Source organism: Amycolatopsis sp. NPDC102389 (assembly GCF_044765885.1).
Classification (GTDB): domain Bacteria; phylum Actinomycetota; class Actinomycetes; order Mycobacteriales; family Pseudonocardiaceae; genus Amycolatopsis.
Genome location: NZ_JBIWKX010000001.1, coordinates 350765 through 407027, shown reverse-complemented (window position 1 = coordinate 407027; position 56263 = coordinate 350765). Strand labels below are relative to the sequence as shown.

54 protein-coding genes and 1 riboswitch (2 of these 55 cut by a window edge) are annotated in these 56263 nt (G+C 68.8%); of the genes, 32 read left to right on the top strand and 22 right to left on the bottom strand.

From position 1 onward, the window contains the following. From ACIRGA_RS01895 to ACIRGA_RS01875, 5 genes are all read left to right on the top strand, one after another. Positions 1-1388 carry the 3' portion of a DAK2 domain-containing protein gene (locus ACIRGA_RS01895; protein ID WP_400935654.1) on the top strand. Its footprint begins 196 nt before the window's first position, so 1388 of the gene's 1584 nt are visible here — the last part of the coding sequence; its start codon lies beyond the left edge, outside the window; the stop codon is at positions 1386-1388. Between the two features lie 4 nt (positions 1389-1392). Continuing rightward, positions 1393-3546: an ATP-dependent DNA helicase RecG gene (gene recG, locus ACIRGA_RS01890; protein ID WP_400935653.1), complete on the top strand. Its 2154-nt coding sequence runs from the start codon at positions 1393-1395 to the stop codon at positions 3544-3546. A gap of 83 nt (positions 3547-3629) precedes the next feature. Further along, entirely contained in the window at positions 3630-4010 is a 381-nt protein-coding gene (locus tag ACIRGA_RS01885; RefSeq protein WP_400935651.1) for a hypothetical protein, read from the top strand. Beyond that, positions 4007-6091: a caspase domain-containing protein gene (locus tag ACIRGA_RS01880; RefSeq protein WP_400935649.1), complete on the top strand. Its 2085-nt coding sequence runs from the start codon at positions 4007-4009 to the stop codon at positions 6089-6091. The genes ACIRGA_RS01885 and ACIRGA_RS01880 overlap by 4 nt, the downstream gene beginning before the upstream one ends. Positions 6092-6093: 2 nt before the next feature. Next, positions 6094-6597, top strand: a complete 504-nt coding sequence (locus ACIRGA_RS01875; RefSeq protein ID WP_400935648.1) for a GNAT family N-acetyltransferase — start codon at positions 6094-6096, stop codon at positions 6595-6597. Here the strand turns inward: ACIRGA_RS01875 and ACIRGA_RS01870 are convergent. Beyond that, a complete protein-coding gene (locus ACIRGA_RS01870; RefSeq protein ID WP_400935646.1) occupies positions 6587-6994 on the bottom strand; it encodes a hypothetical protein in 408 nt (135 codons plus the stop codon). The two genes, ACIRGA_RS01875 and ACIRGA_RS01870, sit on opposite strands and share 11 nt — an antisense overlap. 233 nt (positions 6995-7227) lie before the next feature. Then, entirely contained in the window at positions 7228-7836 is a 609-nt protein-coding gene (locus ACIRGA_RS01865) for a TetR/AcrR family transcriptional regulator (protein WP_400935644.1), read from the bottom strand. Positions 7837-8009: 173 nt separating this feature from the next. Between ACIRGA_RS01865 and ACIRGA_RS01860 the strand changes: the two genes are divergently transcribed. From ACIRGA_RS01860 to ACIRGA_RS01845, 4 genes are all read left to right on the top strand, one after another. Beyond that, positions 8010-8909, top strand: a complete 900-nt coding sequence (locus tag ACIRGA_RS01860; protein ID WP_400935679.1) for a S8 family peptidase — start codon at positions 8010-8012, stop codon at positions 8907-8909. 88 nt (positions 8910-8997) lie between these two features. Next, positions 8998-12375, top strand: coding sequence for a pyruvate carboxylase (locus tag ACIRGA_RS01855; protein ID WP_400935642.1), 3378 nt, complete (start codon positions 8998-9000; stop codon positions 12373-12375). Between the two features lie 98 nt (positions 12376-12473). Further along, positions 12474-13265, top strand: a complete 792-nt coding sequence (locus ACIRGA_RS01850) for an arginase family protein (protein ID WP_400935640.1) — start codon at positions 12474-12476, stop codon at positions 13263-13265. Positions 13266-13496: 231 nt separating this feature from the next. Then, positions 13497-14780 (top strand): PucR family transcriptional regulator, encoded by a 1284-nt coding sequence (locus ACIRGA_RS01845; protein WP_400935638.1) that lies wholly within the window; start codon positions 13497-13499, stop codon positions 14778-14780. 9 nt (positions 14781-14789) lie between these two features. On the opposite strand, the gene ACIRGA_RS01840 is transcribed toward ACIRGA_RS01845, so the two are convergent. Continuing rightward, positions 14790-16166 carry a DUF6801 domain-containing protein gene (locus tag ACIRGA_RS01840; RefSeq protein ID WP_400935636.1) on the bottom strand — a complete coding sequence of 459 codons (1377 nt, stop codon included), beginning with the start codon at positions 16164-16166 and terminating at the stop codon, positions 14790-14792. 73 nt (positions 16167-16239) lie between these two features. Beyond that, positions 16240-16866 carry a DUF6801 domain-containing protein gene (locus tag ACIRGA_RS01835; protein ID WP_400935634.1) on the bottom strand — a complete coding sequence of 209 codons (627 nt, stop codon included), beginning with the start codon at positions 16864-16866 and terminating at the stop codon, positions 16240-16242. Between the two features lie 345 nt (positions 16867-17211). On the opposite strand from ACIRGA_RS01835, the gene ACIRGA_RS01830 reads away from it, so the two are divergent. Next, on the top strand, positions 17212-18126 hold the full coding sequence (locus ACIRGA_RS01830) for an RCC1 domain-containing protein (protein WP_400935632.1): 915 nt from the start codon (positions 17212-17214) through the stop codon (positions 18124-18126). 63 nt (positions 18127-18189) lie between these two features. Here ACIRGA_RS01830 and ACIRGA_RS01825 read toward each other — a convergent pair whose 3' ends face one another. The 12 genes from ACIRGA_RS01825 to ACIRGA_RS01770 all read right to left on the bottom strand — a co-directional run bounded on the left by ACIRGA_RS01825 (position 18190) and on the right by ACIRGA_RS01770 (position 29538). Further along, positions 18190-18846: a hypothetical protein gene (locus ACIRGA_RS01825; RefSeq protein WP_400935630.1), complete on the bottom strand. Its 657-nt coding sequence runs from the start codon at positions 18844-18846 to the stop codon at positions 18190-18192. A 39-nt stretch (positions 18847-18885) separates the two neighbouring features. Further along, positions 18886-19464 carry a hypothetical protein gene (locus ACIRGA_RS01820; RefSeq protein WP_400935628.1) on the bottom strand — a complete coding sequence of 193 codons (579 nt, stop codon included), beginning with the start codon at positions 19462-19464 and terminating at the stop codon, positions 18886-18888. Continuing rightward, positions 19461-19964 (bottom strand): hypothetical protein, encoded by a 504-nt coding sequence (locus ACIRGA_RS01815; RefSeq protein WP_400935626.1) that lies wholly within the window; start codon positions 19962-19964, stop codon positions 19461-19463. The genes ACIRGA_RS01820 and ACIRGA_RS01815 overlap by 4 nt, the downstream gene beginning before the upstream one ends. Continuing rightward, positions 19949-21142, bottom strand: coding sequence for an MCE family protein (locus tag ACIRGA_RS01810; RefSeq protein ID WP_400935624.1), 1194 nt, complete (start codon positions 21140-21142; stop codon positions 19949-19951). The genes ACIRGA_RS01815 and ACIRGA_RS01810 overlap by 16 nt, the downstream gene beginning before the upstream one ends. Continuing rightward, positions 21142-22197, bottom strand: a complete 1056-nt coding sequence (locus ACIRGA_RS01805) for an MCE family protein (protein WP_400935623.1) — start codon at positions 22195-22197, stop codon at positions 21142-21144. The genes ACIRGA_RS01810 and ACIRGA_RS01805 overlap by 1 nt, the downstream gene beginning before the upstream one ends. Beyond that, the gene (locus tag ACIRGA_RS01800; RefSeq protein ID WP_400935621.1) at positions 22197-23189 is read right to left on the bottom strand and encodes an MCE family protein; all 993 of its coding nucleotides are present in this window, start codon (positions 23187-23189) and stop codon (positions 22197-22199) included. The genes ACIRGA_RS01805 and ACIRGA_RS01800 overlap by 1 nt, the downstream gene beginning before the upstream one ends. Then, positions 23186-24175: an MCE family protein gene (locus ACIRGA_RS01795; RefSeq protein WP_400935619.1), complete on the bottom strand. Its 990-nt coding sequence runs from the start codon at positions 24173-24175 to the stop codon at positions 23186-23188. Before ACIRGA_RS01795 ends, ACIRGA_RS01800 begins: the two co-directional genes overlap by 4 nt. Beyond that, the gene (locus tag ACIRGA_RS01790; protein WP_400935618.1) at positions 24172-25179 is read right to left on the bottom strand and encodes an MCE family protein; all 1008 of its coding nucleotides are present in this window, start codon (positions 25177-25179) and stop codon (positions 24172-24174) included. Before ACIRGA_RS01790 ends, ACIRGA_RS01795 begins: the two co-directional genes overlap by 4 nt. Continuing rightward, positions 25176-26435: an MCE family protein gene (locus ACIRGA_RS01785; protein ID WP_400935616.1), complete on the bottom strand. Its 1260-nt coding sequence runs from the start codon at positions 26433-26435 to the stop codon at positions 25176-25178. Before ACIRGA_RS01785 ends, ACIRGA_RS01790 begins: the two co-directional genes overlap by 4 nt. Next, positions 26432-27295, bottom strand: coding sequence for an ABC transporter permease (locus tag ACIRGA_RS01780; RefSeq protein WP_034320451.1), 864 nt, complete (start codon positions 27293-27295; stop codon positions 26432-26434). Before ACIRGA_RS01780 ends, ACIRGA_RS01785 begins: the two co-directional genes overlap by 4 nt. Then, positions 27295-28089 carry an ABC transporter permease gene (locus tag ACIRGA_RS01775; RefSeq protein WP_020630757.1) on the bottom strand — a complete coding sequence of 265 codons (795 nt, stop codon included), beginning with the start codon at positions 28087-28089 and terminating at the stop codon, positions 27295-27297. The genes ACIRGA_RS01780 and ACIRGA_RS01775 overlap by 1 nt, the downstream gene beginning before the upstream one ends. Positions 28090-28542: 453 nt before the next feature. After that, positions 28543-29538, bottom strand: coding sequence for an LLM class flavin-dependent oxidoreductase (locus tag ACIRGA_RS01770; protein WP_400935613.1), 996 nt, complete (start codon positions 29536-29538; stop codon positions 28543-28545). Between the two features lie 185 nt (positions 29539-29723). Between ACIRGA_RS01770 and ACIRGA_RS01765 the strand changes: the two genes are divergently transcribed. Next, positions 29724-33518 (top strand): helix-turn-helix domain-containing protein, encoded by a 3795-nt coding sequence (locus ACIRGA_RS01765; RefSeq protein WP_400935677.1) that lies wholly within the window; start codon positions 29724-29726, stop codon positions 33516-33518. A gap of 256 nt (positions 33519-33774) precedes the next feature. On the opposite strand, the gene ACIRGA_RS01760 is transcribed toward ACIRGA_RS01765, so the two are convergent. After that, entirely contained in the window at positions 33775-35889 is a 2115-nt protein-coding gene (locus ACIRGA_RS01760; RefSeq protein WP_400935612.1) for a HelD family protein, read from the bottom strand. Positions 35890-36011: 122 nt separating this feature from the next. On the opposite strand from ACIRGA_RS01760, the gene rsmD reads away from it, so the two are divergent. The 14 genes from rsmD (at position 36012) to ACIRGA_RS01690 (ending at position 46488) form a co-directional block, all read left to right on the top strand. Further along, a complete protein-coding gene (gene rsmD, locus ACIRGA_RS01755) occupies positions 36012-36566 on the top strand; it encodes a 16S rRNA (guanine(966)-N(2))-methyltransferase RsmD (protein WP_400935610.1) in 555 nt (184 codons plus the stop codon). A gap of 52 nt (positions 36567-36618) precedes the next feature. Continuing rightward, positions 36619-37101 (top strand): pantetheine-phosphate adenylyltransferase, encoded by a 483-nt coding sequence (coaD, locus tag ACIRGA_RS01750; protein ID WP_400935608.1) that lies wholly within the window; start codon positions 36619-36621, stop codon positions 37099-37101. 89 nt (positions 37102-37190) lie between these two features. Then, entirely contained in the window at positions 37191-37883 is a 693-nt protein-coding gene (locus tag ACIRGA_RS01745; protein ID WP_400935606.1) for a ribonuclease domain-containing protein, read from the top strand. Between the two features lie 67 nt (positions 37884-37950). Continuing rightward, positions 37951-38466 (top strand): SigE family RNA polymerase sigma factor, encoded by a 516-nt coding sequence (locus ACIRGA_RS01740; protein WP_400935604.1) that lies wholly within the window; start codon positions 37951-37953, stop codon positions 38464-38466. Further along, entirely contained in the window at positions 38466-39227 is a 762-nt protein-coding gene (locus ACIRGA_RS01735; RefSeq protein WP_400935603.1) for a hypothetical protein, read from the top strand. The genes ACIRGA_RS01740 and ACIRGA_RS01735 overlap by 1 nt, the downstream gene beginning before the upstream one ends. Positions 39228-39353: 126 nt before the next feature. Further along, entirely contained in the window at positions 39354-40079 is a 726-nt protein-coding gene (locus ACIRGA_RS01730; RefSeq protein ID WP_400935601.1) for a DivIVA domain-containing protein, read from the top strand. Positions 40080-40193: 114 nt separating this feature from the next. Beyond that, positions 40194-40811 carry a YceD family protein gene (locus ACIRGA_RS01725; RefSeq protein ID WP_400935599.1) on the top strand — a complete coding sequence of 206 codons (618 nt, stop codon included), beginning with the start codon at positions 40194-40196 and terminating at the stop codon, positions 40809-40811. A gap of 72 nt (positions 40812-40883) precedes the next feature. After that, on the top strand, positions 40884-41066 hold the full coding sequence (rpmF, locus tag ACIRGA_RS01720) for a 50S ribosomal protein L32 (protein WP_005160412.1): 183 nt from the start codon (positions 40884-40886) through the stop codon (positions 41064-41066). A 15-nt stretch (positions 41067-41081) separates the two neighbouring features. Next, positions 41082-41828: a ribonuclease III gene (gene rnc / locus ACIRGA_RS01715; RefSeq protein ID WP_400935597.1), complete on the top strand. Its 747-nt coding sequence runs from the start codon at positions 41082-41084 to the stop codon at positions 41826-41828. A gap of 111 nt (positions 41829-41939) precedes the next feature. Beyond that, positions 41940-43298, top strand: a complete 1359-nt coding sequence (locus ACIRGA_RS01710; RefSeq protein WP_400935595.1) for a polysaccharide lyase 6 family protein — start codon at positions 41940-41942, stop codon at positions 43296-43298. A gap of 76 nt (positions 43299-43374) precedes the next feature. Then, the gene (gene mutM / locus ACIRGA_RS01705; protein ID WP_400935593.1) at positions 43375-44235 is read left to right on the top strand and encodes a bifunctional DNA-formamidopyrimidine glycosylase/DNA-(apurinic or apyrimidinic site) lyase; all 861 of its coding nucleotides are present in this window, start codon (positions 43375-43377) and stop codon (positions 44233-44235) included. Between the two features lie 67 nt (positions 44236-44302). Further along, positions 44303-44743 (top strand): XRE family transcriptional regulator, encoded by a 441-nt coding sequence (locus ACIRGA_RS01700; RefSeq protein WP_400935591.1) that lies wholly within the window; start codon positions 44303-44305, stop codon positions 44741-44743. Next, positions 44744-45307, top strand: coding sequence for a hypothetical protein (locus tag ACIRGA_RS01695; protein ID WP_400935589.1), 564 nt, complete (start codon positions 44744-44746; stop codon positions 45305-45307). Next, entirely contained in the window at positions 45304-46488 is a 1185-nt protein-coding gene (locus ACIRGA_RS01690; protein WP_400935587.1) for an MAB_1171c family putative transporter, read from the top strand. The genes ACIRGA_RS01695 and ACIRGA_RS01690 overlap by 4 nt, the downstream gene beginning before the upstream one ends. Here the strand turns inward: ACIRGA_RS01690 and ACIRGA_RS01685 are convergent. The 4 genes from ACIRGA_RS01685 to ACIRGA_RS01670 are packed head-to-tail and all read right to left on the bottom strand — an operon-like array spanning position 46485 to position 48809. Further along, positions 46485-46835, bottom strand: coding sequence for a DoxX family protein (locus ACIRGA_RS01685; RefSeq protein WP_400935585.1), 351 nt, complete (start codon positions 46833-46835; stop codon positions 46485-46487). The two genes, ACIRGA_RS01690 and ACIRGA_RS01685, sit on opposite strands and share 4 nt — an antisense overlap. Positions 46836-46861: 26 nt before the next feature. Then, a complete protein-coding gene (locus ACIRGA_RS01680; RefSeq protein ID WP_400935583.1) occupies positions 46862-47551 on the bottom strand; it encodes an ABC transporter permease in 690 nt (229 codons plus the stop codon). After that, complete coding sequence (locus ACIRGA_RS01675; protein WP_400935581.1) at positions 47548-48435, bottom strand: ABC transporter ATP-binding protein; 888 nt, start codon at positions 48433-48435, stop codon at positions 47548-47550. The genes ACIRGA_RS01680 and ACIRGA_RS01675 overlap by 4 nt, the downstream gene beginning before the upstream one ends. Continuing rightward, positions 48432-48809 (bottom strand): GntR family transcriptional regulator, encoded by a 378-nt coding sequence (locus ACIRGA_RS01670; RefSeq protein WP_400935579.1) that lies wholly within the window; start codon positions 48807-48809, stop codon positions 48432-48434. Before ACIRGA_RS01670 ends, ACIRGA_RS01675 begins: the two co-directional genes overlap by 4 nt. Before the next feature lie 164 nt (positions 48810-48973). Between ACIRGA_RS01670 and ACIRGA_RS01665 the strand changes: the two genes are divergently transcribed. Both ACIRGA_RS01665 and ACIRGA_RS01660 read left to right on the top strand, forming a co-directional pair. Then, complete coding sequence (locus ACIRGA_RS01665; protein WP_034323457.1) at positions 48974-49297, top strand: PadR family transcriptional regulator; 324 nt, start codon at positions 48974-48976, stop codon at positions 49295-49297. Further along, positions 49294-50541 (top strand): DUF1700 domain-containing protein, encoded by a 1248-nt coding sequence (locus tag ACIRGA_RS01660; RefSeq protein ID WP_400935577.1) that lies wholly within the window; start codon positions 49294-49296, stop codon positions 50539-50541. Before ACIRGA_RS01665 ends, ACIRGA_RS01660 begins: the two co-directional genes overlap by 4 nt. A 159-nt stretch (positions 50542-50700) precedes the next feature. On the opposite strand, the gene ACIRGA_RS01655 is transcribed toward ACIRGA_RS01660, so the two are convergent. Beyond that, positions 50701-51225 carry a general stress protein gene (locus ACIRGA_RS01655; protein WP_038509609.1) on the bottom strand — a complete coding sequence of 175 codons (525 nt, stop codon included), beginning with the start codon at positions 51223-51225 and terminating at the stop codon, positions 50701-50703. Positions 51226-51453: 228 nt separating this feature from the next. Between ACIRGA_RS01655 and ACIRGA_RS01650 the strand changes: the two genes are divergently transcribed. From ACIRGA_RS01650 to gcvP, 5 genes are all read left to right on the top strand, one after another. Beyond that, positions 51454-52818: a glutamine synthetase family protein gene (locus tag ACIRGA_RS01650; protein WP_400935575.1), complete on the top strand. Its 1365-nt coding sequence runs from the start codon at positions 51454-51456 to the stop codon at positions 52816-52818. Beyond that, positions 52799-53512, top strand: a complete 714-nt coding sequence (locus tag ACIRGA_RS01645; RefSeq protein ID WP_400935573.1) for a gamma-glutamyl-gamma-aminobutyrate hydrolase family protein — start codon at positions 52799-52801, stop codon at positions 53510-53512. The genes ACIRGA_RS01650 and ACIRGA_RS01645 overlap by 20 nt, the downstream gene beginning before the upstream one ends. Then, a complete protein-coding gene (locus tag ACIRGA_RS01640; RefSeq protein WP_400935571.1) occupies positions 53509-54873 on the top strand; it encodes an aldehyde dehydrogenase family protein in 1365 nt (454 codons plus the stop codon). The genes ACIRGA_RS01645 and ACIRGA_RS01640 overlap by 4 nt, the downstream gene beginning before the upstream one ends. A gap of 3 nt (positions 54874-54876) precedes the next feature. Beyond that, positions 54877-55644 (top strand): 3-oxoacyl-ACP reductase, encoded by a 768-nt coding sequence (locus ACIRGA_RS01635; RefSeq protein WP_400935569.1) that lies wholly within the window; start codon positions 54877-54879, stop codon positions 55642-55644. Positions 55645-56064: 420 nt separating this feature from the next. Further along, positions 56065-56168: riboswitch (glycine riboswitch) on the top strand. A 43-nt stretch (positions 56169-56211) separates the two neighbouring features. Then, on the top strand, positions 56212-56263 hold the 5' end (the start) of the coding sequence (gene gcvP, locus ACIRGA_RS01630; protein ID WP_400935567.1) for an aminomethyl-transferring glycine dehydrogenase. The gene runs 2780 nt beyond the window's last position; the window shows 52 of its 2832 coding nt (coding positions 1-52); it begins with the start codon at positions 56212-56214; the stop codon falls past the right edge of the window.

Here is a 56263-nt window from a genome sequence, read left to right as displayed (position 1 = left end):
CGCTGGCGGCGTTCGCCAAGGGAGCGGTCGCGGCGGCCAAGGGCAACTCGGGCGTGATCATGTCGCAGGTCGTGCGCGGGGTCGCCGAGTCGGCGGCCGCCCGCGAGCTCGACGGGCCGGGGCTCGCGGAGGCGCTCGGGTGTGCGGACAGGGCCGCCACGGGTGCGGTGAGCCGTCCGGTGGCCGGGACCATCCTGACCGTCCTCCACACCGTCGCCGCGGCTGTCCGCGGTGCGACGGGCTCACTCGAAGAGGTGGCCGCCGCGGCGGCCAGTGTCGCTGCCGAAGCGCTCGAAGAGACCCCGAAGCAGCTGCCCGTCCTGGCGGTGGCCGGGGTGGTCGACGCGGGCGCCCGTGGCCTGGTCGCGGTCCTCGACGCCCTCTCCGGCGTGATCTCCGGCGGCCTCACCGAGCCGGAACACCCGCTCGAAGCGCATCACCATCACACGATCGACGCGCCGACGGCCTGGGAGGTCATGTACCTGCTCGACGGCGTCGACGAAGGCAGTCTCCCCGGGCTTCGCAAGACCCTCAGCGGCCTCGGTGACAGCGTCACGGTCGCCGGGGACGGCGCCGGCGCGTACGCCGTCCATGTCCATTGCGCGGACATCGGCGCGGCGCTGGAGGCCGGGATCGAGCTCGGCCGTCCCCGCCGGGTCCGGGTCGAGCCGCTGATCACGCCCACCCCGGTCGAGGTCGGGGGCGGGATCGACCGGTCGGTGGTCGCCGTCGTGCACGGCGGGCAGCTGGCCGAACTCCTCCGCGCGGAGGGGGTCGCGGTGCTTTCCGTCCCGCAAGGGAGCGAGCCGACCGTCGAGGAGATGCTGGGCCTGATCAACGAGGCCGCCGGGCATCACGTCACCGTCCTTCCGGGTGGTCAGCAGCTGACCTCGGCGGCCGACGCGGCGGCCGGGCACGCGATGGCCGCGGATCGCGACGTCGTCGTCATCCCGTGCGTGTCACCCGTCCAGGTGCTCGCCGCGCTGGCCGTCCACGACAAGGACCGCCGCACCAACGACGACGTGGTCGCGATGGCCGAAGCGGCGGCGGCGACCAGGCGTGGCGAACTGCGGATCGCGCAGGAGGAGTCGCTAACCTGGGTGGGCCGGGCGCAGGCCGGTGACGTCGTCGGTCTCGTCGACGGCGAGGTCGTGCTGATCGAGCCCGCGCCCGCCTCGGAGACGAGCCTGGTCGCGGCGGCGGTCGGCGTGCTGAACCGGATGCTGGCCCTCGGCGGCGAACTGGTCACCGTGCTGACCGGTGTGGACGCGCCGGTCCGGCTGCCGGGTGAGCTGGCCGATCAGCTCCGCCTGGAGCATCCCGAGGTCGAATTGACGAGTTACGCCGGCGGTCAGTCCGACGCCGTGCTGCTGATGGGGGTGGAGTGACCGCATGACCAACCTGCGCGCGGACCTCAAGCTGGTCGTGGGCGCGGCGACGGCGAAGGCCCTCGCCAAGGGCCTCAAGATCGAGACGGTCAGCGACCTCCTGCGCCACTATCCCCGCCGCTACGCCGAGCGCGGGCAGCTCACCGACATCGCCGGGCTCGAACTCGGCGAGCACGCCACCGTGATGGCGCGGATCGAGCGGGTCAACAAGCGCCGGATGAAGGCTCGCAACGGCACGTTGCTCGAAATGGTGATCACCGACGGAAAACGCCGTCTGCAGTGCACCTTCTTCAATCAGGCCTGGCGTGAGAAGGAGCTCGTGCCCGGCAAGAACGGGCTCTTCGCGGGCAAGGTCACCGCTTTCCGCGACGTCCTGCAGCTGGCGAATCCCGAGTACGAGCTGTTCGACGCCGACCGCCAGGCCGAGGCGATGGACGACTTCCTCGCCGAGATCATCCCGGTGTACCCGGCGGCGCAAGGGATCCCGACCTGGGTGATCGCCAAGGCCGTCCGTCAGGTGCTGGACGTGCTGGAGGTCGACGAGGATCCGATGCCGATCGAGCTGCTCGCCCAATACGGCCTGCCCAGCCTGGAAAGCGCGCTGCGCGGCATCCATCGCCCGTCGGGCTGGGACGCGCTGAACTCCGCGCGCCGACGGCTCAAATGGGACGAAGCCATGGCGGTGCAGCTGATTTTCGCGCAGCGACGGCATTCCCTGGTCTCGCGGCCCGCGAAAGCCTGTCCGCACAAGGACGGCGGCATCCTCGACGCCTTCGACAAACGGCTCCCGTTCGCGCTGACGTCGGGCCAGCGGGACATCGGCGACGAGATCGCCCGCGATCTGTCCACTGAGCATCCGATGAACCGGCTGCTGCAGGGCGAGGTCGGTTCCGGCAAGACCGTGGTCGCGTTGCGCGCCATGCTGCAGGTCGTCGATTCCGGGCGGCAGGCGGCGATGCTCGCGCCGACGGAGGTCCTCGCCGCGCAGCACGCCCGGTCGCTGCGCGAGATGCTCGGCGACCTCGGTCAGGCGGGCGAACTGGGCGGCGCGGAGAACGCGACGCGGGTGACCCTGCTGACCGGTTCGATGGGCGCCAAGGAACGCAAGAAGGCGTTGCTGGAGACGGTCAGCGGCGAGGCCGGGATCATCGTCGGCACGCACGCGCTCATCCAGGACACGGTGTCCTTCGCGGATCTCGGCCTGGCCGTGGTCGACGAGCAGCACCGGTTCGGGGTGGAGCAGCGGGACGCGCTGCGTTCCCGCGGCTCCGACGAGACCAGCCCGCATGTCCTCGTCATGACCGCGACACCCATCCCGCGCACGGTCGCGATGACCGTCTACGGCGATCTGGAGATCTCCGCGCTGCGCGAGATGCCGGTCGGCCGGTCGCCGATCAAGACGTCGGTGGTGCCGGTCGCGGAGCGGCCCGCGTGGCTGGACAGGGCGTGGCAGCGCGTCCGCGAGGAATGCGGCAAGGGACACCAGGCGTACATCGTCTGCCCGCGCATCGGTGACGAACCCGCGTCGGACAAGGGAGACAAGCGGCCCGCGCTCGCCGTCCTCGACGTGGCGCCCGAGCTGGCCGAAGGACCGTTGAAGGGGCTGAAGATCGGGGCCCTGCACGGCCGGATGCCCGCCGACGACAAGGACGCCGTGATGCAGGCGTTCTCCAGGGGCGACCTGGATGTGCTCGTCGCGACCACCGTGATCGAGGTCGGCGTGAACGTGCCGAACGCGACGGCGATGGTGATCATGGACGCCGACCGCTTCGGCATCAGCCAGCTGCACCAGCTGCGCGGCCGGGTCGGCCGGGGCAGTGTGCCGGGGCTGTGCCTGCTGGTCACCGAAACCCTGGACGGGACGACCACCCGGGAGCGGCTCGCCGCCGTCGAGTCCACGACGGACGGTTTCGAACTGTCCAGAATGGACTTGGAACTGCGCCGCGAGGGCGACATCCTCGGTGCCGCGCAGTCGGGGAAGAAGTCGACGCTGAAACTGTTGTCCTTGCTGCAGGACGAGGACGTCATCGCCGAGGCGCGGGCTCGCGCGTTGGAGATCGTCGAAAAGGACCCGGCCTTGGGGAATTACTTGGGGCTGGCGCATATGATCGCCGACGTCGTCGACGAAGATCGCGTGGAGTACCTGGAAAAAAGCTGACGTGAACATCTCTGCCCGATCGGACCTTGCCGCCGGACGGGCCGAAGGGTTTCCTCTTTCCGTACGGGCGAGGGAGGCCGGGGATGACGGCAGCGGTGCGGGTGCAGCTCGGTGAGGACGGGGCCGACGCGGAACGGGTCGAGCAGCTCGCCGGGTATCTCCGAGGGGAACTGATCGATCGCGGGGTCGCCGACGTCAAGGCGTTGCCCGCCGGCGAGGCGCCACCCGGCTCGCGGGGTTTCGACCCGGCGATGGCGGGCGGCCTGCTGATCACGCTGGGGAAATCCGCCGACGGCCTGCGTTCGGTGGTGGCGGCCGTGCGGGAATGGCTTTCGCGCGGTGGACGGGTGAAGCGCACGGTCCGGCTGGAGATCGACGGCGACGTGCTGGAGCTGTCTGAAGCGACGCTCACCGATCAGGACAAACTCGTCGCACTCTTCGTGAGCAGGCATTCGTCGTCATGACCGGCGAGCGGCGGGCCCTGATCATCGCCAACGGGGAGTACGACAACGCCGGGCTGAGCGCGCTGCGGTCCCCGGCCGCCGACGCCGAGGCGCTCGCCGAGGTCCTCGCCGACCGTGCCGTCAGCGAGTTCGACGTCCAGGTGGTGCGCGACGAGACCGCGCACGTGATCGCGGGCCGGGTCGAGGATCTGTTCGCCGACAGCGCGCCGGACGACGTCCTGCTGGTCCATTTCTCTTGCCACGGCTTGAAAAGCGAGTCGGGCGAGCTGTTCTTCGCCGCCCGCAACACCCGGCCGGAGCGGCTGGCGTCGACCGCCGTCCCCGCCGATTTCGTCCAGCGCTGTATGCGGATGAGCCGGTCGCGGAGCATCGTCCTCCTGCTGGACTGCTGCTACGGCGGCGCTTTCAGCCAAGGGGTCGCCGTGCGCGCCACCGGCGAGGCCAACGTGCTCGACGCCTTCCCTGGCGCGGGTTTCGGCGGCCGCGGCCGGGCGGTGATCACCGCGTCGAACTCCATCGAGTACGCCTTCGAGGGCGATCAGCTCGCCGACGACCACGCCCGGCCGTCGGTGTTCACCTCGGCCCTCGTCGACGGGCTCCGGACAGGCGACGCGGACCGCGACGAGGACGGCTGGATCGCGCTCAGCGAGCTCTACGACTACCTGTTCGACAGCGTCCGGGAACGGAACCCGAACCAGACGCCCAGCCGCGACATCGAGATGCAGGGCGAGCTGTATCTGGCCAGGAGCAGGCGCCGCCGGATCAAACCGTCGCCGGTCCCGGCCGATCTGCGCGCGGCGAGCGAGGATCCCAACATGTTCACCCGCCTCGGCGCGGTGACGGAACTCCAGCGGCGGCTGACGAGCGACAACCTCTCCGTCGCCATCGGGGCGCACGAAGTCCTCGCCACGATGGCGCAGACCGACATCCAGCACATCGCCGAGGCCGCCGATCTGGCGCGGCGGGAAGCGCTGGTGCGGGCGGAGCCGGAGGTGATCCGGTTCGGCGAGGTCGTCCGGGGGTCGCGGCCGGTGGCGCGCGTCAGGCTGAGCGGACCGCCGATCGCGCGAGCGTGCCGCTTCGCGTCCTCGCATTCCTGGCTGCGGGTGACCGAGGACGGCGACGGTGCCGAGATCTCCCTGGATCTGTCGGAGCCCGGGGCGTTCGACGGGCGGATCACGGTGACCGGACCGACCGGTGAGGTGCTGGTGCGGGTCGAGGGCCAGTTCGTCGCGGAACCCGCGCCGATACCGGCCCCGCCGCCCGAACCGCTTCCGAAATCCGCGCCGCCCGTGGAAACCGCGGTCCCGAAACCGGTTCCGCTCGCCGAGGCCGCGGTCCCCGTGCCGCCGGTCGAAGCCGTGGCCGGAAAGCCGGATCCCTTCGCCGCCGCCGCGGGTCTGCTCGCGTTCGCGGGCGCGGTGTACCTGGTGCCCATCGCCTTCGCGGTCAGCCACAGCCTGGAGGATTTCTTCGAAGACGGCGGCTGGACGGTCATACCGCTCGTCGTCTTCGCGACCGCGGCGGGGATCGCGATGCTCCTGCCGAACACACGCCGGATGGTGGGGCCGGGCGCGCTGTCCGGGCTCGCGCTGCTTTCGGCGATCCCGTCCGGCCCGGCGCTGCTGGTCCTCACCGACGGCTGTCTGTTCGCGGGGGCCGTCTGCGCGATGGTCGCGGTGCGGCGGGACCGGAGTTTCCGGCTAGGACTCGGCAAACCGCGGGACGGGCTCGCCGTCGCGGCCCTCGTGGCCGGGGCCGGCTGCGCGGCCGGGCTGGTGACGGAGGCCGTCGAACTCGTGAACTACTCGTCGAGCCGCGCCGATGAGGCCGCGATCTACCTCGTGGTCTCGGTGGCGCTCCTGATCGGGACGGTGCTCGGCGCGCTGCTGCGGCCGGCTGCCTTCGGCGTCGCCTTCCTCGGCGGGGTGGCGGCGGGCGGCATCGTCATGGTGTGCGCGCTGTTCTACGCGATACCGAGCAGTTCGAGCGTCACCGGCGCCGGCTGGGGGATCGCGCTGGCGGCGGTGCTCTCGCTGGCCATCGTGGCCGGTTTGGCGGCCCGCAAGGCGAAAAGCTGACGATGGCCACAGTTCGTCTCGCGACCGTCGAGGACGCCTGGCCCATCGCCGAGGTGAACGTGCGGTCGTGGCAGTCGGCGTACCAAGGCTTGCTGCCCGAGCTCTACCTCCGCGATCTTTCCGTCGAGGCACGGGCCGCCCGATGGCAGCGGACCCTCGCCGATCCCGCCCACCGGGGCGACATCCTGGTCCTGGTCGAAGACGGAGTGCTCCTCGGCTTCACCGCCGTCGACCGGAGCCGCGGGGAACTGCGCGCGATCTACCTCGAACCGGAGCGCTGGGGAACCGGTCTGGGCAGGCTGCTGCTGGACGCCGCTGTCGCCGCGCTACGGGACGCGGGGCATCGTGAGGCGACCCTCTGGGTGCTCGAGACCAACGAACGCGCCCAGCGTTTCTACTCGGCCGGAGGCTGGACGCCGGACGGGGCGACGAAGACCGACACCATGCCCGGCGAGGACGTCCCGCTTTCCGAAGTGCGCTACCGGATCGCTCTCGTCAGCGCTTGAACCAGGCGCTTTCCTCGGGTTTGTTGAGGGTGACGATGATGCCGACGGCGATGCCCATCCCGATCAGCTGCGTGATCGCCCCACCGTTGACCAGGCTGATCAGCCCCATGACCACGGACAGCCCTTCGACGGCGATGACCGTCGGCCGCACCCAGGGCGAACCGCGGGAAATCCTTATCGCGCAAGCGATCAGCACGACGGCGACCACGAAACCGAGGATCGCCAGCGCGAGGGCGAGGCCGGCTTCCTCGTTGCCGTGGTCGAGTTCGTTGACCGCGAGGGCGGTCACGAGCGCGCTGACGAGGATGTTGAGGACCGCCTGCACCCAGAGGAAAACGCGGACGAACTTGAGCTGGCGCGGCATCTCCAGCGGCCGGTTCCGGACTTCCTCGGTCATGGCGATCCCCTCTCGTGGCACGGAGAGACCAGTCTGGCCCGGAAAGTCCTTGGCGCTGACGGTAAAACTGTCCTCTTCGCGAGTGAAAGCCCCCGCGGCCAAAGGGCGCCGGAACGGCCTGGGTCCAGGTGGTGGGGGGGGGGGGGGGGGGGGGGGGGGGGGGGGGGGGGGGGGGGGGGCCCGCCACCCCCCCCCCCCCCCCCCCCCCCCCCCCCCCCCCCCCCCCACCGCGACTAAACGCCTGACCGCACGAAGGCGCCTTCCCACGCCGCGACCGTCACCGCCCGCGCCGTGACGCGCGCGTCCGCCACCGTGACGCTTTCCCGCGACAGGAACAGCCGGTAGAACATCGGCCCGCACACCGCTCGCACCAGTTCGTCGCCATCCGTGCCGGAAGGGATCTCGCCCCGCGCGACGGCCCGTTCCGTGATCGGCGCCATGCGCACATGCCGGTCCGCATAGAAGTCGTGCAGCGCCTCGGCCGCCTGCGGCGACTGGAAGGCCGCCAGCACCGACGCCGTCGGCAGCTCCTTCAGCGCGGGCTCGGTGAAATACCGGACCACTTCGGCCGCGATCTCGTACAGATCGTCTTCGAGGGACCCGGTGTCGGGTGCCACCCAATCGTCCTCCGCGCCCATCTGCAGCGCGGCGGCGACGAGACCGTCCGGTGAGGACCAGCGCCGGTACACCGTGGTCTTGTGCACGCCGGACCGCTCGGCGACCGCGTCCACGGTCAGGTCGCCGAACCCGCGTTCGGCCAGCAGGTCGAGGGTGGCGTGCAGGACCGCCTGGCGGGTGCGTTCGGTCCGGCCGCCGGGCCGCTGGGTGCCGGAGGGTGCCAATTGCCACTCCTGTTGCATTAGAGCGGCCAGTATGTCAGACCGGCGAAGATCGCCGACCACTTCGCGCTCGGCACGGGCACCTCCGACCGGCCCCAGCCGATCGAGTGGTTGAGGTTGCCCCTCGCGGGTGACAGGCGTAGGCCCGAGGCATGATCACTCGACTGGTACGGGTCATGGCCGCGCTCGCGCTCCTGGTTTTCGTGGCGCAGCCCGCCTCCGCGACGGAAGTCCAGCAGAACCCGCCGAACTGGGGACTGGACCGGATCGACCAGCGAACGGGCCTCGACCAGCTCTACCACTACGAGACCGACGCCAAGGACGTCACGGTCTACGTGATCGACAGCGGGGTCGACGCGGCGCATCCGGATTTCGGCGGCCGCGTCAAACCGGGTAAGGACTTCCTGAACGGCGGCACGGACACCACCGACACCAACGGTCACGGCACGTACTTGGCCGGTGTCGCCGCGTCGAAGACCTACGGCGTCGCGAAGGGGGCGCAAATCGTCCCGGTCCGGGTGATCGACGCGCAGGGCGGCGGCGCGACGGACAAGATCATCGCGGGTATCGACTGGGTGACGCAGAACGCACAGCAGCCCGCCGTCGCCGTCCTCGGCATCGGCGGCACGGCCAACGACCAGCTCGACGCCGCCGTCCGCGCGCTCGCGGCGGTCGTCCCGGTCGCCCTTCCGGCGGGCGGCGAGGCCACCGACGCGGGGAAGTTCTCACCCGGCCGGGTCACCGAAGCACTCACCGTCGGCTCGACCGACGCGAGTGACCAGGTCGGGGCGACGTCGAACTACGGCGAGGTCGTCGACCTGTTCGCGCCCGGCGTCGACGTGCCCGGTCCCAACGCCGGGGGAAGCGGCGGCCGGGTGCTCAGCGGGACGTCGTCGGCCGCCGCGCACGTTGCCGGGGTGGCCGCGCTGTACCGGGCCCTGCACCCGGAAGTGTCGGCTCCGGACGTCGCGAAAGCGCTCGTCGACCTCGCTTCGGTCGACGTGCTGACCGGGGTCCACGAGGGCACCGCGAACAGGTTGCTGCAGAGTCCCGGGGCGCAACTCAGCCAGGGATGATGTCCATCACCTGGACAACAACTCCCGCCCTGCGGGACCGAACAGGTAACGTGCCTCACCTACCGATCCGATGATGGGAAGGACCGGCATGTTCCGCAAGGTACTGGTCGCCAACCGGGGTGAGATCGCCATCCGCGCGTTCCGCGCCGGATTCGAGCTCGGCGCGGGCACGGTGGCTGTGTTCCCGCACGAAGACCGCAATTCGCTCCACCGGCTGAAGGCCGACGAGGCCTATGAGATCGGCGAACCCGGTCACCCGGTGCGGGCCTATCTGTCGGTCGAGGAGATCGTCGCGGCCGCCAAGAAGGCGGGCGCGGACGCCGTTTACCCCGGCTACGGCTTCCTCTCCGAGAATCCGGACCTCGCGCGCGCGTGCGAGGACGAAGGCATCACCTTCGTCGGGCCGAGCGCGGACATCCTCGAACTGACCGGTAACAAGGCCCGCGCGGTCAAGGCCGCTCGCGAGGCCGGCGTACCGGTGCTGGGTTCCTCCGAGCCGTCCTCCGACGTCGACGCGCTGATCGCCGCCGCCGAGGAGATCGGCTTCCCGGTCTTCGTCAAGGCCGTCGCCGGCGGTGGCGGGCGCGGTATGCGCCGCGTCCTGGAGCCCGCGCAGCTGCGCGAGTCCATCGAGGCCGCCGCGCGCGAGGCCGAGTCGGCCTTCGGCGACCCGACGGTGTTCATCGAGAAGGCCGTCGTCGAGCCGCGCCACATCGAGGTCCAGATCCTCGCCGACGGCGAGGGCAACGTGATCCACCTCTTCGAACGCGACTGTTCGGTCCAGCGGCGGCATCAGAAGGTCGTCGAGCTGGCGCCTGCGCCGAACCTGCCGTCGGAGCTGCGCGACCGGATCTGCTCCGACGCGGTGAAGTTCGCCCGCCAGATCGGCTACCGCAACGCCGGCACCGTCGAGTTCCTGCTCGACCGGGACGGTAACCACGTGTTCATCGAGATGAACCCGCGGATCCAGGTCGAGCACACGGTGACCGAGGAGGTCACCGACGTCGACCTCGTCCAGTCGCAGCTGCGCATCGCCTCCGGCGAGACGCTCGAGGACCTCGGGCTGTCGCAGGACAAGGTGTACCTGCGCGGTGCCGCCCTGCAATGCCGCATCACCACCGAGGATCCCGCCAACGGCTTCCGTCCGGACACCGGGATGATCAGCGCGTACCGCTCGCCCGGCGGTTCCGGTATCCGCCTCGACGGCGGGACGGCGTTCTCCGGCACCGAGATCAGCGCGCATTTCGACTCGCTGCTGGTGAAGCTCACCTGTCGCGGCCGCGACTTCAAGACCGCCGTCGGCCGCGCCCGCCGCGCGGTCGCCGAGTTCCGGATCCGCGGTGTGGCCACGAACATCCCGTTCCTGCAGGCCGTCCTCGACGACCCCGACTTCCGCGAAGGCCGCGTCACGACGTCGTTCATCGAGGAGCGCCCGCATCTGCTCACCGCGCGCCATTCGGCCGACCGCGGGACCAGGCTGCTGACCTACCTCGCCGACAAGACGGTCAACAAACCGCACGGCGAGCGGCCGCGCACCCTCGACCCGCAGGTCAAACTGCCGAAGCTGCCCAAGGGCCTCGAACCGGCGCCCGGCTCGAAGCAGAAGCTCACCGAACTGGGCCCGGAGGGCTTCGCCCGCTGGCTGCGGGAGTCGCCGACCATCGGCGTCACCGACACCACCTTCCGCGACGCGCACCAGTCGCTGCTCGCCACCCGCGTGCGGACGAAGGATCTGCTCGCCGTCGCGCCGATCGTCGCGAGGACCACGCCGCAGCTGCTTTCGCTGGAGTGCTGGGGCGGCGCGACCTACGACGTCGCGCTGCGGTTCCTCGCCGAAGACCCGTGGGAGCGGCTGGCGAAGCTGCGGGAAGCGGTGCCGAACATCTGCCTGCAGATGTTGCTGCGCGGCCGCAACACCGTCGGCTACACGCCGTACCCCACCGAGGTGACCCACGCCTTCGTCGAGGAGGCGACGGCGACCGGTATCGACATCTTCCGGATCTTCGACGCCCTCAACGACGTCGAGCAGATGCGCCCGGCGATCGAAGCCGTCCGCGAGACCGGATCCGCCGTCGCCGAGGTGGCGCTCTGCTACACCTCGGACCTGTCGGACCCGGCCGAGAAGCTGTACACGCTGGACTACTACCTCAAGCTGGCGGAGCAGATCGTCGGCGCGGGCGCGCACGTCCTCGCCATCAAGGACATGGCGGGCCTGCTGCGGGCGCCGGCGGCGGTGCGGCTGGTTTCCGCGCTGCGCAAGGAATTCGACCTGCCGGTGCACATCCACACGCATGACACCGCGGGTGGCCAGCTGGCGACGTACCTCGCCGCGATCCAGGCCGGGGCGGACGCCGTCGACGGTGCCGTCGCGTCCATGGCCGGCACGACGTCGCAGCCGTCGCTTTCGGCGCTCGTCGCCGCCACCGACCACTCGGACCGGCCGACCGGGCTGGATCTGCAGGCGATCGGCGATCTCGAGCCGTACTGGGAGAGCGTGCGCAAGATCTACGCGCCGTTCGAGGCGGGGCTCTCGTCGCCGACCGGGCGGGTGTACCACCACGAGATCCCGGGCGGTCAGCTGTCGAACCTGCGCACGCAGGCGATCTCACTCGGCCTCGGCGAGCGGTTCGAGGACATCGAGGCGATGTACGCGGCCGCGGACAAGATCCTCGGGCATCTGGTCAAGGTCACGCCTTCGTCCAAAGTGGTCGGTGACCTCGCGCTGCACCTCGTCGGCGCGGGTGTCTCGCCGTCGGATTTCGAGGCGGAGCCGAACAAGTTCGACATCCCCGACTCGGTGATCGGCTTCCTGCGCGGCGAACTGGGCGACCCGCCCGGCGGCTGGCCGGAACCGTTCCGCACCAAGGCCCTCGAAGGCCGCGCGCAGCCGAAGCCGGTGCAGGAACTGTCCGAAGAGGACCACAAGGGGCTCGCCGAGAACCGGCGCGCGACGCTGAACCGGCTGCTGTTCCCCGGGCCCACCAAGGACTTCGAGGCGCACCGCGAGCAGTACGGTGACACGTCCGTCCTGCCTTCCAAGGACTTCTTCTACGGTCTGCGGCCGGGCGAAGAATACTCGGTCGACCTGGAACAGGGTGTCCGGCTGCTGATCGAGCTGGAGGCCATCGGCGAGGCCGACGAACGCGGCCTGCGCACGGTGATGTCCACGCTCAACGGCCAGCTGCGCCCGATCCAGGTGCGCGACACCGCGATCGCGTCGGACATCCCGGCGACGGAGAAGGCCGCCAAGGGCGACCCGAAGCAGATCGCCGCGCCGTTCGCGGGCGTGGTCACGCTGCAGGTGTCGGAGGGCGACGAGGTCGAGGCCGGTGCCACAGTCGCGACCATCGAGGCGATGAAGATGGAGGCGTCGATCACTGCGTCCACCGGCGGCAAGGTGTCGCGGCGCGCGATCAACGCCGTCCAGCAGGTGGAAGGCGGAGACCTGCTGCTTGTCCTGGAGTAGCGCCTCCCGCGTTTCGTCCTCTGAATGCGGTACTTGCGTGTGCAAGTACCGCATTCAGAGGACTCATTGCGGTATGAGGGTGCGCTAATCTCCACCGGGTGCTGATCAACGCCGTACCCCAGTTCCAGGGCGCCTTGACCGAGCGAGCGCCGGAGTTGCCCGAAGGCTGCGTCGCGCTCGCCGAGCTCGCGGGCCACGTGCTGGGCGTGCCGGTGCACCACATCCGGCAGACGCGCGAGACCTCACCCGCGATCGACGGTATCGCCAACCGCGCGGTGCTCACCGGCGCGAACCGGGCCGCGCAGCTCGCCGCGCTGGAGGCGCCGGGCGGGCCGGTGCTCACCATCGGCGGGGACTGCGGCGTCGAGCTGATCCCGATCGGCGTCGCGCGCTACCGCTTCGGGCCCGGGCTCGGCGTCGCCTGGTTCGACGCGCATTCCGACCTCAACACCGCGGAGACGTCGCCGTCGGGCGCGTTCCACGGCATGGTGCTGCGGTCGCTGCTCGGCGAGGGCGACCCGGAGTTCGCCGCGAACCCGCCGGTGGAACCCGGACGCGTCGTCCTCGCGGGAACGAGGGCCTTCGACGACGCGGAGCGCGCCGTCGTCGAGCGCGGGCTCGTCCTCGAGACCGATCTCGAGTCGGGCCTGGCCGGCGCGGACAAGATCTACATCCACCTCGATCTCGACGTGCTCGACCCGGCGGAGTTCGACGGGCTGAACTATCCGGAGCCCGGCGGCTTGACGATCGAGCGTCTGGTGGCGATGCTTCGCGGCCTGAGCGATTTCGAGGTCGTCGGCGCGGGGATCACCGAATGCGCCGGCACCGAGGTCCGCGTGCTGGCTCCCGTGCTCGAAGTACTCGGTGAATTGCTCACCGGAAAGCAGTGACGCAGAGTCACGGTCGCATTCACTTCGGCCGTTCGTACGTACCGTGCGAGGCGTTTGCCGGGCACTTGTCATCAAAATTCAGGGCTGCTCCGTGATTTTGTCACGATGGTGACAAGAAATCGGTTTCTTCTGCGAAAGGTGACACATTCACGAGCGACTTCGCGATGTGTTCGTTGTCACCCCACGACGATCGTGGGATGTCAGGACGCTGGGCGGAGCAAAGGAGCTGCGATGTCGGTGGAGCGCGGAATCGAACACGCTGCGCAGCCCCCTGCGGCACTTCCTCGCAAGCTCGCCGACATTTTGCGACCGGAACTCGGCAGCCTCGCCAACGAGATCGTCGACGAGATCCGCGCGACCATCCCCGCGTACGCGCGCCCGCTCGACGGGCCGTACGGCAAATCGATCCGCGCCGGCGTCGAATACGCGATCACGTTGTTCGTCGCCCAGATCGCGGATCCCACCGTCTCCAAGGAACAGTCGCACGAGGTCCACCATCGGCTGGGGCAGAACGAGATGCGGGAAGGCCGCAGCCTCGACACCCTCCAGTCCGCCTACCGGGTCGGCGCCCGGGTCTCGTGGCGGCGCATCATGCGCGTCGGCCGCCGCAGCGGCCTCTCGTCCGCGGTGATGTCGCAACTGGCCGACGCGATGCTCGCGTTCATGGACGAATTGGCGTCCGTCGCGCTGGACGGGTACCTCGAAGCGAAGGCGCGCACCGCCGGCGCGTTGGACACGTGGCGCCGCAAACTGCTGCACCTGGTGTTGGAGACACCGCCCGCGCCGTCGAAGGCGATCGCGGAACTCGCGCAGCTCACCGGCTGGACGGTACCCGAACGCGCGACACCGGTGGTGCTGCACCCGATCGGCGACACCGTCAGACCCCGGCGGCACAACGCGGTGGATTCGGACGTCCTCGCCGAACTCGACTGCGCTGAGCCGCGTCTGCTCGTCCCCGGCGAGATCTCGATCGCCCGACTGGCCACTTTGCAGGCCGCGCTGCCGGAGTACCGGCTGTCGATCGGCCCGTGCCGTCCGCTGGAGTCCGTCGCCGATTCCTTGCGCTGGGCACGCGAAGCCCTGCTCCTTTCCGAGCGGGGCATCATCCAGGCCCGCCGCGTGATCCGCGCCGAAGAGCATCTCGCCACCCTGCTCGTGAACGCCGACGCCGCGCTGACCTGTCAGCTGCGCGATCGCCTGTTCGCCCCGCTCGCCGAGATGACCGGGAAACAGCGGGAACGGCTGCTCGAAACGCTTCGCGCGTGGCTCGACAGCCAGGGCAACGTCGTCGACATCGCCGAGCGGCTCCAGGTACACCCGCAGACCGTGCGGTACCGCATGCGTCAGCTGCAGGCGACCTTCGGCGAGCACCTGCGCGACCCGGGGGCGCGATTCGAGATGGAACTCGCGCTGCGGGCCGGGGTCGGTCGTTCCGCGGGGCCCGAAGGCTATGCGTTTCCGGAGGTGCTGCCGTCGCCGCGCAAGAGTCCACAGTGGACGCCGAGCGGGTCCTAGGGATACGCGTCAGCGGCGCGCCACCGGCGGATCCACATTGGGGCACTTGCGCTCGGGGTCCCACGGCAACCCGACCTGGTTGACCCCGACGCAGGCCTGGTTCCCCGGCCCCGAAGCCATCCCGGTCAACAGCGAGTCGAGATCCTCCTTCGCGCCGCAGCCCGAGAACGGGGGCAGCGTGAAGTCCCGATAGGCGGGATCCGTCCACTTCGGATCGGTGCGTACGACGCCACCGGTGAACATCCCGTACTTCTCCCCGCGGAGATTGATCTTGATCGGCTCGGCGGTGAGGCAGTTGTCGCCGACGTCGAGGCCGACGCCGTTGATGGTGACCCCGCTCAGTTTCCCGTAGACCTTGAGCGGGGTGAGGACGGTCGAACTGCCCTCCGGCTCCGGGATCGAAACGCCGTCGACGTCGATGATGTGATTGCCGGTCGCGTAGTCCTCCGGCAGCAGTTCCATGGTCGCGGTGATCGGGACGAAGCCGAAACCGAGGAAGCCGATCTTGCTCGGCGGCATGATGACGGAGCCGGTGATCTTGCCGGGCCCCTCGGTGTTCTCCAGGTCGACGTGCCACACCGCGTTGACCATGAACGCGGGCTTCAGCCGGGCGAAGGCGCCGAGCTTCGTGATGGACGACGTGCCCTGCAGTTCGAACGGCTGCAACGCGATGGGGTAGAGGGCGTCGGCGTGGACGTCGTCCGCGGCCCGCGCGTCGGCACCGGGTTTCTTCTGCTCACCGGGCTTGCCGGACTGGGGCTTGGGTTTTCCGAGCGGCAGGAGCGCGACACTGCCGAGCAGCGTGTTCTGGTCCGGTGCCTGGGTGCAGGTGATCGGTTTGAGTGGCGTCTCCGCGGCGGTCAGCGCGAGCGACGGCGCGCCCGTGCTCAGCCGCAGTTCGGACGGCACCTTCAGGAGGATGTCGGGGACCGTGCCCGTCGCGACCAGCTTCAGTTCGCCGGTGGCGGGCACCTTCGTCGCCGGGATCGTCAGGGAGACCGTGAGCGGGGTCTTCTTGTCCCCGTTCGCGGCCGTGAGTTCGACGGTCGCGCCACCCGTGACCTCGGTGACGGCGCCGAGCGCCCCTTCGCCGATCGTGAAGGTCAGCGAGAAGTCCTTGATCTGAACGGGTTTCCCGGTCTGGACCACCTTCGGCAGCGTCGCCTGGACATCCATGGTGACCGGTCGTTCCCCGGCCGGATCCGGGAAGACGCAGGTGTTCGTGAGGCTCTGGTGCGCGGACGTGGCGCCCTGTAACGGCGCCGGCGGCGGGGTGGCCGGATCGGTCGCGGCCGAAGAGGACAGTGCGCCGCTCACCCCCGCGAGCAGGATGACGCCCGCCAGAACGGGAAACCTCCCGAGTGCCCGGCGAACCTGCTGCGTCATGGGTGTTCCTCTCGTGCCTTGCGCGGATGGAGACCGTGCGGGGCGGGCGTCCCCGCCCCGCACGGGTGGTTCATCAGGTGATCGGGATCGCCGGGCTGAACGCGCGGTTCTGCGCCGGGTTGGTGTTCTTCACGGTGCAGTTGAAGTTCCACGTCGTCCAGCTGCCGTCCTTCTTGTGGAAGTCCAGCGGCGCGTTGATCGTGGTGCCGAGCGAAGCGGTCGCCGAACCCGGCGTGCCCGCCGTGAACGTCGGGACGACGGTGCCCGCGTCCTGGACGATGTTGAACGTCCGCGGCCCCGGGACGTACGGGTTGATCTGCGTCGGAACGTCCAGGTTCGCCACCGTCGCCGAAGCCGGGGAGGCGTTGGTGACCGTGACCGGCATGTTCGCCTTGCCGCGCACGCCGTCGTAGTTGGCGGCGTTGAGCAGCGCGTTGATGGTGGCGTTGATGGTGGCGGAGCCCCCGACGGACGCCGGGGTGAAGGTGCCGCCGGCGGCGACCGAGTCCGGTCCGGTGAAGTTCGCCTTCACGTCCAGCTGCTGCTGGCCGATGCCGGGGAAGTTGCACATGTACGCGACCGTGCCGGTGGCGTAGGTGGTCGCGGCGGCGGCGGTGCCGGCGGTGAGCACGGCGACGGCGCCGAACACGATGCCGGTGGTGGCGACGCCGGCTGACAACTTGCCAAGTCTGCGGGACATACCTGTCATCTCCTTTGATCCAGTTTACGTCTCGGGCGGCTTTCCCCATGCGCCTTTCGGCGGATTTTTCTGATCAAATATGCTCGACTCGAGCGGCTTTCTCGGTGGTGGGGTAAACCGAGGTTACCCGCGAGTTATGTACGTAACAAGGATTCATGTCGACATGTTTCGGAGTGGGTGAGAAGCCCGTTCTTTCTTGTCAGCGCGCGCTGAATGCGATTATGAAGTTTGTCCGGGGATGACAAAGAGGCGGCCGGTCGGCGGAACCGGGTTAACATTCCGCGCATGTCTTCCGAGAATCGACGCATCCGATCACGACGGGTAGCGGGCGTCGCGATTACCGTAATGATCGCAACGGTTTCCCTTTCCGGTACGGCGGGTGCCGCGCCGACCGGCGAAGCGCGGCCATGGGGGAGCAACGACTACGGGCAGGGGACCATACCGGCCTCGGCACTCGGCGCCACCGCGGTCTCCGCGGGCGCGATCACCCATCTCGCGCTCAAGGACGGCGGGGTGATCGCCTGGGGGAACGACAGCTACGGCCAGCTGGCCGTTCCGGCCGCGGCCACGTCCGGCGTCTCGGCGATCGCCGCCGGCTGGGCGCACGAACTCGCGCTGAAGAACGGCGGCGTTCTCGCCTGGGGTAACGGCTTCTACGGTCAGAACGTGGTACCGGCGGCCGCGACGTCGGGGGTCACGGCGATCTCCACCAGCGCGTACTTCAACCTGGCGCTCAAAACGAACGGCAGCGTGCTGAGCTGGGGTTCGCGGACGGCCGTTCCCGCGACGGTTTCCTCCGGGGTCACCGCGATCTCGGCGGGCGGCGACCACGGGCTCGCGCTCAAGAACGGCGGCGTCGTCGCCTGGGGCAGCAACGGGAAGGGGCAGATCACCGTGCCCGCGGCGGCCACCTCGGGGGTGTCGGCGATCTCGGCCGGTTTCCGGCACAGCATCGCGCTGAAGAACGGCGGCGTCATCGCCTGGGGCGACAACTTCTACGGCCAGGCCACGGTTCCGCCGGAGGCGCAGTCCGGCGTGGTCGCCATCGACGCCGGTTTCAACCACAACGTCGCGCTGAAGGCCGACGGCAGCGTCTTCGCCTGGGGCAGCAACGTGAAGTCGGAAAGCCGTGACACCAGCACGGAACCGCCGACGGACTTCTGGAAGTTCTCCGGCGTATGCGCGCCGGTTTACGCTGTTTCCGCAGGTGACAGCACCGGCGTCGCGCTCGTGGACCCGACGGCTCCGTACTTCTGTTGACGTTCCGTGAAGGCCTCCTTGAGGGACCCAGAGTCCCTCAAGGAGGCCTTCACGGACTTGGACTCAGAGGTTGGACTTCATGCTCAGGTTGATCGTGTTGTCCGGCCCGGAGATCAACGCCCCGAGCGCGAGGTCGTTGATGAAGCAGTCCTTGAACTCGGGGATGGTGAACACGCCCGACGACGGGATCGTCTCCGCGAACAGGTCGACGTTCTTAGACACCAGGGTCAGGTCGAGCGGTTTGACGGTCTTGCAGGCGTTCGGCACCGTCGGGAGCGGGATGACCGGCCAGAACAGGCCGACCACGATGTTGTCGATCAGCATGTTCGCCTGCGAGTGCGTGGTCAGGTCGCCGTTGGCCAGCGTGCCGGTGACCGGGCCGGTCGGCTCGATCCGCACGCGGGCCTTGATCTTGAAGACGCCCGAGACCAGCGAGATGTTCGCGGTCGAGGGCGGCAGGGAAAGGTTTCCCCGGATGCCGACGTTGTCACCGTCGATCACCAGGGCACCGTTGAGCTGGCCGGGGCCGAGATCGAGAGAGCCGCCGGTCTTCTTGACCACGGTCTTCCCGGTGACGGTGTAGGACACCGGGATCTCCACCGGATCGTCCGCGAGCGCGGGGCTCGCGGCGAGGCCGCCCGCCACGGCGATCGCGGACGTGAGCGCGACGACCGTGCCGAGACGGCGACGGGCGGTTTTCGGGCGCGTTCGACCGAACATGGGATTCTCCTCGTTTTCTCTCCTGGTTTACAAAGCGGATCACCGAGGGACGAGATCGGTGATGACCCAGTTGTCGCCTTCGCGTTCCGCGGTGATCGAAAGCTGCGCCGCGGCCGCCGTCGAAGAATTGTTGTCGGCCCGGACGGCCGCTTGATCGAGGAATACCAGTAGCCTCGCTTTACCGCCGCCGAGTTCCTGGACGGCGGATGAGGAGACACGGGTGGTGAGGACGAGTTTCTGCGCCGGCGCCTTTTCCCTCACTTGGGCGAACAATCGGTTGTAGGACTCCAGCGCCTTTCCTCTGAGTACCGAAGCCGCCGCCTTTTCGGTGACGTCGGTCCGGTCGTAGGAATAGGAGAAGATCTTGTCGAGCGCCACCGTCACCGCGGAGTTCACCTCGGCCGTCGCGCCGACGTCGGTGAGCGCGGTGTTGGCCGCCGACGGCGCCGCCGAGATCGACCTCGCCTCCAGCGTGAACCAGACCCCGGCCGCCACCAGCACGGCCGCCGCGACCAGCAGGATCAGGGGCAGTTTCGGCAGGCGGGACGGCTTTTCGGTGACCTCTTCTTCGACGACTTCGGTCTCGGCGTCGGTATCGGTGTCGGCGGTGGCGGTCATCGCGCACCCACCGGCAGCTGGTCGAGCGCGCTGAGCTTCCAGCCCTCGTCCGTCCTGGTCAGCCCGGCGGCGAACCGGTTGCGCTTCGTGGTCGGTGCCGCACCTTCCTTCGCCATCGTGATCTCCACCGAAGCCAGCATCTTGGCCGTTCCCGCGTGGTCGTCCAGCTCGCTGATCGCCGCGTCGAGCACCTTGCCCGTCGAGACCGTCGCGTCCTTGGTGAGCGTCTGCCGCGTCGCGTCGTCGGTCTTGCCCAGCTGATCACGCAGCGGACCGGTCGACGCGGCGAGCCAGTCGGCGATGCCCTGGTCGACCCGGTGATGATCGAGGCTCGTCAGCCGGGCGACGAGTTCGCGTCCGGACTTCAGCGCTTCGTCGCGGGAGTTGCCGTAGGACACGGCCTCGGAAGCCGTCGCGGTGAACCAGGTGTACCCGGCCCATCCCGCGAACGCGCAGGCCGCGGCGAACACCGCGATCGCGATCTTCAGTTTCGCAGCCACAACATCTCCTCGAGGCTGGTGGACGTCGGCTGGCCGTCGGCGCCGAAGCCGCCTGGGATCGCGGCGGGCGGGACGCCGCCCTTCGGCGCGTTCTGCGAGCCGCGGACCGAGCTCGCGTTGCCCCGTTCGAGCGTGCACGCGGCGCTGGTGTTGAACGGCAGCGCCGAGAGCTCCGCGCTGTTGCGGACCTTCGTGCCCTCATAGCCCTTGGTGCACGGCATCGGATCGAAGAAGGTCAGGACCAGCCCGATCTTCCCGGACTGCTCGTCGACGGCCGCGTCGACCGCGGACACCGCCTTCGGGGTGTTGACCAGCAATTGCCGGAGGCCGTCGGTGCGCGCCGAGAACACGTGCGACGTGGTGAGCAGGTTCGCCAGCAGGATCGGCAGGCCCGGCTCGTTGTCCCGCAACAGCCCGGAGAGCTGTGTCGCGGCCCCGGGCGCCGTCGCGATCAGCCGTCGCAGGTCACCGTCCGAACGGGACAGCTGCTCGGCGAACTGCTTGGCGTTACCGCTGAACTGCCGCCAGGCCTGCGACGAGTCGACCTGGGTCTTCAACACGGTCGAGCCGTCGGTGATCAGCTTTTCCGTCTGCGGCAGGTGATCCGACGCCTGTTTCGTGAAGTCGGTGGTGGAATCCAGAAGCACCTGAAGGTTCGCGCCGGAACCGCGCAGGGCGTTGTCGAGTTCGTCGACCACGGTCCGCAGGTCCTCGGTCGGCACGGACGCGGTCAGCGAGTCCAGATCGGTCAGCAGATGCTGCACCGGCAGCGGGACACTCGTCGCCTCGCGCGGGATGACCGAACCTTCGGCGAGGAACGGCCCGTCGCCGGTCCTCGGCTGCAGGTCGACGTACTGCTCGCCGACCGCGGACCGGTTCGCCACGACCGCCCGTGAGTTCGCGGGGATCGGTGGCGCGCCGTCGTCGATCAGCAGATCCGCTTCCATCCCGCCGTCGGTGAGCCGCAGTTCGCCGACCCGGCCGACGGCGACGCCGCGGTAGGTCACCTCGCCGTTGGTGAACAGGCCCCCGCCGTCGGTCAGCGCGAGCTTCACGGTGTACCCGCTCGCGCCGAAGAGCCGGCCCAGCCCGGCGTAGCTGGCCCCGACGAACGCCGTCGTCGCCAGCGCGAGGATGACGAACGCGATCACCTGGAGCCGGACACGGGTGGTGAGCATCAGCTACCTCCGGAGGACGGCAGCGGCAAGGTCGGGAGCCCCGGCGGGACACCTTCGCCCGGAGGCGGGAGGTCGACGCCCGGTGCGGGGATCATCGTGGCGTAGACGTTGAGGTAGTCGCCCTTGATCCCGTCGCGGACGGCGTCGGTGAACGGGAACGTCGGCAGGATCTCCAGCGACTTCGGCAGGCTCTCACCGGCGTCGGCCAGCCGTTTGAGGATCGGCGCGAGCGCGGTGAGGTCCGCGACGAGGTCGGCGCGGCTCTTCTTGATCACGTCGACGCCGACGCCGGAGAGCCGATCCAGCGACTGCAGCATCGAGACGAGCTGGGTGCGCTGATCGGAGAGGCTCTTGAGGCCGGGGGTGAGATCCGTGAGCGCGCCCTCGACCTGCTTCTTCCGGTTCGCCAGGGTGGCCGAGAGCTGGTTCAGCCCGTCGAGCGCCGAGGTGATCTCGGAACGGTGGGAGTCCAGATTGGACACCAGTTTCTCCACAGTGGACAAAAAGGAGCGGATCTCTTCCTCGTTGCCGTTCATCACCTTCGACAGCTCGCGGTTGATGGTCTGCAGCTGGCCGATCCCGCCGCCGTTGAGCAGCAGGGACAGCGCGCCGAAGACCTCCTCGAACTCCGGGTTGCGGTTCGTGTTCGCGACGGGGATCACCGCGCCGTGGCCCAGCCTCCCCTCGGCCTTCGCCGCGCTCGGGGCGAGCTCGATGAACTTCTCGCCGAGCAGGCTGGACTGCCGCAGCCGCGCGATGGCGTTGGCGGGCAGGTGGACGTCGCCGTTGACCGCCAGGACGGTCTCCGCCGTCCAGCCGTCTTCGCCGAGCTTGATCGTCTCGACGCGGCCGACCGGCACATCGCCGACCTTCACCGCGGCCTGGGGCACCAGGTCGAGCACGTCGGCGAACTGCACGGTCACCCGGTACGGATGGTCGCCGATGTCCGCGCCGCCGGGCAGCGGCAGGTCGTAGACGCCCTTGAAATCCGAAGAACAGGAGGTGAGCGCGACACAGCACGCGGCGAGTACGGCGATCGCTCGTTTCGTGGCCATCAGCGCCCCCCGGTGTAGGTGTCGCCGGCGACGGGCAGCGGGAGCGGCGCGTATTCGAGCATGTTGCCGCGGCTTTGCAGCTTGCCGGTCTTCGGGTCGACGGCTTCGAGCACGTTCGTCACCGCCAGCGGGATGGTGTCGAGGGTTTCGGCCAGCGCGGCGCGTTTGTCGACCAGCGTCCCGGTTGTCACCGCGAGCTTGTCCACATTGGACTTGATCAGCGCGCGGTTGTCCTTGATGAACTGCTGGATCTCCGCCAGCGCACCGCCGAGACCGGTGAGCGCGCGGGCGAGTTCGTCCTTGTTCGCGGCCAGCGTCCCGGTCACCGAGGCCAGCTGCTTGTTGACCTCGCTGACGTTCCGGTCGTTGGTCGCCAGCATCGAGGTGAACCGCTGCAGCTCGTCGACGGTGGCGAACAGGTTCTGCGAGTTCCCGGACAGGGTCCTGGCGAGGTCGGCGAAGTTGCGCACCGACTCGTTGAACGGTTTGCCGTTGCCCTGCAGGTTCTTCGCGCCGGTGCGCAGCAGGTCCGAAAGCGCGCCGTCGGCGTTCGCCCCCTTGGGGCCGAGCGCTTTGGCGAGCGTGTCGAGGCTGGCGTAGAGCTGGTCGAGTTCGACCGGGGTGCCGGTGCGCTCGACCGGGATCACGGCGCCGTCGTCCAGCCGGTTCCCGGCACGGGTGAGCTTGGTGAACTGGACGTACCGGTCCGCCACCACACTCGGCGCCACGACCAGGACGTTCGTGTCGGCGGCGATCGGCGTCGCGCCGTCGACCGTCAGCACGACCTTGACCTGTTCCCCCTCTGGGGCCACCGATTCCACCTGGCCGACCCGGACGCCGAGCACGCGGACGTCCGATCCACTGTAGACACCGACGGCGCGTGAGAAGTACACGGTGACCCGGTCGAGCCCGTTGCCGGAGAAGATCCACCAGAGACCGCCGACGACGGCCAGCGCGAGCACGAGCGCGAGGGTGACGAACCTGCTGATCACCGGCGGCCTCCCGGGATCTTCGGGGTGCAGGGGTCCCGGTTCTCCGGGACGAGGCCGCACAGGTAGCTGTCCACCCAGCGCCCGTTGCCCAGCGAGTTGTTCACCACGCGGAAGTACGGCGCGGCGAGGTCCAGGCTCTTGGCGAGATTGTCGTTCTGCCGCTGCAGGATGTCGGTCACCTCTCCGAGCTGTCTGAGCGCTCCGCCGAGCTGGTCCTTGTTGTCCTTCACCAGCCCCGAAAGCTGGGTGGCGAGCTCCTGCGAGCCGGTCAGCAGGTCGTGGATCGCCTGCCGCCGGTTGTCCAGTTCGGTCAGCAGGAGATTGCCGTTCGAGAGGAGCTTGGCGAAGTCGTCGTTCGAGTTCGCGAGCGTCGTGGTGAGACCATGCGCGTTGGACAGCAGGCTGGCGAGCTCACTGTCCCTTGAGGACACGGTCTTCGACAGGGACGTCAGCCCGTCGAGCGCCTTCTTGATGTGCTCGGGCGAGTTCTTGAACGTGTCGGACAGCGTCGTGAAGCTTTCCGCGAGCTGATCGGTGTCGATGGCGCCCGCGGTGTCGGCCAGCCCGTTGAAGGCCTCGGTGACGTCGTAGGGCGTCACGGTCCTGGTGCGCGGGATGACCTGCTTCGGGTTCTGCACCGTCTCGCCGGTCGGGCGCAGCGCGAGGAACTTCCGGCCCAGCAAGGTCTTGATCTTGATCTCGGCGGCGGTCCTGTCGCCGACCCAGGCGTCCTTGACCCGGAAGCTGACCACCACGTGGTCTTCGGCGAGCCGCACGTCGCTCACTTCGCCGACCTTGATCCCGGCGATGCGGACTTCGTCGTCGGCCTGCAACCCGGCCGCTTCGGAGAATTCGGCCTGGTAGGTGGTTCCGGAGCCGATGATCGGGAGGTTCTCGTAGTTGAGCGTCGCGGTCAGCACGGCGGCCGCGACGGCGCTGCCGACGAGACCGACGACGATCGGGTTCCGTTCCTTGAAGGGTTTCACGACGTGCACCTCTCCGCCGTCGCCGGGACCCCGCGGGGAGGCGTGGTCTTGAGGACGGCCGAGCACAGGTAGAAGTTCATCCACGATCCGTAGGAGCTGATCCGCCCCAGTTCGTTCAGCTTCCCCGGAAGGACGGTGAGGAAGTTGTCGACCTCGGCCTTGCCTGTGTCGGTCGTCAGCTGACCGGAAAGCAGGCCGAGGCCTTCGATGCTGTCCTTGAGCGGTTTCCTGCCCTGTTCGAGCAGGCCGGCCGTGGCGGTGGTGAGCTCCGCGAGGCCCGAGACGGCCTCCCCGATTTCGGTGCGGTCGCCGGCGAGGCCCGTCACCAGCTCCTTCAGCGTGGAGACCAAAGTGGACAGTGCGTCGCCCTTGCCGTTGATGCTCTTCAGCACCGTGTCCAGGTTCGTGATCACCTCGCCGATCACCTTGTCGCGGCCGGCGAGCGTGGTGGTCAGCGAACCGGTGTGCGCCAGCAGGCTTTCCACCGTGCCGCCTTCACCCTGCAGCACCTGGACGATCTCGCCGGAAAGCTGGTTGACGTCCTTCGGGGACAACGCCTGGAACAGCGGTTTGAAGCCGTTGAACAGTTCCGTGAGATCCAGCGCGGGTGTCGTGCGCTCCAGCGGGATCTCCGCGCCGGGCTCCAGGAGCTCGCGGGTGCCCTTGCCGCGTTCGAGGGCGATGTAGCGCTGGCCGACCATGTTGCGGTACTTGATCACCGCGCTGACGTCGGCGGGCAGCCTGCGCTGGGAGTCGAGGGAGAACCGGACGCGGGCCAGGCTGTGGTCGGCGATCTCGAGTTCCTCGATCTGGCCGACCCGCACCCCGGAGATCCGGACGTCGTCGCCGACGTTCAGCGACGTCGCGTCGAGGAATTTGGCGCTGTAGGCGTTCGTGTCGCCGAGGCCGGTGTTCGTGATGGACACCGCCAGCAGCACCGTGGCCAGCGTCGTGATGACGACGAAGATCAGCCCCTTGATCAGGGGACTCACGAAGTTCCTCATCGCAGGGTCACCTCCGTGCCCCGGTAGAGCGGGCCGACCAGCACGCTGCCCCAGGCGGGGACCTCGTTGGCCGGGACGCCGATCGAAGGGGCGACCAGTGTGGAGATCAGTTCGCGTTCCTGCGGTGAGTTCGGCAGGCCGAGGTCGCCCTGCACCCCGGGCACCGCGACGCTGCCCGCCGCTGCGATTCCGGGGCCTATCAGGCCGTTGGACGGATAACAGCGCGGTTCACCGGTGGCGTTGTAGACCGGATCGTCCTTGCCCGGTACGTATTTGCCCCGGGGCTGGGTGACGACGATCTCCGCGTGCAGGCCGGGTTCGTCGGTTCCGGCGCCCAGCACCTTGTCCATCTGCGGCTTCAGTTTGGCGAGCGCGTCGAGCGTGCAGGCGAAACTCGGCGAGTACTTCGCGGCGACCTCCAGCGGTGCCCGGCTGTCGGCGGCGAGCGCGATGATGTTGGCGCGGTTGTTGGCGAGGAACGTCGTGACCTGCTGGGAAGACGACGTCACCTGCTGGTACACCGACGCCAGCTCGGCCCGTTTCTCCTTCACCGTGTCGAGGGTGACGGCCGAGGTGCTCAGCGCGTCGAGCAGATCCGGCGCGATGTCGCCGTACAGCTTGGAAACTTCCGCGAGGTCGCGGATGTTGTCGTTCAGCGCCGGAAGGTTCGGGTTGAACTCCTTCAGATACGCGGCCGCGGTGGCGAGCGTGTCGCCGATCTGGTCGCCGCGGCCTTCCAGCGCGGTGGCGACGGTGGTCAGCGTGGTCGCGAGTTTCTGCGGCTGGACGGCCTTGAGCAGCGGCAACAGATTGTCGAAGACCCGCTCCAGTTCGATCGCGTTGGCCGACCGGTCCTGCGTGATCACGTCACCCGAACTCAAGGGTCCGGCCTTCGTGCCGTCCGGAATGGACAGTTGCACGTACCGCTCGCCGAACAGCGTCTTCGGCACGAGCAACGCGGACACGTTCTTGGGCAGCTGGGAGACCTTCCCGGGCTCCATGGCCAGGTCGATCTCCGCGCCGCCCGGCGTCGCGCGGACGTCGCGGATCTCACCGACCACCACGCCGCGCGCCTTGACCTGCCCGCCCGTGCGCAACTGGTTGCCGACCCGGTCCGCCTGCAGCGTCACCGGCACGGAGTCGACGAAATCCTTCCGGTAGATCTTGATCGACAGCAGCACGAGGGCGGACATCACCACGAGGAACAGCACCCCGGCCGTCCTGACCCCGGCTTTGCGCAGCCCGCGCCGGCTCATCCGGCCACCTGCACCGTCGTGGTCGCGCCCCAGATCGCGAGGCTGAGGAAGAAGTCGAGCACGCTGACCGCCACGATCGCGGTCCGCACGCCGCGGCCGACAGCGACCCCTACGCCCGCCGGGCCGCCGCTCGCGCGGAAACCGTAGTAACAGTGGGCGAGCACGATCACGACGCTGAACACCAGCACCTTGCCGAACGACCAGAGCACGTCGCCCGGCGGCAGGAACAGCAGGAAGTAGTGGTCGTAGGTACCCGCGGACTGGCCGTAGAACCAGACGGTGATCTGGCGCGACGCGAGATACGAGGTCAGCAGGCCGATCGCGTACAACGGGATGACCGCGAGGAAACCGGCGATGATCCGGGTGGTCACCAGGTACGGGACGCTGGGGATGCCCATCACTTCGAGCGCGTCGATCTCCTCGGAGATGCGCATCGCGCCGAGCTGCGCGGTGAAACCGCAGCCGACGGTGGCCGACAAGGCGAGCCCGGCCACGAGCGGCGCGATCTCGCGGGTGTTGAAGTACGCGGAAACGAACCCGGCGAACGCCGACGTGCCGACCTGGTTGAGCGCCGAGTACCCCTGGAGCCCGACGACCGTGCCGGTGAACACGGTCATCCCGATCATCACGCCGATCGTGCCGCCGATGACCGCGAGCGCGCCGCTGCCGAAGCTGACTTCGGCCAGCAGGCGGGTGATCTCACGCAGATAGCGGCGCACCGCGCGCGGCACCCAGGCGAGAGCCTTGAGAAAGAAGAGGATCTGGTCGCCGAGCGTGTCCAGGAACCCGAACCGGCGATCGACGGCTTCGCGGACCCGCGTCGCGCGGGTGCTTGTGGGGGGCGGTGTCGTCGTGACCATCAGCTGCCCTTCGCCGGGACGAGCTGCAGGTAAAGCGTCGTCAGCACGAGGTTCAACAGGAACAGGAGGAGGAACGTGATGACCACGGATTGGTTCACCGCGTCACCGACGCCTTTCGGGCCGCCTTTCGGATTGAGCCCGCGATAAGACGCGACGATCGCCGCGACGAAACCGAAGATGACCGCCTTGATCTCACTGATCCAGAGGTCCGGAAGCTGCGCGAGAGCGGAGAAACTGGCCAGATACGCACCCGGTGTCCCGTTCTGCATGATGACGTTGAAGAAATAACCGCCGAGGACGCCGACCACGCTGACCATTCCGTTGAGGAATGCGGCGACCCCCATCGCGGCGAGCACACGCGGCACGATCAGGCGCTGGATCGGGGAGACCCCGAGCACCTCCATCGCGTCGATCTCCTCGCGGATCGTGCGCGACCCGAGGTCCGCGCACATCGCCGATCCGCCGGCGCCCGCGATCAGCAACGCGGTCACGATCGGGCTGGCCTGCTGGATGATCGCCAGCACACTGGCCGCGCCGGTGAAGGATTGCGCGCCGATCTGCGCGGTCAGCGAGCCGATGTGCAGCGCGATCACCGCGCCGAACGGGATCGCGACCAGCGCCGTCGGCAGGATCGACACACTCGCGATGAACCAGAACTGCTGGATCAGCTCGCGCGCCTGGAACGGCCGCCGGAAGGTCAGGCGGACGACGTCGAGGCCGAGTGAGTAAAGCCTGCCGGTCTCCCGGATCGCACCCGCGCCGGGGAATGAGGGTGCGTTAGTCCGGACGCCCACGCCGACCCTCCCGTTTTCCGGGCACGGTCAATACACCCCAGCTTGCGCAATTCCTTTGCTCCGAATGGCGGAACGGAATCGTTGAATAGGATCAACGGGGTGTTACCGTGCTGTTTGCTACTGGTCGGTACGCTAATCACGCGCCTGCCTGGTGACAAGAACTTCGGTGTGATCAAGACGTCACGTCCTGGTAACCGGTGAATTCTTGTCTTTTTCTGACAAAGGCGAGCGGGGATCTTGTCCGTTCTTTCGTGCTCGGCGGCGCACTGGTCCATTCGTGGCGCGGCGCGCGGGTGTCGCTTGTCCGTGAAGGCCTCCTTGAGGGACCCAGAGTCCCTCAAGGAGGCCTTCACGGAACGGGCCTGGGGTTGCCGAGTGGCCAAGGAAGTCCGTGAAGGCCTCCTTCCCTACCCTCAAGGTAGGCAAGGAGGCCTTCACGGCACACCGGAAGAGTCAGCGAGCCAGTTCGGAGACCAGTTCGTACGACCGCACCCGGTCCGCCTGGTCGTGCACCATGGTCGTGATCATCAGCTCGTCGGCGCCCGTGTCGGCCAGCAAGGTCTCGAGTCCCTTGTGGACCGTCTCGGGCGAACCGATGATGCTGCTCGAAGCCCGGTCCTCGATGAACACGCGCTCGATGTCGGTGTACGGGTAAGCCGCGGCCTCTTCCGGCGTCGGCAGCGGGATGGGGCGGCCCTTGCGCAGGCTGAGGAAGGTCAGGCCGCTGGGGGCGGCGAGGTACTGGGCGCGCTCGTCGGTTTCGGCGGCCACCACGGAGACGCCGAGCATCACGTACGGCTTGTCGAGGACGTCCGACGGTTTGAACGCGTCACGGTAGAGCGCCACGGCGGGAAGCGTGTTCTCGGCGCTGAAGTGGTGCGCGAACGAGAACGGCAGCCCCAGTTCGCCCGCCATGCGCGCGCTGAAGCCGCTCGATCCGAGCAGCCACACCGGCGGCTTGTTGCCCTCGGCGGTCACGGCGTTGACGGCGCGCTGGTCGGAATGCTCGAAGTAGGCCAGCAGTTCCGCGAACTGCTGCGGGAAGTTCTCCGCGGTGAGCCCGCCGGGGCCGCGCAGCGCGAGCGCGGTCCGCTGGTCGGTGCCCGGGGCGCGCCCGATCCCGAGGTCGATCCGGCCGGGGTGGAACGCCTCCAGGGTGCCGAACTGCTCGGCCACCACCAGCGGCGCGTGGTTCGGCAGCATGACCCCGCCGGAGCCGACCCGGATGCGTTCGGTGGCGGCCGCGACCTGGCCGATCATCACGGCGGTCGCGGAACTCGCGATACCGGGCATGTTGTGGTGCTCGGCGAGCCAGTACCGGTGGTAGCCGAGGGCTTCGGTCCGGCGGGCGAGGTCGAGGGTGTTGCGCAGCGAATCCGCCACACCGCCTCCGGCCACCACGGGCGAGAGGTCGAGCACGGACAGCGGGATGTCAGGCAAAGAGGTCACGCCCCGGTACAACGCGGCGGGACCTCGATCCCTTCCCGCGTCTGTCAATCGATCGAAATTAACCGACTCGATGTACCCGGTACTCGGCGGAGTTCCCCCGTTTCCACGGTACGGTTGCCCCCGAATGCGAGGGTGGGAAAACCACTGAAAAGAAAGGTTTGAGGGTGCCGCGTCCGGAACGACCTTTGGACCCCGGGGACGATCCGTTGCTGGAGTTCGCCGCCGATCTCCGGCGTCTGCGGGAGAAGGCCGGAAACCCGACGTACCGGGAGCTGGGCAGGCGCGCCCACTACTCCGCGGGCACCCTCTCCGAAGCCGCCGGCGGGAAGAAGATGCCCAGCTTGGCGGTGACATTGGCCTACGTCCGGGCGTGCGACGGCCCCGAGGAGGAGTGGGAGGCCCGATGGCACGACGTGACCGAGCGGACGCGCGGCGGAGTCCATGATTCACCGGTTGCCCCGCCGAATGGGGAATCGGTCCCTTATATCGGTCTGACCGCATTCGGGCCGGACGACGCGAGCCGATTCTTCGGCCGCGAACGACTTGTGGGAAAACTCGTCACGCGGCTTTCGGATCAACGATTCTTGGCGGTTCTGGGGGCTTCCGGTTCCGGTAAGTCGTCGTTGCTCCGGGCGGGTCTGATCCCGACGCTCGCCGAGGGCTCCGTGACCATGCTCATGACCCCGGGTTCGCGGCCGCTGCAGGAGTGCGCCGTCCAGTTCGGCGCCGCGCTCGGGCTCGCGCCCGGCGGGCTGCTCACCGAACTCACCGAGCATCCGCGCAACCTCGGCCTGGCCGCCCGTCAGCTGGTCGCCGACCGCGAGGGCGACGTCGTGCTGGTCGTCGACCAGTTCGAAGAGGTCTTCACGCTCTGTCAGGACGCTGACGAGCGGGCGGCCTTCCTGTCGGCGCTGGTCACGGCGACGACCGAACCGGAGAGCCGGACGAGGGTCGTCCTCGGTATCCGCACCGACTTCTACACGCACTGCGCGCGGCATCCCGAGCTGGTCGAGGCCATGCAGGACGCGCAGATCCTCGTCGGCCCGATGAGCACCGAGGAACTGCGGCAGGCCATCTCCCGGCCGGCCATCGACGCCGGGTACCGCGTCGAGAACGCGCTGGTCTCGCGGCTCGTCGCCGACGCGACCGGGCAGCCCGGCGTACTGCCGCTGCTCTCGCACGCGCTGCTGGAAACCTGGCGCCGCCGCCACGGCAACACCCTCACCCTCACCGGCTACGAGTCCACCGGCGGCATCGAACGGTCGGTCGCGCAGACCTCCGAGCACACCTTCACCGCGCTGAGCGAACATCAGCAGCGGCTGGCGAACCAGATCTTCCTGCGGATGACCGCGCTCGGCGAAGGCACCGAGGACACCAAGCGCCGCATCACCCGCGAAGAGGTCGACGCCGACGACCCGGACGTGGCCGTCGTGCTGGACAGGCTGGCGTCGTCGCGGCTGGTCACCCTCGACGACAACGGCATCGAGATCGCGCACGAGGCGCTGATCCGGGGCTGGCCACGCCTGCGCGAATGGCTCGCCGAGGATCGCGAGGGCCTGCGCGTGCACCGCCAGCTCACCGAGGCGACCGACGCGTGGGAATCGGTCGGCCGCGACGACGGCTGGCTCTACCGCGGCGCGCGGCTGTCGATCGCCAGGGAGTGGGCGGGGGAGCACGAGAGCGCGCTTTCCCAGCGTGAACGCCGGTTCATCGAGGCGAGCGCGGCGATCGAGAACCGCGAGCAGGCCCTCGCGCGGCGCCGCACCCGGCGGCTGCGCCAGCTGGTCGCGCTCCTGGCCGTCCTGCTGGTGCTGGCGACGGCCGCGATGGTGTACGCCGTCCGCGCCGAGCAGACCGCGACCGGCCAGCGCAACAGCGCGCTCGCGCAGAAGGTCGCCGGGCAGGCCATCGAGATGCGGACGACGAATCCGGCGCTGGCCGCGCAGCTCGCGCTGGCGGCGTACCGCGTCGATCCGAGCGTGGACACCCGCGGCAGCGTGCTCGGGATGTTCGAGTCGCCGTACTCGACCCGCGTCCGCGGGCACGGCCATCGCGTCAACGCGGCCGCCCTGCGCGGCGACGGCCAGGTGATGGTGACCGGCAGCTGGGACCAGACGGCCAAGCTCTGGGACATCAAGGATCCCCACCGTCCGCATGAACTGGCCACGCTGTCCGGGCACGCCGGCAACGTCAACTCGGTGGCGTTCAGCGCCGACGGCGGCGCGGTCGCGACGGCGGGCTGGGACAAGACCGCGCGCCTGTGGAACGTCGCCGATCCGGCGAAACCCGGGCCGGGGGTGGTGGCCGGCGAGCATCCGAGCCGGGTCAACGCGGTGGCGTTCAGCCCCACGGCGGCGGTGCTCGCCACCGCGGACGGCGACGGCACGGTGCGCCTGTTCGACGTTCGCGATCTCGCGAAACCGGCGCTGGTGGCCACGCTGTCCGGGCACACCGGCAACGTCAACGGGCTCGCCTACGCCCCCGACGGGCGGACGCTCGTCTCGACCGGCGCAGACAAGACCGCGAGGCTGTGGGACGTCGCCGACCCGCTCAAGGCCAGGCCGCTCGGAGTGGTGAACGGGCACACCGCCGGTGTCCACTCCGCGGTGTTCAGCCCGGACGGGCGGACGCTCGCCACCGCGAGCATCGACCAGACCGCGCGCCTGTGGAACGTCGCCGACCCGATGGCGCCGTCACCGCTGGGGACGATGGCCGCGCACAAGACCATCGTGCGGTCCGTGGCGTTCAGCCCCGACGGGAAGACACTGGCCACCACCGGTTTCGACCGCACCGCGCGGCTGTGGGACGTCACCGATCCGGCCAAGCCGCGCGAGAAACCGGCTCTCGTCGGGCATACCGCGGCCGTGGTCTGGGCGGTGTTCTCTCCCGATGGCCGCACGCTCGTGACCGCGAGCGACGACCAGACGGTGCGGCTGTGGGATCTGCCGGGGCCCGCGATCAGCGGTCCGGCGAGGTCGGCCTGCCGGGCGGTGTTCAGCTCCGACGGGAAACTGCTGGCCACCGGCAGCCAGGACGGCGCGGTGCGCCTGGTCGACGTCTCCGACACCAGGAATCCGCGGGAGATGGGCAAGGTCACCGGCTTCGGCCAGGGTGTCTGCGGGCTCGCGTTCAGTCCGGACGGGCGGACGCTCGCCGCCGGCTCCTGGGACCACACGATGCGGCTGATCGACGTCACCGATCCGGGGAAGCCGGCCGACCTTGGCGTCTTCTACCGGCCGGACGACGAGATCGACCCCGTCGCGTTCAGCCCGGACGGCCGGACACTCGCGACCGGGGGTTCCGGGCACACGGTGAAGCTGTGGGACGTCGCCGACATCCGGCGGCCCGTCGAACTCGCGACCCTCACCGGGCACGAGGACGACGTCCATTCGATCGCGTTCGGCCCGGACGGCCGCACCCTGCTCACCGGCGGGTGGGACCACACCGCCCGGCTGTGGGACGTCTCCCTGGCGAAGGCGCCGAAGCAGCTTTCGGTACTGAAGGGGCACTCCGACACGGTGTTCTCGGTGGCCTACAGCCCGGACGGCAAACTCGCCGCCACCGGCAGCGCGGATCGCACGGCCCGGCTCTGGGACGTGACGGATCCGGCGGCACCCCGGGAGGCCGCGCTGCTGGCCGGGCACACCGACAACGTCATCTCGGTCGCGTTCAGCGGAGACGGGAAGACCTTCTCGACCGGCAGCTACGACCGGTCCGTGCGATTATGGGACGTCTCCGATCCGGGATCGGTCCGCGAATCGGCGAACCTGACCGACGACGTCGACCGGGTCAACGCCGTGGCGTTCGCCCCCGATGGGCACACCCTCGCGGGCTCGGTCGCGGACGGCAGCGTGCGGTTGTGGGAGACCAGCCCCGAACGGGCCGCCGAACGCATCTGCGCGACCGTGTACCCGCGGATCACGGCGGACGAGTGGGAACAGCACCTGCCGGGGCTCGATTACCGGCCCCCTTGCCCGTGACCACGGCCGATTCGTTGTTCGGCGTTGTTGTTCGGTGGATTCGCCGTGACACCGAACAACGAAGAGGCGCTAGAAATACCCCTGGACGTGCGATGCGTCCCCACATCGTTCACTCACCGGGGGTCTGAAGGGCTCCTTCAGGGCATTCACCAGTGTCCTGAAGGAGCCCTTCAGCTTTTTGTCGCACGCATTTAGTCCTCTGGATGCGGTACTTGCACGCGCAATTACCGCATCCAGAGGACTGAACGCGTAGAGATCAGGCGGCCGGGATCCAGTCCGGGTTCGAGGCCAGGACGGTCAGCTGCTGGGTCGCGCGGGTCAGCGCGACGTACAGCACCCGGCGTCCGGTGGTCGACTCCGTGATGAGGTCGTTCGGCTCCACCAGGACGACGGCGTCGTACTCGAGGCCCTTGGAGTCGAGGCTGCCGACGACCTTGAGCCGCTCGTCCGAAAGTTCGGCGAGCCAGCCCTCGACCTCGGGCACCCGGTCCATGGCAGTGATCACGCCGACGGTGCCTTCGACGGCCCCCATCAGTTCCTTCACCGCGGCCTGCGTCGCCGCCTCCAGCCCGGAGGCCTCGACGGGCCGGACCTCCGGCGTGACGCCGGTCTGCCGCACCGCGCGCGGAAGCTCGTCGGCCTCGGCGTGCCCGGCGACGACCTTCGCGGCCAGGTCGAAGATCTCCGCCGAGTTCCGGTAGTTGGTGCGCAGGGTGAACCGGCGCCGCGTCGTCTTGAGCCCGAACGCCTGGTCCCGCGCCATCGCGGCCTCGGCCGGATCCGGCCACGAGCTCTGCACCGGGTCGCCGACCACGGTCCAGCTCGCGTACTTGCCGCGCCGCCCGACCATCCGCCACTGCATCGGCGAGAGGTCCTGCGACTCGTCGACGACCACGTGCGAGTACTCGTCGTAGTGCTCGGGCCGGGTCGGGGCGCCGCCGCGCTCCGGGTTGACCTCGATGCTCTGGCGGGCACGGCGGCTCTTGGGCGGCGAGCCGATGAGGACGCGAAGCTCGTCGAGGAGCGCGACGTCCGCGATGGTCCAGCCGCGCGAGCGGTCGGCGAAGTCGGCCGCGAGCATGCTGATCTCGTTGCGGTTGAGCAGGCCCTTCGCCGCGGAGGCGAGCCGCTTCTCGGTGCCGAGCCACCGCAGGATCTGCGCCGGGTACAGGATCGGCCACCAGACCACCAGGAACCGGTGGAACTCGATGCGCTCACCGAGCTCGGTGATCAGCTCGGCCTTGTCGATCTGACGGCCGTCGTCCTTCGCGTGCTGCTCGGCCTTCGCGGCGAGCGCGTCGAGCAGCAGTTCGGCGGCACGGATTCGCGACCGGTTCGGCGGCCCGCCCGCGGTGTGCACCTTGCGGCGCACCTTGTCGAGCTCGCGCGCGTTGAGCCGCAGCACCTCGCCGCGGTAGACGATCTTCATGTCCTCGGGCGCGTCTTCCGGGGTGTCCCGCAGCGCGCGCAGCAGGATCTTGCGCATCCGCAGCGATCCCTTGATCGCCGCCAGCGGCGCCGGGTCCTGCCGGGTCGCTTCGAGGCCGTCGAGGACCTCGCCGAGCGCGCGCAGTTCGACGTTCGTCTCACCCATCGACGGCAGCACCCGCGAGATGTAGCTGGTGAACACCCCGGACGGGCCGATCACCAGCACGCCGGCGCCGCCGAGCTGACGGCGGTGGCGGTAGAGCAGGTACGCCGCGCGGTGCAGCGCGACCGCGGTCTTGCCGGTGCCGGGGCCGCCGGTGATCTCGGTGACCCCGCGCCACGGCGCCCGGATGACCTCGTCCTGTTCCTTCTGGATGGTCGCGACGATGTCCCGCATCTTCTCGCCACGCGACCGGCCGAGCGCGGCCATCAGCGCGCCTTCGCCCACGATCTGCATGTTCTCGGGGACCGCGTCGGCGATCAGGACGTCGTCGTCGACGTCGAGCACGTTCTGGCCGGAGCACCGGATCACCCGGCGCCGGACGACGTCCATCGGCTCTTCGGCCGTCGCCTGGTAGAACGCCGCGGCCGCGGGCGCGCGCCAGTCGGTGACGAGGTTGTCGAACTCGGCGTCGCGGATGCCGAGCCGTCCGACGTAGATGTGGTCGTTGTCGAGATGGTCGAGCCTGCCGAAGACCAGGCCCTCGTATTCCGCGTCGAGGGTCTGGAGGGTCTGATTGGCGTGGTACACCATCATGTCCCGTTCGAACAGCATGGACGCCTGCTCGAAGATGGCTTCCCGCCCGGCGCCATGGCCGATCTCGTAGCCCTTGGTACGCATGGCCTCAGCCTGGGCTCGCAGTTCGGCGAGCCGGGTGTAGACGGTGTCCACATGGGCTTGCTCGATGGCGATCTCGGCCCGTCTGACCCGAGGTTCGGACACGCAACGCTCCTAAACGCTTCTATCGCCTCCGAGGGCGAAGGACGACTCTACGCGAGCTGGGCGGCGGCTTCACCAAGTCCCGGCCAACGTCACGGCGGAAGGCGTTGAGGCACGATGCTCCCATGACCAGGATCGTGGCGGGGACCGCGGGCGGCAGGCGGCTGAAGGTCCCGCCGAAAGGCACGAGGCCCACGTCGGAACGCGTGCGCGAGGCGCTGTTCAACGCGCTGGAGGTCGCCGGCGAACTGCGGGGGGCCCAGGTCCTCGATCTCTACGCCGGTTCGGGCGCGCTCGGGCTGGAGGCGCTGTCCCGTGGCGCGTCGGGCGCACTGTTCGTCGAGTCGGACCGGCGTGCGGTCGAAGTGCTCAAGGGGAACGTCGCCGCGCTGGGGCTCGGCGGTGCGGTCCGGGCCGGGGCCGTCGAGTCCGTCGTGGCCGCTCCGGCGCCGGAAACGTTCGACATCGTCCTCGCCGATCCGCCCTACGCCGTGGACGCCACCCGCCTGGGGGAGGTCATGGCCGCGCTCGCGGCGGGCCGATGGATCACCGACGGCGCGCTGCTGGTGATCGAACGGGCCGCACGGGACGGCGAGCCGGACTGGCCGCCGGGCTTCGAGCCGGCGCGGACGAAGCGCTACGGCGACACCGCGCTCTACTGGGCCGAATATCAGGTGTGACGCAGAACGCGCAGAACGCGCAGCGGGGCGTCGCCCTTGGTAGCGTCCGCGCATGCGGCGTGCGGTCTGTCCCGGGTCCTACGATCCGGCCACCAATGGACATCTCGACATCATCGAGCGGGCGGCCAAGCTGTTCGACGAGGTCGTCGTCGCGGTGGGGGTGAACAAGAGCAAGAAGGGCCTGTTCACCACCGAGGAGCGGATGGACATGCTGCGCGAGATCACCGCGAAGCTGCCGAACGTGCGCGTCGATTCGTGGCAAGGACTCCTGGTCGATTACTGCCGCGAGAACGACATCATCGCGGTCGCGAAGGGCCTGCGGTCGGTCAGCGACTTCGACTACGAGCTCCAGATGGCGCAGATGAACCGTGAGCTGACCGGGCTCGAAACCCTGCTGATGGCGAACAACCCGGCGTACGGGTTCGTGTCGAGCTCCCTGGTCAAGGAGGTCACGGCGCTCGGCGGCGACATCGAACATCTGGTGCCGCCCGTAGTGTTCAAACGCCTCGCGGAGAAGTACTCCGAACGAGGTTGACCCGAACGGCCGAAGTCTTTGGTCGGCACGCGGTGAAGAGTTCATCTCGGCGCCTTCTGGTGAATACACGATCAGGTTACGGTCCGAAAATGACCAACAAACGATCGCGGATCGCCGCCGCGCTGCTCGTTCTGCTTGTCACCTTCTTCGGCGGGCTGAGTGCCGCGCAGGCCACGGCCGCCCCCGTCTCCGTCCAGCAGAACCCGTGCGGGGATCTCACGGGCTTCAAGCACGTGTCGCTGTCGTCGCTGCCCGCCGAGGCATCGACGACCTACGACCTCATCAAGAAGGGCGGGCCGTTCCCGTACCCGGACAAGGACGGCACGGTCTTCTCGAACAAGGAGAACATCCTCCCGAAGTGCGCTTCGGCCTACTACCACGAGTACACGGTGCCCACGCCCGGTTCGCCGGACCGCGGCGCGCGCCGCATCGTCACCGGGAGCGGCGGGGAGTTCTTCTACACCGGCGACCACTACAAGACCTTCTCCGTGATCGACGTCGACGGCACGCCGGCGCCGTCCTGCGGTGACACCTCGAAGCTCGCGAAGATCGGCTACTCGACGCTGTCGTCCGCGGCGAAGTCCGTGGTGGACAAGGCTCGCGGCGGCGCGACCGGCACGGTCTACGAGAACCGCGAAGGCGCGCTGCCGTCGTGCGCCGCCGGCTACTACAAGCTGTTCCCGGTGGGCACGAACGACCGCGTGATCTCCGGAAAGGGCGGCGAGATCGTCTACACGCCGGACCACTACGCCACCTTCAAGCTGGTGAACCTCGCCGGCTGATCCGTCCGTGCAACGTTTCGTGCCTCCCCGTCCGTGAGATACACCGGAACACGGACGAGGAGGCACGATGCGGTCTGGGGACGATGCGAGCTTCAGGGAGTTCGCCAGGGACAAGGCGCTACCGCTCAGGCGGACGGCGTATCTGCTCTGCGGCGACTGGCATCTCGCGGAGGATCTGGTCCAAAGCGCGCTCATCAAGCTCTACCGGGTCTGGCCGAAGGTCCGCCGGAAAGGGCCCGTCGACAACTACACGAGGCAGATCCTGATGCGCTGCTGGCTCGACGAGCGGCGACGACCTTGGCGGAGCAGAGAGAACCGCGACGGCGTCGTCCCCGAAGAGCCCGCGGCCCCGGCGGCCGCCGGGATTTCGGATTCGCTGCTTCGCGCCCTCGCCGAAGTTCCTCCGAAACAGCGCGCCGCCGTCGTGCTGCGCTACTGCGCCGATCTCCCGGTCGCGGAGGTCGCCGTCGCGCTGCGCTGTTCGGAAGGGACGGTCAGGAGCCAGGCCGCGCGAGGACTCGACGTCCTCCGCGCGGCCCTGCAGAGACAGCACGACGAGGCTGTCTCCGGGAGGAGCGAGTGATGGACGAACTCGAAAACAGGCTGCGCGGGATCACCTTGGCCGAGCCCCCGCTCGGCTTCGACCCGGACGAGGTCGCCGGGACGGCGGCGAAGAAGGCGCGGAACCGGCGAGGGGTCGTCGCCACGGGGGTCGCGACACTGGCGGTGATCGCGGCGGCGGTGGTGTTCGTGGCGCCGGGGGAGGGCCCGGCGCGAGTCTCGCCGGCCGCTTCGTCGGCGCAGGCCGCGCCGAAGGACGATCTTCAGCACCTGAAGGACGTGGTGCCGAAGGTGATCACCGGCGCGACGGACATCGAAGTGCGGAACTTCGTGGGGAACGGGGACCTGAAGACCTCGGAAGTCAGGTACACCGACGCCGAAGGGCGGCCGCGGGGCGTCAACCTCACGATCGCCGGTCCGGTGAGCACGAAGGACGGATATCCGCGCGAAAACCGGTGTGACCCGGCGAAGCGGGCCGACGCGATCGGGTCGGATCGCAAGCCGACGCGATGCGTGGAACTTCCGCGGCCGGACGGGAACTTCGTGGTGATCTCCGAAACCGCGCCGAAGTCGATGGACGACATGGACGGCGACATCATCCTCGGCCAGGGTTTCACGACCGGGAGGGTCGTCACCCGTGACGCGATCGCCTTCCGGCCCGCCGGTGGCATCGTCGGCGTCACCGATCTCGGCACGCTGGACGACGGCGACCGCGGTGCCCCGTCACTGAGCGACCAGCAGCTGCTGGCGCTGATCCTGGATCCGGCGTTCGTCCCGAGGTGATCATGGCGCGCGGTACCGGCGGGGACACGCCCGGTACCGCGCGCTTTCACCCCTTACGGCGGCGATGAGGGCAAACTGAACTCAGGGAATGTGGGGATCGCTGCAGCAGTAGGTAGGGAGTGGGCCGTGTACCGGGTTTTCGAGGCGCTCGACGAGCTCGTCACCATCGTGGAGGAAGCCCGCGGCGTGCCGATGACCTCCAGTTGCGTCGTGCCGCGCGGGGACACCCTCGAGCTGCTCGACGACATCCGCGACGCTCTGCCGGGTGAAGTGGACGACGCTCAGGACGTCCTGGACAAGCGCGATCAGCTGATCCAGACCGCCCGCACCGAAGCGGCGGAGACGATCACCACGGCGAACACCGAGGCCGACCGCACGGTCGCCGACGCGCAGGCCGAGGCCGAGCGCATCCTCGCCGACGCCCGCGCACGCGCCGAGCAGATGATGAGCGACGCGCACGGCGAGGCCGAGCGCATGGTCGCCGCCGGACAGGCCGAGTTCCAGAACCTCACGGACCGCTCCCGCGCCGAGTCGGAGCGGATGATCCAGGCGGGCCGCGACGCCTACGAGCGCGCCATCGAGGACGGCCGCGCCGAACAGGCCCGGCTCGTCGCCCAGACCGAGGTCGTCCAGGCCGCGCACGGCGAGGCGGCGCGCATCGTCGACGAGGCGCACGTCGAGGCCGACAAGCAGCGCGGCGACTGCGACGCCTACGTCGACGGGAAGCTCGCCGAGTTCTCCGAACTGCTGGCGACCACGCTGCGGACGGTCGATTCCGGGCGCAACCACCTGCGGTCGCCGGTCAACCTGCCCGGCAACAGCCGCACTTCGCTGTACGACTACCAGGGTTAGTCGCAAGTCCGTGAAGGCCTCCTTGCCTACCCTGAAGGTAGGGAAGGAGGCCTTCACGGACCGATAGGACCGTGCCCGAAAGTGAGTGGCGGGACCTGCGTACCCTGGTATCCGATGTCTGAGAACAAGTCGCCGCAGGCCAGGCCTGCGCAGCTGGACGACCGGAACCCGTGGGTGCTCGACACCCGCGAGCTCGGCCGTCACGCCGGCCTGAGCAAGGCCGTCCAACGCACCATCCCCGTCGAGACCGCGCTCGGTGTGCCCGACGTCATCACCATCGACGCCGGCTCCAGTCTCGAGCTCGACCTGTTGCTCGAGTCCGTCGTCGAAGGCGTGCTCGTCAGCGGTACGGCGTCCGCCGTCGCGACGGGGCACTGCTCGCGGTGCCTCGACCCGATCACCGAGGACGTCGAGGTCGACCTGACCGAGCTCTTCGCCTACCCCGGCTCCGCGACCGAGGAGACCACCGACGAGGACGAGATCCCTCGCCTGGTGGACGACCGGATCGACCTGGAGCCGACCGTCCGCGACGCGGTGGTGCTGGCGCTGCCGCTGGCCCCGCTGTGCGCCGAGGACTGCCGGGGACTGTGCATCGAATGCGGTGTCAAGTGGGCCGATCTCGAGCCCGGGCACGGGCATGAGAAGATAGACCCTCGGTGGGCCGCGCTGGTCGATCGTTTCGAAGACGAAACGGCCGATGACCAGGCCGATGGCCCCGGAAAGCAAGCCTGACGAGCACCAGCTCGTTCCGGAGAAGCAAGTTCGCTCGCGACCGCGGGCAGACCGTCTGAAGGAGATCTACTCGTGGCCGTCCCGAAGCGGAAGATGTCGCGATCCAACACCCGCGCGCGCCGCAGCCAGTGGAAGGCGGCTCCGGTTCAGCTGGTGCCCTGCTCCAACCGCGCCTGCAAGCAGCCGAAGCTCCAGCACATCGCGTGCCCGGCCTGCGGCCAGCACAACGGTCGCCAGGTCGTCGAGCCCGCCTGATCGGCAGCTGACGACATGGGGGGCAAGTCGGCCGGTGGACCACCCGCGGACCCCGCACCACTGCTCGAAGCACTCGGGATCACCATCGAGCCCGAGCTGCTGACGCTGTCGTTGACCCACCGTTCTTATGCCTATGAGAACGGTGGGTTGCCGCCGAACGAGCGTCTGGAGTTCCTCGGGGACGCGGTGCTGGGCCTGGTCGTCACCGACCACCTCTACAACACCCATCCCGACCTGGCCGAAGGTCAGCTCGCGAAGCTCCGTGCCAGCGTGGTCAACATGCACGCGCTGGCCAGGGTCGCGCGCGGCCTCGGCGAAGGCGGGCTGGGCAGGCATCTGTTGCTGGGCAAGGGCGAAGAGCTCACCGGCGGCCGGGACAAGGCGAGCATCCTTGCCGACGGGCTCGAAGCCGTCATCGGCGCCGCGTACCAGCAGCACGGCATCGACATCGCGCGCAAGCTCGTGCACCACCTGTTCGACGCCCTGCTCGCCGAGGCGCCGCTGCGTGGCGCCGGCCTGGACTGGAAGACCAGCCTCCAGGAGCTGACGGCGTCGGCGGGGCTCGGCGTGCCCGAATACAAGGTCGAGGACACCGGGCCGGATCACCGCAAGGAGTTCAGCGCCACCGTCCTCGTCGGCGGGCGTGAACTCGGCTACGGCTCGGGAACGACCAAGAAGGAAGCCGAGCAGAAGGCCGCCGAGACGGCCTGGCGCCAGCTTTCGGCCGAACTCGACATCGAGCAGCCGCCGAAGACGACGTAAGTCCCCTTCACCGGGACGGCTCGTTGACGCACCAGTCGGTGAATCAGTAACCTCATCGCGGTCCGCCGCCACTCACGCGACCTTTCCGGTCGCCTTTCGAGAGGTCGGCGGATGCGTCATTTCTGCCTTGTCACAGCGACGATTCTGACGCTGGTGACAGGTCCTGCCACGGCTTCGGCCGCCCAGGTCGTCCGGGTGACGTCGTTGAGCGCGTTGCAGTCCGCGATCGACAAGGCCCGTCCGGGCGACGAGATCCGGCTGGCCGACGGAAGCTACTCGGCGGGCTCGGCGATCACGATCAACCGGTCGGGAACGGCGAACGCGCCGATCACGGTCACCGCGGAACACGTCGGCAAGGCCGAGATCAAGGGATCCACGGGTTTCTCGTTCTCTTCGGGCGCTTCGCATGTCGTGCTGAGCGGCTTCAAGCTCCGGCACGGCGGTTCGCTGAGTGTGCCGGTGGGCAGCACGCACAACCGGCTGACCCGGCTCGACGTCCAGCTCTCCGGCGGCGGCAACTGGGTCACGCTCAACGGTGACGACACCGAGTTCGACCACAACGTCCTGCAGAACCGCACCACCCAGGGTGTCTTTCTCCAGGTGCTCGGCCCGGACAAGGACATGGCGAAGCGAGTTAAGGTTCATCACAACTACTTCTCCAACCACAAGTTCACGGGTTCGAACGGTGGCGAGTCGATCCGGTTCGGGCTGAGCCACCATCAGAAGTACTCGGCGGGCGGGGTCGTCGAGTACAACCTGTTCGAGAAGGCCGACGGGGATTCCGAGGCGATCTCCGTGAAGTCGTCGGACAACGTCATCCGGTACAACACGATCCGCGACAGCCGCGGCTTCATCGTGCTGCGCCACGGGGATCGCAGCGTGGTGGAGGGGAACATCCTGCTGGGCGAATCCGGGATCCGCTTCCACGGCAACGACCACAAGATCGTCAACAACTACGTGCACACCACGGCGAACCGCGGGATCGTCTTCGGCTCGGGCAACGAGGCGGACAGCGGGCCGGACAGCAAGCTCCACGACCGGCCAGACCGGGTCGTGGTCGCGTACAACACCGTCGTCGGGACCACCGACGTGATCCACGGCGACGGCGGCGACTTCAAGCCCAAGGACTGCGTACTCGCGAACAACATCCTGCAGGGGACGGGAAAGCTCGTGAGCATGCCGGGCGGTTCGGACGTGAAGTACGAGGGGAACATCGCCTGGGGCGGGTCCGCGGGAATGCCTTCGGGTGGTTACAAGGCCGTCGATCCCAAGCTGGTGCAGGACGGGGTGTACCGGCTGTCCGCCGGGAGCCCGGCGATCGACGCCGGTGTCGGCTCCTACCCGTACGCGGGCACCGACTTCGATCTGCAGACGCGGTCCGGGAAGTACGACGTCGGGGCCGACGAGCTGCTGCCCGGCGGATCGCGGAAAGCCTTGACGAAGGCGGATGTCGGGCCGCTCGCCCCTTGATGTTCCGTGAAGGACTCCTTGAGGGACCCTGAGTCCCTCAAGGAGTCCTTCACGGACCGGTGGGAGAATCGGCGTCATGCCCGAACTTCCCGAGGTCGAGGTGGTCCGTGCCGGGCTCGAGGCGCATGTCTCGGGCCGGACGATCACCGAGGTCGAAGTCCTCCACCCCCGCGCGATCCGCCGCCACGAGCTCGGCGCGGAGGACTTCGGCGGACGGCTCTCCGGCGTGAAGATCACCGCCGCCCGGCGCCGCGGCAAGTACCTGTGGCTGGAGCTTTCCGACGGCCAGGCCATGCTCGCGCATCTCGGCATGAGCGGCCAGATGCTCGTCCAGCCCGAGGACGCGCCCGACGAGAAGCACCTTCGCGTGCGGTTCCGCTTCGCCGACAAAGGGCCGGAGCTGCGCTTCGTCGATCAGCGAACCTTCGGCGGGCTCGCGCTCGCGGAACTCACCGAGGTCGACGGGACGGCGTTGCCGGGCACCATCGCGCATATCGCCCGCGACCCGATGGATCCGCGGTTCGACCTCGACCAGGCCGTCCGCGCGCTGCGGTCGAGGCGGACCGAGCTCAAACGCGCCCTGCTCGACCAGACGCTCGTCTCCGGCATCGGCAACATCTACGCCGACGAGGCACTCTGGCGCTCCAAGCTCCACTGGGCCCGCCCGACCGACAGGCTCACCGCGGCCCACGGCCGTACCGTGCTCACCGCCGCCAGCGAGGTGATGGCGGAGGCGCTGGTCGTCGGCGGGACCTCGTTCGACGCGCTTTACGTCAACATCAACGGCGAGTCCGGCTACTTCGACCGCTCGCTCGACGCCTACGGCCAGGAAGGACTGCCCTGCGGCCGGTGCGGGACGGCCATCCGGCGCGACCCCTTCATGAACCGTTCCTCGTTCTCCTGCCCGCGTTGCCAGCCGAAGCCGCGCGTGAGGTGAAAACTGTCGTGTATGGCGCGGGCGCCGCGTCAACTAGCATGAACGGGCACGACAGGTAGGGAGTGGGATGGTGGCCGCGATCGAGCCCGGTAAGACGACGCTCGCCGAGAAGATCGACAAGCTGTTCCAGATCGTGCTGAGACCCGATCGCGAGCCGTACAGCCACGAAGAGGTCGCCAAGGCGTGCCGCGAGGCCACCGGCGAGAGCTTTTCGACGACGTACCTGTGGCAGTTGCGCACCGGCCGTCGCGACAACCCGACGAAACGCCACCTCGAGGCGCTCGCCCAGTTCTTCGGCGTCTCGCCCGCGTACTTCTTCGACGACGAGCAGAGCGCCAAGATCGCCGAGGAACTCGCGCTCCTCGGCGCCCTCCGCGACGCCGGTGTCCGCGATGTCGCGCTCCGGGCCGTAACGCTTTCCCCCGACGGACTCGACACCATCAGCGACATGATCGACGCGATCGCCCGCAGGGAATCCGGACGGGGCGGCCCGAAGAAGGAGACGTGAGTGGACCGCCGCCATAAGGAGTTGTGGCGCCGCTGCCGGAGCCTCGCCGACGGCGTGGCCCTTCCCGAACCCTTCGACGCCGGGTCCTTCGTCGCCGAACTGGCCGCCGAACGCGGCCGCCCGATCGAATTGATGCAGGTCAGCGTTCCCTCCAGTGGCCCGTGCGGGCTGCTGATGAGCACCGAGCGCGCGGACTACATCCTCTATCCGACCAACACCACCGCCCTGCACCGGCGGCATATCCTGCTGCACGAGGTCGGCCATCTGCTGTGCGGTCACGTCGGTTCGGACGCGGGAGCCGACGGGATCGCGCTCGACGCCGCCGCCAGCAAGGCCCTCATGCCGAACCTCTCGCCCGAACTCGTCCGCCGCGTCCTCGGCCGCACGAGTTACAGCGCCGTCGAGGAGCAGGAGGCCGAACTGCTCGCCAGCCTCCTCGCGCAACGCGTCGCCCGGACGGCGGTGCGCGGCATCGCGCGTCTCGACGAGAGCGGGAGTGACCTCGCCGGCGGGATGGCCAGGGTCGACAACCTCTTCGGCAGCCGGAAACGGCGCCTGCCGTGACCGAAACCATCGCGTACTTCTGCTGCGTGGTGGCTTTCGCCGGCTTCGGCTACAAGCTGATCCAGGCCCGGCACACCCAGCCACTGCGGCGGATGTGGTTCCTCAGCGCGTTCGGGATGTGCATCGCGGGCGGCATCATGCTGCTCACCCCGGCGATGGAGAACGCCGTCGGCGTCGAAGAACCCATCGGCAGTCTCCTGAACCTCGCGGCCGACCTGCTCAAGATCGGCGCGATGGCCTTCGCGGTCGCGTTCGCGCATTCGCTGAAATTGGGGGAGGGCAAGCGGATCGGCTGGCACGCGGTGCTGTCCTGGACCGTCGTGGCCGCCGAGATCGCGCTCTTCTTCCTCTCCGGCAGCTACCGCGTCGGCGAGCACACCGCCGCCGGACCGGGCGGGCTCGGCTGGTTCGTCGCGTACAACGTTCTTTTCCTCGTCTACGGCCTGATCAGCCTGCTGACGTTCTCGATCGTTTTCGCCCGCTTCGCGCGGCATGCCGCCCCCGGCCCGCTTCGCACCGGGCTGTGGCTGCTCGTCGGTGGCGGGGTGTCCGCGCTGGGCTGGACCTTCTGGGATGTCGACGACATCTACATCCTCGCCACCACGGGTGCGGTCGACGCCGGCGAGGACACGCTCTCGGCGATCCTGGCGGCGCTGAGCGTCGGGCTCGCCGGGGCGGGCGCGACGCTCAGCGTGTGGGGGCCTGCGCTGGCCACCCCGTTCCGGCTGATCGGCACGTACCGGACGTACCGGCGGATCGAACCGTTGTGGGCCGCGCTGCGCGAAGCCGTCCCGGGGATCGCGCTGGACCCGGGCCCCGGTATGCCGGGCGGCGTCGAATTCGCCTTGTACCGCAGGGTCATCGAGATCCGGGACGGCCATCTCGCGCTGCGGCCCTACTTCGATCCGGACGTCCCGCCGGTCGCGGAAGCCGAAGCACGCAAGGCGAAGACCCCCGAAGCCCGCGTACCCGCGACGATCGAGGCCGCGGCCTTGGCCGCCGCGCTCGTCGCCTCCGAGGCGGGCCGCCGGTACGCCCCCGACGACGTTCCGGCGACCTACCTCGACGAGCCGGACATCGCCACCGAGGCGGCGTGGCTGGTGGAGGTCACGCGAGCCTGGCGACGGTCCGCCGTGGTCGGGCGCATTCGCCAGCGGGCGCGGGAAACACTCGCCGCCTAGGCGACGATCGCGGTGACGGCGGCCGCCGCCGAGACCAGCGCGAGCCAGATCGGCGGGGCGACGTCCTTGATCCCGTCGCCCGCCCGCGCGTGGGAGATCGCCGCCCCGATCAGCAACGCCACCAGGCCGATCGCCGCGGCGATCCCCAAGGGCTGCCAGAAGAATCCGGCCACCAGGCCCGCCGCTCCCGCGAGTTCGAGCGCGCCGATCCCCTGGATCTCCCGGACCGAGAAGCCGAGCCTCTCGGTCCGGGAGACCAACGCCTGCTGACGCAGGACCTTCGCCACCCCCAGTACGGCGAAGATCGCGATCAGCAGCACCGACAACACCGCATATGTCACGGCCATGACGAACTCCTTGGTGTGGAAGGGTTTCAGACCGTGACGCGGCGCATCGTGGCGAACCCGCCGGCACCCGCGACGCAGACCAGCAGGGCGAGCACCCCGGTCACGCCGCCGACGGTCAGCGTGCTGAAGAACGTGCCGACCTTCGGCCAGGACTCGGTCCAGCTGAGCAGCAGCACCCCGCCCAGCAGCACCAGCACCTGCGCGGCGGCGAACAGGACGACACCCACCACCGCGGCGCGCCGGTAGATCAGGCCGTACCACATGCCGTAGACGAACATCAGCGTCAGGAAGACGAACGACGTGAGCAGGGTCAGGTACCAGGGGCCGTCGAGCAGCCAGGGAACGCGGAAGTAGTTGAGGCCGAGTCCCCAGCCGCGGGTCGCTTCTTCGATCGCCTGGAGCACGGTGATCCCGGCCGCGTACACCGCGGAAAGCCCGGCTACCAAAAGGATCGTGCCGAGGTAGTACGACCGCCTCGACACGCCGAGCGCGAGCCCGAACGGGAGCGATTTCGTCATGCTCAAGGCCCCGCAGACCAACATGAACACGAACAGCGTGAACAGGCCGCCGGAGTAGTTCTCCTCGGGGGTCTCGGGAATCACCGCGAAGATGGTGAGATTCACCAGGAACGCGAAGAACGTGACGCCGACCGGGAGGACCAGGAACTGGAGCCGGTCCACCAGGTGGTAGCGCGCGACGTTGACCAGGGTGTTCATGCGGACGCCTCCTCTGCGGTCTGTCCGTTGGAGGTGTGCACCATCAACTGCTGCAAGGAAAGCGGCTCCAGCTTCAGGTGCAGGGCCTGTGCTTTCGCCTTCGCGGCGGCGTCGAGCGCGTCGGAGACGGTGACCGAAGCCCGCGACCCGATCTTGCGGCGGTGCAGCACCCGGCGGCCGGCGACGAAGTCGTCCACCGCGAGGGCCGTGCCGGACACCGTGACGGCGGTGCCGCGCAGTTCGTCGGCGGGCGCGTCGAGGACGACGCGGCCTTTGTCGATCATCACCACGTGCTCCAGCAGATCGGCCACTTCGTCGATCAGGTGCGTGGAGAGCAGGATCGTGCGCGGGTGAGCCGAATAGTCGTCGAGCAACCGGTCGTAGAACAGCTGACGCGCGACGGCGTCGAGGCCCGCGTACGGCTCGTCGAGCAGCGTGAGTTCCGCTCGCGCCGCGAGCCCGATCGTGATCGACAGCGCCGAACGCATCCCTCGCGAGAGCTTCTTGATCGGGCGCTTCGTCGGCAGGTCGAAGTCGCGGAGCAGGGTGTCGGCCAGTTCCGCGTCCCAGTTCGGGTAGAACCACGACGCCGCCGAAAGGGCATGCCGCACCTTGAAATCCGGGAACTGCTGGTCTTCGCGGACGAGCACCAGGCGCCGCAGCACGCGCTCGTTCTCGACCGGGCTCTCGCCGAACACACGGACCGAGCCGGTGCTGGCGAACTCCTGCGCCGTGACGATGCGCAGGAAAGTGCTCTTGCCCGCGCCGTTGCGGCCGAGCAGGCCGGTGATCTTGCCTTCTTCTATGTCGACCGAGACATCGCCGAGCGCGAGGTGGTCGCCGTAGCGCCGGGTCAGGCCGGTGGTCGAAATGGTCGGCGTCATGCGGCTGGTCCTCCGTTCCGGTGTCCGTTCCCGCGGATGAGCGAGATCAAGGTTTCGTCGTCGATGCCGAGGCGCCTGGCTTCGATGAGCATCGGGTCGAGGTACTGCTCGGCGAACCGCTGCCGCCGGTCGGTGAGCAGCTTCTGCCGCGCGCCGGCGGCGACGAACATGCCGATACCGCGCCGCTTTTCGAGCAGATTGTCATCGGCGAGCAGATTGATCCCCTTGGCCGCCGTCGCCGGATTGATCCGGTAGAAGGCGGCGAGTTCGTTGGTTGACGGCACGCGTTCCCCCTCGGCCAGGCTTCCCTCGGCGATGTCGTCGGCGATCTGTTCGGCGATCTGCACGAACAGGGGTGTTCCTTCGTCGAGCACGACACCTCCGTCCCCAGTCTTCGTGCACCCTCGCGGGGTGCGGTGGTTCATTACTGGACTAAGTAACCCATGAACCACCCGACGGACGCAAGTGGCTTCCGCCGTGCGCACTACTGTGCAATGCGTGGTACCTTCTGTTGCGTAAGACTGGGAGGGACGCGACTGTGGAGATCAGTCAGCTACTTAAAGGCGTGCTGGACCTCGCCGTTCTCGCGGTGCTTCGCGGAGAGGACGGCTACGGCTACGACGTGCTCCGAAGACTCCGTATCGCGGGATTGCAGGAAGTGGGCGACGCTTCGGTGTACGGGACGCTTCGGCGGCTGTACAAGGCAGGCCTGCTGACGTCCTATGTGGTGCCGAGCGAGGAAGGCCCGCACCGCAAGTACTACAGCCTCAACGAGCCGGGTCGACAGCGTCTCGAAGAGTCGGGGCAGACCTGGCGGACTTTCGCCACGACAATGAACAGCCTGTTGGGAGAGGCAGCATGAGCACGCAGAATCCGACCGCCGTGCGGGTGTATCTGGCGAGGGTCAGGAGCGCGCTCGCCGACCTGCCCGAGAGCGAAGTCGAGGAGATCCTCGAAGACGTCCGGCCCCATCTCGCCGAGATGGAGGCGGAGCTGGGGGAGAACCCCAAGGTCGACGCCTTGATCGAACGGTTGGGCAGCCCGGAAAGCTACGCCGCCGAATTGCGGGCCTCCGGCGGTTACCCGCCGCGTCCGCCCGAGGCGGGCGACAAGACCGCCGTGCTGAAGGTGAAGACCGGGATCGGCGGAGCGCGGTTCGCGTTCTGGGGCTTGGTGTTCTCCGTCGGCGGCTTCGCGTTGTTCGGCTTCGCGGCCGCGGTGTGGGTGCGGGTGGAGCCGTTGCTGGGACTGCTTTTCGTCGCACCCGTGCTCGCGATCAGCGTCGCCTACGTGGTCCGGAGGGGAGTCGCCCCGATCGCGGAACTGCCCGAGGTGGTCAAGCTCCGCGAGATCGCGACCTCGTTCCAGGGCAACCGGAACAGCAAGGGGGTCAACTACTTCCGCACGCTCAAGCCGGCGTGGTGGGTGCTGTGCGCGGCGGTGCTGGTCGTCTTCGGCCTGCTGCTCGTGCTCCGCGACACCGAGGCCGTGCTCTTGCTGCCGCTGATGCTGCTGGCCGCCGTCGCGGTGGTCTGGGCGGGGCCGAAGCTGAAGACCGACCGGCGGCTGCTGTGGCTGGCCGTTCCGGTCTCGGCGTTCGTCATCGGCAGCATGCTCGGCGGCGCGGGCGCGGCGGTCGATCTGATCGCGAAGCGTTCGTACAGCGGAGGTTCCTACAACAGCGGCTACACGCCGAACTACAACGACAACTACGGCAATCCGCAGTTGATGTACGGCAGCCAGGACGTGGAGAACATCTACGCGTTCGACGCCGAGGGCAAGCCGTTGACCGAGATCTACCTCTACGACGAGAACGGCCGTCCGCTCAGCACGACCCGGTACGCCTGTGAGCGGAGCACGGGTGAGAAGCGGAAGGTCGGCGACGACAACCGCTACCCGCGGCCGCGGCTCGAACGGGGAGTCCAGGACAACGACGGAAACCGCGACGGCTACAACGGTTCTCGCGGCTATTGCCAGGAACGGGCCGAAGTGCCGTTCAGCGCGGCGATCCCGAAGGCGGTGCCGGTGCCGCCGACTTCGCAGGCGGCCCCGCCGTCGTCCACCCCGGTGGCGCCGCCGTCGAACTCCACCCAGCCGACGCGGTAGGTGGCCCGGGCGGAGGCGGCTGTCGGGGGCGCCTCCGCCCGCGTTTCGTCCTCTGAATGCGGTAGTCGGTTACGCGAACCACAGCATTCAGAGGACGAAATGCGGATGTGCCGCGAGCCGGCACCTCGTGCTGAGGTGCCGGCTCGCGTGGGGTGAGGCTCAGTGGTTGAACGCGCTCCTGGCGGCCAGGTCGGCCAGCAGGGCGCGGCCCTTCTCGGCGTTGCGCGGCTGGGCCAGGACGTCGTAACGCCGGGCGACCAGCTGGCTCTGCGAGATGAACCCTCGCTTGTTCTTCGACGACGCGTACCCCAGGGCGCCGAACAGCAGGTTGAACCCGATACCGCCGACCAGGCCGACGATGATCGGCACCAGCCCGGCGCCCGGGTTCAGCAGGCTCAGCACGAGCCCGAGGAACACACCGAACATCGCGCCGGACAGCGCCGAGCTGGTCAGCACCTTGCTCCAGCCCATCCGCCCGGCGATCCGCTCGACCAGGATCGGTTCGACACCGACGATGGTCACGTCCGTGATCGGGAAGTCCGTTCCCGCGAGGTGGTCGACGGCACGCTGCGCTTCGGAGTACGACTCGTAGGAGCCGATCGGCCACCCGCTGGGCAGCGTCGGGAGCTGAGCCCGTCCCTGGGGCTCGGTGAACGTGGTCTGCTGCGTGAATGCCTGTGTCATTCCTTCTCACCTCTCTTGATCCGTACAACGTCCCGGATGCGCGGATCTCCTCCCGGTGCGGCGGGATTCACAGCATCTTCTCAGCCGGGCATCACAGACAATCCGCCCAGGGATCAACTACGGTCAGCAATGGATGACGAACCAGACCATTGACCGAGTTGACCGGGTTCGGCCGACCCGGTAGGAAGAAGCTGCAAAGGTACCGCTTCGAACCTTTAGGTGAGGCTGATGGCGAACAGGCGCGGCATGCTCACGCTGGATCGGCTCCGGGAACTGGTCGAGGACGGCACCGTCGACACGGTGCTGGTGGCGATCACCGACATGCAGGGCAGGCTGCAGGGCAAACGCTGCGCCGCCGAGTACTTCCTCAACGAGGTCGTCGAACACGCCACCGAAGCGTGCAACTACCTCCTCGCCGTCGACGTGGACATGAACACCGTCGACGGCTTCGCGATGTCGTCCTGGGAGACCGGCTACGGCGACTTCGTCATGCGCCCGGATTTCGGCACGCTGCGCCTGCTCCCGTGGCAGGAGGGCACCGCGCTCGTCCTCGCCGACCTCGAACGGGTGCAGGGCGGAGCGGTGGCCCCCTCGCCTCGCCAGATCCTGCGCGGCCAGCTCGACAGGCTCGCCGAGCGCGGTCTCGCCGCCTACGTCGGCACCGAACTGGAGTTCATCGTCTTCGACGACACCTTCGAGTCGGCCTGGGACAAGCGCTATCAGGATCTTCGCCCGGCCAACCAGTACAACGTCGACTACTCGATGCTCGGCACCGCCCGGATCGAACCGCTGCTGCGCCGCATCCGCAACGAGATGGGCGGCGCGGGGCTGTACGTCGAGTCGGCCAAGGGTGAATGCAATCCCGGCCAGCACGAGATCGCCTTCCGCTACGCCGACGCGCTGACCACCTGCGACAACCACAGCGTCTACAAGACCGGGTCCAAGGAGATCGCCGCGCAGGAGGGCAAGAGCCTCACGTTCATGGCGAAGTACAACGAGCGCGAGGGCAATTCCTGCCATATCCACATCAGCCTGCGCTCGGCCGCGGGCGAGCCCGTCCTGGCGGGCGAGGGTCCCGGCGGGTTCTCGCCGATGATGGAGCACTTCCTCGCCGGTCAGCTCGCCGGACTGCGTGAGCTGACCTACTTCTTCGCGCCGAACATCAACTCCTACAAGCGTTTCGTCCCTGGCAGCTTCGCGCCGACGGCCGTCGCGTGGGGCACGGACAACCGCACGTGCGCACTCCGTGTCGTCGGGCACGGAGACTCGCTGCGCACCGAGAACCGTGTCCCCGGCGGCGACGTGAACCCGTATCTCGCGGTGGCCGCGCTGATCGCGGCCGGGCTGCACGGCATCGAGAACGAGCTCGAGCTGGAGCCGGAGTTCCAGGGCAACGCCTACGGTTCCGGCAAACCGACCGTGCCGACGACCCTGCGGGAATCCGCGGCGCTGCTGGACAAGAGCGAACTCGCGAGGTCCGCGTTCGGGGACGAGGTCGTCGACCACTACCTGAACGCGGCGAAGGTCGAGCTCACCGCGTACGACGCCGCCGTCACCGACTGGGAGAGGATCCGTGGCTTCGAACGCCTCTGAGCCTTTGATCGGGCTCACGTCCTATTTGGAACCCGCGAAGTTCCTGGTGTGGGAGACCGAAGCGGCGCTGCTTCATCGGGTCTACGTCGACGGGATCGTCGCGGCGGGCGGGATCCCGGTCCTGCTGCCGCCGGTGAGCGAGGCACACGATCGGCTGATGTCCGCCGTGGACGGTCTCGTGCTGGTCGGCGGCGCGGACGTCGACCCGGCGCGGTACGGCCAGGAGCAGCACGCGACGACGTACACGAGGCCGAACCGGGACGCGTTCGAGTTCGGGCTGCTCCGGTCCGCTTTGGACAGTGGAAGACCGGTACTCGGCGTCTGCCGCGGGTTGCAGGTGCTCAGCGTCGCGCTGGGCGGCACGCTCGTCCAGCACCTGCCCGACACTGTGGACTGCAAGGATCACCAGCCCGCGCCCGGGACCTTCGGCACCACTACGGTGACGCTTGCCGAGGGCAGCCGCGTCGCGTCGATCCTCGGCGCCGAGACCAAGGTGCCGTGTTACCACCATCAGGCGATCGACAAGCTCGGCGACGGGCTGGTCCCGGTCGGCTGGGCCGCCGACGGGACCATCGAGGCGGCCGAGCTTCCCGGCGACGGGTTCGTAGTCGGCGTCCAATGGCATCCCGAACAGAATCCCGACGACATCAGGCTTTTCGAGGCACTCGTAGAAGCAGCTAAGGAGCGCGCATGACCACGTTCGAGGTGATCAACCCCGCCACCGAGGAGGTGGTGCGGTCGGTCGAGCTGACCTCGGCGGAGGAGACCGACGCGGCGATCGCCCGCGCACACGCGGCGTTCCCCGCCTGGCGCGCGGTGGCTCCCGGCGACCGGGCACGGCTGCTGCGCCGGTTCGCCGACGCCGTCGACGCCGACCTCGAGAACCTCGCCGAGCTGGAAGTCGTCAACGCGGGGCATACGATCGGCAACGCGCGCTGGGAGGCGGGCAACGTCCGCGACGTGCTGACGTACTACTCGGCGTCGCCCGAACGGTTGAGCGGCAAGCAGATCCCGGTGCCCGGCGGCGTGAACATGACGTTCCACGAGCCGCTCGGTGTGGTGGGGGTGATCGTGCCGTGGAACTTCCCGATGCCCATCGCGGGCTGGGGGTTCGCGCCCGCGCTCGCCGCCGGGAACACCGTCGTGCTCAAACCCGCCGAGCTCACCCCGCTGACCGCGATCCGCCTCGGCGAGCTCGCCCGCGAGGCGGGGATCCCCGAAGACGTCTTCCAGGTGCTTCCCGGTAAGGGATCCGTGGTGGGACAGCGCTTCGTGGACCACCCGGCGGTGCGGAAGGTGGTGTTCACCGGCTCCACCGAGGTCGGCAAGCAGATCATGGCGGGCTGCGCCGCGCAGGTGAAACGGGTGACCCTGGAGCTCGGCGGCAAGAACGCGAACATCGTGTTCGCCGACGCCGACCTGGAGAAGGCCGCGGCCACCGCGCCGTACGGCGTCTTCGACAACGCCGGGCAGGACTGCTGCGCGCGGTCGCTGATCCTGGTGCAGGCGAGCGTGTACGAGAAGTTCATGGAGCTGCTGGAACCCGCCGTGAACGGTGTCGTCGTCGGGGATCCGCGGCTGGAAGTGACCGAGATGGGGCCGCTGATCTCGGCCGGGCATCATGCGAAGGTGTCGTCCTATGTGGACGATTCGGCGCCGGTCGCCTTCCGGGGCAACGCTCCCGTCGGGCCGGGCTACTGGTTCGCGCCGACCGTCGTCACCCCGCCGGATCTGCGGCATCCGCTGGCCTCGGACGAGATCTTCGGCCCGGTCGTCGCCGTGGTCCCGTTCGACGGCGAGACGGACGCGGTGACCATGGCCAACCACACGGAGTACGGGCTGTCCGGCTCGATCTGGACCCGCGATGTCGGCCGCGCCTTCCGCGTCGCACGCGGCGTCGAAGCCGGGAACCTGTCGGTCAACTCGCATTCGTCCGTCCGGTACTGGACGCCGTTCGGCGGGTTCAAGCAATCCGGATTGGGCCGCGAGCTCGGCCCGGACGCCGTCGACGCCTTCACCGAGACCAAGAATGTCTTCATCAGCACGGAGGAATAAGCAATGGTTCAGCGTTTCGAAGGCCGCGTCGCGGTCATCACCGGCGGCAGCAGCGGGATCGGTCTCGCCACCGCGCGGCGGCTGGCGAGCGAAGGCGCGAAGGTCGTCATCGGTGACATCTCTGCCGACGCGGGCAAGGCGGCGGCCGACGAGGTCGGCGGCCTGTTCGTGCAGGCCGACGTCACCGACGCCGAGCAGGTCGAGGCCCTCTTCCAGACCACTGTGGACACTTTCGGCTCGGTCGACGTCGCGTTCAACAACGCCGGCATCTCCCCGCCCGAGGACGACTCGATCCTCACCACGGGCATCGAGGCGTGGGAGAAGGTGCAGAAGGTCAACCTGACGTCGGTGTACCTGTGCTGCAAGGCGGTTTTGCCGCATATGCAGCGGCAGGGGAAGGGTTCGATCATCAACACGGCGTCGTTCGTCGCGGTGATGGGCGCGGCGACGTCGCAGATCTCCTACACCGCGTCCAAGGGCGGGGTGCTGGCGATGAGCCGGGAACTGGGCGTGCAGTTCGCGCGGGAGAACATCCGGGTGAACGCGCTGTGCCCGGGTCCGGTGAACACGCCGCTGCTCAAAGAGCTGTTCGCGAAGGACCCCGAACGGGCGGCGCGGCGGCTGGTGCACGTGCCGGTCGGCCGGTTCGCGGAGCCGGAGGAGATCGCGGCAGCCGTCGCGTTCCTGGCGAGCGACGATGCCTCGTTCATCACCGCTTCGCAGTTCCTGGTGGACGGCGGCATCTCGGGCGCCTACGTCACCCCGCTCTGACCCCTGCATTTAGTCCTCTAAATGCGCTGAAGTACATGATGGCCCCCTTCCTTGCGCCTAGGTACAGGAAGGGGGCCTTCATGTACTCGGGCCGGCGGTCGCGCTCGGTCCGGGAGCCGAAGGACGCTTTCCCCGCGTCTCGTGCGGTGAAGGGCCCTTTCGCCTCGCGTGATCAGGGCCGTCACTCGCGTGATCAGAGGCGTAACTCACGAGTTTCGTCTCTGATCACGCGAGTGACGGCTCCAAGCACGCAAGTGACGTCGTCGGGCGGAAGTAGACGCGCGCTGAACAGGCCAGGTACGGTGTGCGCACAACTGCAGATCGGGCCGTCGAGCTGGAGCGGGAGAGCCCCCATGAACGTGGTGGGGCACCGAAGGAGCAAACTCCCCGGAATCTCTCAGGTACCCACTACCGCTTCCGCGAGGCCACTCTGGAAAGCAGGCGCGCAAGTGCGCCTCACCCAAGGTGAAAGCCACCCTGCGACGGGTGGTGAAACTCTCAGGTGCCATGACAGAGGGGGAGTTCCCAGCGCACCGGTCTATCCGGCGCCTGATTGAAGGAGCTCCCTTGACCAGTACGTCCTTCGACGACCGGCACATCGGCCCCTCGGAGTCCGAGC

What these genes read in the sequence shown, in the direction of transcription:
- ACIRGA_RS01820 (WP_400935628.1), bottom strand. Translation starts at nt 19,464, where the DNA reads ATGACCGCCACCGCCGACACCGATACCGACGCCGAGACCGAAGTCGTC.
- ACIRGA_RS01700 (WP_400935591.1), top strand. Translation starts at nt 44,303, where the DNA reads ATGGTGGCCGCGATCGAGCCCGGTAAGACGACGCTCGCCGAGAAGATC.
- ACIRGA_RS01740 (WP_400935604.1), top strand. Translation starts at nt 37,951, where the DNA reads ATGCGGTCTGGGGACGATGCGAGCTTCAGGGAGTTCGCCAGGGACAAG.
- ACIRGA_RS01710 (WP_400935595.1), top strand. Translation starts at nt 41,940, where the DNA reads ATGCGTCATTTCTGCCTTGTCACAGCGACGATTCTGACGCTGGTGACA.
- mutM (WP_400935593.1), top strand. Translation starts at nt 43,375, where the DNA reads ATGCCCGAACTTCCCGAGGTCGAGGTGGTCCGTGCCGGGCTCGAGGCG.
- ACIRGA_RS01840 (WP_400935636.1), bottom strand. Translation starts at nt 16,166, where the DNA reads ATGACGCAGCAGGTTCGCCGGGCACTCGGGAGGTTTCCCGTTCTGGCG.
- ACIRGA_RS01885 (WP_400935651.1), top strand. Translation starts at nt 3,630, where the DNA reads ATGACGGCAGCGGTGCGGGTGCAGCTCGGTGAGGACGGGGCCGACGCG.
- ACIRGA_RS01725 (WP_400935599.1), top strand. Translation starts at nt 40,194, where the DNA reads ATGTCTGAGAACAAGTCGCCGCAGGCCAGGCCTGCGCAGCTGGACGAC.
- ACIRGA_RS01805 (WP_400935623.1), bottom strand. Translation starts at nt 22,197, where the DNA reads ATGGCCACGAAACGAGCGATCGCCGTACTCGCCGCGTGCTGTGTCGCG.
- ACIRGA_RS01785 (WP_400935616.1), bottom strand. Translation starts at nt 26,435, where the DNA reads ATGAGCCGGCGCGGGCTGCGCAAAGCCGGGGTCAGGACGGCCGGGGTG.
- ACIRGA_RS01675 (WP_400935581.1), bottom strand. Translation starts at nt 48,435, where the DNA reads ATGACGCCGACCATTTCGACCACCGGCCTGACCCGGCGCTACGGCGAC.
- ACIRGA_RS01860 (WP_400935679.1), top strand. Translation starts at nt 8,010, where the DNA reads ATGGCCGCGCTCGCGCTCCTGGTTTTCGTGGCGCAGCCCGCCTCCGCG.
- ACIRGA_RS01680 (WP_400935583.1), bottom strand. Translation starts at nt 47,551, where the DNA reads ATGAACACCCTGGTCAACGTCGCGCGCTACCACCTGGTGGACCGGCTC.
- ACIRGA_RS01830 (WP_400935632.1), top strand. Translation starts at nt 17,212, where the DNA reads ATGATCGCAACGGTTTCCCTTTCCGGTACGGCGGGTGCCGCGCCGACC.
- coaD (WP_400935608.1), top strand. Translation starts at nt 36,619, where the DNA reads ATGCGGCGTGCGGTCTGTCCCGGGTCCTACGATCCGGCCACCAATGGA.
- ACIRGA_RS01845 (WP_400935638.1), top strand. Translation starts at nt 13,497, where the DNA reads ATGTCGGTGGAGCGCGGAATCGAACACGCTGCGCAGCCCCCTGCGGCA.
- ACIRGA_RS01735 (WP_400935603.1), top strand. Translation starts at nt 38,466, where the DNA reads ATGGACGAACTCGAAAACAGGCTGCGCGGGATCACCTTGGCCGAGCCC.
- ACIRGA_RS01655 (WP_038509609.1), bottom strand. Translation starts at nt 51,225, where the DNA reads ATGACACAGGCATTCACGCAGCAGACCACGTTCACCGAGCCCCAGGGA.
- ACIRGA_RS01790 (WP_400935618.1), bottom strand. Translation starts at nt 25,179, where the DNA reads ATGAGGAACTTCGTGAGTCCCCTGATCAAGGGGCTGATCTTCGTCGTC.
- ACIRGA_RS01745 (WP_400935606.1), top strand. Translation starts at nt 37,191, where the DNA reads ATGACCAACAAACGATCGCGGATCGCCGCCGCGCTGCTCGTTCTGCTT.
- ACIRGA_RS01875 (WP_400935648.1), top strand. Translation starts at nt 6,094, where the DNA reads ATGGCCACAGTTCGTCTCGCGACCGTCGAGGACGCCTGGCCCATCGCC.
- ACIRGA_RS01880 (WP_400935649.1), top strand. Translation starts at nt 4,007, where the DNA reads ATGACCGGCGAGCGGCGGGCCCTGATCATCGCCAACGGGGAGTACGAC.
- ACIRGA_RS01825 (WP_400935630.1), bottom strand. Translation starts at nt 18,846, where the DNA reads ATGTTCGGTCGAACGCGCCCGAAAACCGCCCGTCGCCGTCTCGGCACG.
- ACIRGA_RS01685 (WP_400935585.1), bottom strand. Translation starts at nt 46,835, where the DNA reads ATGGCCGTGACATATGCGGTGTTGTCGGTGCTGCTGATCGCGATCTTC.
- ACIRGA_RS01810 (WP_400935624.1), bottom strand. Translation starts at nt 21,142, where the DNA reads ATGCTCACCACCCGTGTCCGGCTCCAGGTGATCGCGTTCGTCATCCTC.
- ACIRGA_RS01855 (WP_400935642.1), top strand. Translation starts at nt 8,998, where the DNA reads ATGTTCCGCAAGGTACTGGTCGCCAACCGGGGTGAGATCGCCATCCGC.
- rnc (WP_400935597.1), top strand. Translation starts at nt 41,082, where the DNA reads ATGGGGGGCAAGTCGGCCGGTGGACCACCCGCGGACCCCGCACCACTG.
- ACIRGA_RS01660 (WP_400935577.1), top strand. Translation starts at nt 49,294, where the DNA reads ATGAGCACGCAGAATCCGACCGCCGTGCGGGTGTATCTGGCGAGGGTC.
- ACIRGA_RS01835 (WP_400935634.1), bottom strand. Translation starts at nt 16,866, where the DNA reads ATGTCCCGCAGACTTGGCAAGTTGTCAGCCGGCGTCGCCACCACCGGC.
- ACIRGA_RS01780 (WP_034320451.1), bottom strand. Translation starts at nt 27,295, where the DNA reads ATGGTCACGACGACACCGCCCCCCACAAGCACCCGCGCGACGCGGGTC.
- recG (WP_400935653.1), top strand. Translation starts at nt 1,393, where the DNA reads ATGACCAACCTGCGCGCGGACCTCAAGCTGGTCGTGGGCGCGGCGACG.
- ACIRGA_RS01870 (WP_400935646.1), bottom strand. Translation starts at nt 6,994, where the DNA reads ATGACCGAGGAAGTCCGGAACCGGCCGCTGGAGATGCCGCGCCAGCTC.
- ACIRGA_RS01650 (WP_400935575.1), top strand. Translation starts at nt 51,454, where the DNA reads ATGGCGAACAGGCGCGGCATGCTCACGCTGGATCGGCTCCGGGAACTG.
- ACIRGA_RS01635 (WP_400935569.1), top strand. Translation starts at nt 54,877, where the DNA reads ATGGTTCAGCGTTTCGAAGGCCGCGTCGCGGTCATCACCGGCGGCAGC.
- rsmD (WP_400935610.1), top strand. Translation starts at nt 36,012, where the DNA reads ATGACCAGGATCGTGGCGGGGACCGCGGGCGGCAGGCGGCTGAAGGTC.
- ACIRGA_RS01640 (WP_400935571.1), top strand. Translation starts at nt 53,509, where the DNA reads ATGACCACGTTCGAGGTGATCAACCCCGCCACCGAGGAGGTGGTGCGG.